This is a genomic window from Halocynthiibacter sp., assembly GCF_049608145.1.
GTDB lineage: Bacteria > Pseudomonadota > Alphaproteobacteria > Rhodobacterales > Rhodobacteraceae > Halocynthiibacter.
On the sequence record NZ_JBMYXF010000023.1, the window covers coordinates 1 to 44,150 of the forward strand.

At 54.1% G+C, this 44,150-nt stretch carries 47 protein-coding genes; 25 read left to right on the plus strand and 22 right to left on the minus strand.

All coding sequences use genetic code 11. The features are described 5' to 3' along the window. Nucleotides 1-183 precede the first annotated feature (183 nt). The 3 genes from ACPGUT_RS08740 to ACPGUT_RS08750 are packed head-to-tail and all read left to right on the plus strand — an operon-like array spanning nt 184 to nt 1,500. Nucleotides 184-648 carry a DUF1348 family protein gene (locus tag ACPGUT_RS08740; protein ID WP_423990437.1) on the plus strand — a complete coding sequence of 155 codons (465 nt, stop codon included), beginning with the start codon at nt 184-186 and terminating at the stop codon, nt 646-648. A 12-nt stretch (nt 649-660) separates the two neighbouring features. Further along, nucleotides 661-1,296, plus strand: a complete 636-nt coding sequence (locus ACPGUT_RS08745; RefSeq protein ID WP_423990439.1) for a pyridoxamine 5'-phosphate oxidase family protein — start codon at nt 661-663, stop codon at nt 1,294-1,296. Between the two features lie 6 nt (nt 1,297-1,302). Beyond that, a complete protein-coding gene (locus ACPGUT_RS08750) occupies nt 1,303-1,500 on the plus strand; it encodes a hypothetical protein (RefSeq protein ID WP_423990441.1) in 198 nt (65 codons plus the stop codon). On the opposite strand, the gene ACPGUT_RS08755 is transcribed toward ACPGUT_RS08750, so the two are convergent. Beyond that, nucleotides 1,479-2,591 carry a THUMP domain-containing class I SAM-dependent RNA methyltransferase gene (locus ACPGUT_RS08755; RefSeq protein WP_423990443.1) on the minus strand — a complete coding sequence of 371 codons (1,113 nt, stop codon included), beginning with the start codon at nt 2,589-2,591 and terminating at the stop codon, nt 1,479-1,481. The two genes, ACPGUT_RS08750 and ACPGUT_RS08755, sit on opposite strands and share 22 nt — an antisense overlap. Before the next feature lie 106 nt (nt 2,592-2,697). Here ACPGUT_RS08755 and ACPGUT_RS08760 point away from each other — a divergent pair, with 106 nt between their 5' ends. Then, nucleotides 2,698-2,850, plus strand: a complete 153-nt coding sequence (locus ACPGUT_RS08760; RefSeq protein ID WP_423990445.1) for a hypothetical protein — start codon at nt 2,698-2,700, stop codon at nt 2,848-2,850. 486 nt (nt 2,851-3,336) lie between these two features. Here the strand turns inward: ACPGUT_RS08760 and ACPGUT_RS08765 are convergent, their stop codons facing one another. From ACPGUT_RS08765 to tldD, 7 genes are all read right to left on the minus strand, one after another. Continuing rightward, the gene (locus ACPGUT_RS08765) at nt 3,337-3,963 is read right to left on the minus strand and encodes a 3-oxoacid CoA-transferase subunit B (RefSeq protein WP_423990447.1); all 627 of its coding nucleotides are present in this window, start codon (nt 3,961-3,963) and stop codon (nt 3,337-3,339) included. A gap of 40 nt (nt 3,964-4,003) precedes the next feature. Further along, on the minus strand, nt 4,004-4,699 hold the full coding sequence (locus tag ACPGUT_RS08770) for a CoA transferase subunit A (protein WP_423990449.1): 696 nt from the start codon (nt 4,697-4,699) through the stop codon (nt 4,004-4,006). Between the two features lie 276 nt (nt 4,700-4,975). Further along, nucleotides 4,976-5,230, minus strand: coding sequence for a hypothetical protein (locus ACPGUT_RS08775; RefSeq protein WP_423990451.1), 255 nt, complete (start codon nt 5,228-5,230; stop codon nt 4,976-4,978). A 12-nt stretch (nt 5,231-5,242) separates the two neighbouring features. Beyond that, nucleotides 5,243-7,918, minus strand: a complete 2,676-nt coding sequence (gene topA, locus ACPGUT_RS08780) for a type I DNA topoisomerase (RefSeq protein ID WP_423990453.1) — start codon at nt 7,916-7,918, stop codon at nt 5,243-5,245. A 128-nt stretch (nt 7,919-8,046) separates the two neighbouring features. Further along, on the minus strand, nt 8,047-9,183 hold the full coding sequence (gene dprA / locus ACPGUT_RS08785; protein WP_423990455.1) for a DNA-processing protein DprA: 1,137 nt from the start codon (nt 9,181-9,183) through the stop codon (nt 8,047-8,049). Between the two features lie 68 nt (nt 9,184-9,251). Beyond that, entirely contained in the window at nt 9,252-9,473 is a 222-nt protein-coding gene (locus ACPGUT_RS08790; RefSeq protein ID WP_423990457.1) for a hypothetical protein, read from the minus strand. A gap of 388 nt (nt 9,474-9,861) precedes the next feature. Continuing rightward, nucleotides 9,862-11,301 carry a metalloprotease TldD gene (gene tldD / locus ACPGUT_RS08795; protein ID WP_423990459.1) on the minus strand — a complete coding sequence of 480 codons (1,440 nt, stop codon included), beginning with the start codon at nt 11,299-11,301 and terminating at the stop codon, nt 9,862-9,864. 245 nt (nt 11,302-11,546) lie between these two features. Here tldD and coxB point away from each other — a divergent pair, with 245 nt between their 5' ends. The 10 genes from coxB to ACPGUT_RS08845 all read left to right on the plus strand — a co-directional run bounded on the left by coxB (nt 11,547) and on the right by ACPGUT_RS08845 (nt 20,667). Beyond that, nucleotides 11,547-12,419, plus strand: coding sequence for a cytochrome c oxidase subunit II (gene coxB, locus ACPGUT_RS08800; RefSeq protein WP_423990461.1), 873 nt, complete (start codon nt 11,547-11,549; stop codon nt 12,417-12,419). Between the two features lie 57 nt (nt 12,420-12,476). Then, nucleotides 12,477-13,424, plus strand: coding sequence for a heme o synthase (gene cyoE, locus ACPGUT_RS08805; protein WP_423990463.1), 948 nt, complete (start codon nt 12,477-12,479; stop codon nt 13,422-13,424). Continuing rightward, a complete protein-coding gene (locus ACPGUT_RS08810) occupies nt 13,424-13,612 on the plus strand; it encodes a hypothetical protein (protein ID WP_423990465.1) in 189 nt (62 codons plus the stop codon). Before cyoE ends, ACPGUT_RS08810 begins: the two co-directional genes overlap by 1 nt. After that, nucleotides 13,609-14,190, plus strand: coding sequence for a cytochrome c oxidase assembly protein (locus ACPGUT_RS08815; protein WP_423990467.1), 582 nt, complete (start codon nt 13,609-13,611; stop codon nt 14,188-14,190). Before ACPGUT_RS08810 ends, ACPGUT_RS08815 begins: the two co-directional genes overlap by 4 nt. A 31-nt stretch (nt 14,191-14,221) precedes the next feature. Next, nucleotides 14,222-15,025, plus strand: a complete 804-nt coding sequence (locus ACPGUT_RS08820) for a cytochrome c oxidase subunit 3 (RefSeq protein WP_423990469.1) — start codon at nt 14,222-14,224, stop codon at nt 15,023-15,025. A 94-nt stretch (nt 15,026-15,119) separates the two neighbouring features. Continuing rightward, nucleotides 15,120-15,794 carry an SURF1 family protein gene (locus tag ACPGUT_RS08825; protein ID WP_423990470.1) on the plus strand — a complete coding sequence of 225 codons (675 nt, stop codon included), beginning with the start codon at nt 15,120-15,122 and terminating at the stop codon, nt 15,792-15,794. 13 nt (nt 15,795-15,807) lie between these two features. Next, nucleotides 15,808-17,199, plus strand: a complete 1,392-nt coding sequence (gene thrC, locus ACPGUT_RS08830) for a threonine synthase (RefSeq protein WP_423990472.1) — start codon at nt 15,808-15,810, stop codon at nt 17,197-17,199. A 15-nt stretch (nt 17,200-17,214) separates the two neighbouring features. After that, the gene (locus tag ACPGUT_RS08835) at nt 17,215-18,504 is read left to right on the plus strand and encodes a M16 family metallopeptidase (RefSeq protein ID WP_423990474.1); all 1,290 of its coding nucleotides are present in this window, start codon (nt 17,215-17,217) and stop codon (nt 18,502-18,504) included. Beyond that, complete coding sequence (locus ACPGUT_RS08840) at nt 18,504-19,088, plus strand: GNAT family N-acetyltransferase (RefSeq protein ID WP_423990476.1); 585 nt, start codon at nt 18,504-18,506, stop codon at nt 19,086-19,088. The genes ACPGUT_RS08835 and ACPGUT_RS08840 overlap by 1 nt, the downstream gene beginning before the upstream one ends. Before the next feature lie 163 nt (nt 19,089-19,251). Next, complete coding sequence (locus ACPGUT_RS08845; protein WP_423990478.1) at nt 19,252-20,667, plus strand: FAD-binding oxidoreductase; 1,416 nt, start codon at nt 19,252-19,254, stop codon at nt 20,665-20,667. Between the two features lie 180 nt (nt 20,668-20,847). Here ACPGUT_RS08845 and ACPGUT_RS08850 read toward each other — a convergent pair whose 3' ends face one another. From ACPGUT_RS08850 to ACPGUT_RS08875, 6 genes are read right to left on the minus strand one after another with little or no spacing between them, the layout of a single operon-like run. Further along, nucleotides 20,848-21,381 carry an adenine phosphoribosyltransferase gene (locus tag ACPGUT_RS08850; protein WP_423990480.1) on the minus strand — a complete coding sequence of 178 codons (534 nt, stop codon included), beginning with the start codon at nt 21,379-21,381 and terminating at the stop codon, nt 20,848-20,850. Further along, complete coding sequence (locus ACPGUT_RS08855; protein ID WP_423990482.1) at nt 21,378-22,409, minus strand: DUF418 domain-containing protein; 1,032 nt, start codon at nt 22,407-22,409, stop codon at nt 21,378-21,380. Before ACPGUT_RS08855 ends, ACPGUT_RS08850 begins: the two co-directional genes overlap by 4 nt. Before the next feature lie 11 nt (nt 22,410-22,420). Then, nucleotides 22,421-22,903: a DUF2269 family protein gene (locus tag ACPGUT_RS08860; protein WP_423990484.1), complete on the minus strand. Its 483-nt coding sequence runs from the start codon at nt 22,901-22,903 to the stop codon at nt 22,421-22,423. After that, complete coding sequence (locus tag ACPGUT_RS08865; protein WP_423990486.1) at nt 22,903-24,171, minus strand: SDR family oxidoreductase; 1,269 nt, start codon at nt 24,169-24,171, stop codon at nt 22,903-22,905. Before ACPGUT_RS08865 ends, ACPGUT_RS08860 begins: the two co-directional genes overlap by 1 nt. Further along, complete coding sequence (locus tag ACPGUT_RS08870) at nt 24,168-25,046, minus strand: S-methyl-5'-thioadenosine phosphorylase (protein ID WP_423990488.1); 879 nt, start codon at nt 25,044-25,046, stop codon at nt 24,168-24,170. The genes ACPGUT_RS08865 and ACPGUT_RS08870 overlap by 4 nt, the downstream gene beginning before the upstream one ends. 35 nt (nt 25,047-25,081) lie before the next feature. Then, entirely contained in the window at nt 25,082-25,687 is a 606-nt protein-coding gene (locus ACPGUT_RS08875; protein WP_423990490.1) for a flavin reductase family protein, read from the minus strand. 97 nt (nt 25,688-25,784) lie between these two features. Here ACPGUT_RS08875 and ACPGUT_RS08880 point away from each other — a divergent pair, with 97 nt between their 5' ends. Beyond that, nucleotides 25,785-26,273: a GNAT family N-acetyltransferase gene (locus ACPGUT_RS08880; protein ID WP_423990491.1), complete on the plus strand. Its 489-nt coding sequence runs from the start codon at nt 25,785-25,787 to the stop codon at nt 26,271-26,273. A 517-nt stretch (nt 26,274-26,790) separates the two neighbouring features. Here ACPGUT_RS08880 and ptsP read toward each other — a convergent pair. Further along, a complete protein-coding gene (gene ptsP / locus ACPGUT_RS08885) occupies nt 26,791-29,031 on the minus strand; it encodes a phosphoenolpyruvate--protein phosphotransferase (protein WP_423990493.1) in 2,241 nt (746 codons plus the stop codon). A gap of 191 nt (nt 29,032-29,222) precedes the next feature. On the opposite strand from ptsP, the gene ACPGUT_RS08890 reads away from it, so the two are divergent. Beyond that, complete coding sequence (locus tag ACPGUT_RS08890) at nt 29,223-29,444, plus strand: hypothetical protein (protein ID WP_423990495.1); 222 nt, start codon at nt 29,223-29,225, stop codon at nt 29,442-29,444. 6 nt (nt 29,445-29,450) lie between these two features. Here the strand turns inward: ACPGUT_RS08890 and ACPGUT_RS08895 are convergent, their stop codons facing one another. From ACPGUT_RS08895 to ACPGUT_RS08905, 3 genes are all read right to left on the minus strand, one after another. Further along, complete coding sequence (locus ACPGUT_RS08895) at nt 29,451-29,774, minus strand: DOPA 4,5-dioxygenase family protein (RefSeq protein WP_423990496.1); 324 nt, start codon at nt 29,772-29,774, stop codon at nt 29,451-29,453. 63 nt (nt 29,775-29,837) lie between these two features. Next, nucleotides 29,838-31,073: an aspartate kinase gene (locus ACPGUT_RS08900; protein ID WP_423990525.1), complete on the minus strand. Its 1,236-nt coding sequence runs from the start codon at nt 31,071-31,073 to the stop codon at nt 29,838-29,840. A 160-nt stretch (nt 31,074-31,233) separates the two neighbouring features. After that, on the minus strand, nt 31,234-31,656 hold the full coding sequence (locus ACPGUT_RS08905; protein ID WP_423990498.1) for a MarR family winged helix-turn-helix transcriptional regulator: 423 nt from the start codon (nt 31,654-31,656) through the stop codon (nt 31,234-31,236). Between the two features lie 89 nt (nt 31,657-31,745). Here ACPGUT_RS08905 and ACPGUT_RS08910 point away from each other — a divergent pair, with 89 nt between their 5' ends. Then, the gene (locus ACPGUT_RS08910) at nt 31,746-32,342 is read left to right on the plus strand and encodes a YceI family protein (protein WP_423990500.1); all 597 of its coding nucleotides are present in this window, start codon (nt 31,746-31,748) and stop codon (nt 32,340-32,342) included. A gap of 43 nt (nt 32,343-32,385) precedes the next feature. Here the strand turns inward: ACPGUT_RS08910 and ACPGUT_RS08915 are convergent, their stop codons facing one another. From ACPGUT_RS08915 to ACPGUT_RS08925, 3 genes are all read right to left on the minus strand, one after another. Next, nucleotides 32,386-33,036, minus strand: coding sequence for an SDR family NAD(P)-dependent oxidoreductase (locus ACPGUT_RS08915; protein ID WP_423990502.1), 651 nt, complete (start codon nt 33,034-33,036; stop codon nt 32,386-32,388). A gap of 26 nt (nt 33,037-33,062) precedes the next feature. Next, nucleotides 33,063-33,554 (minus strand): DUF1178 family protein, encoded by a 492-nt coding sequence (locus ACPGUT_RS08920; protein WP_423990503.1) that lies wholly within the window; start codon nt 33,552-33,554, stop codon nt 33,063-33,065. Between the two features lie 85 nt (nt 33,555-33,639). Continuing rightward, nucleotides 33,640-34,113, minus strand: coding sequence for an NUDIX hydrolase (locus tag ACPGUT_RS08925; protein WP_423990505.1), 474 nt, complete (start codon nt 34,111-34,113; stop codon nt 33,640-33,642). Nucleotides 34,114-34,474: 361 nt separating this feature from the next. Between ACPGUT_RS08925 and nrdR the strand changes: the two genes are divergently transcribed. Together nrdR and ribD are read left to right on the plus strand one after the other, a co-directional pair. Then, on the plus strand, nt 34,475-34,942 hold the full coding sequence (gene nrdR / locus ACPGUT_RS08930) for a transcriptional regulator NrdR (RefSeq protein WP_423990507.1): 468 nt from the start codon (nt 34,475-34,477) through the stop codon (nt 34,940-34,942). Nucleotides 34,943-34,963: 21 nt separating this feature from the next. After that, nucleotides 34,964-36,067, plus strand: a complete 1,104-nt coding sequence (ribD, locus tag ACPGUT_RS08935) for a bifunctional diaminohydroxyphosphoribosylaminopyrimidine deaminase/5-amino-6-(5-phosphoribosylamino)uracil reductase RibD (RefSeq protein ID WP_423990509.1) — start codon at nt 34,964-34,966, stop codon at nt 36,065-36,067. 7 nt (nt 36,068-36,074) lie between these two features. Here the strand turns inward: ribD and ACPGUT_RS08940 are convergent, their stop codons facing one another. Beyond that, on the minus strand, nt 36,075-38,354 hold the full coding sequence (locus tag ACPGUT_RS08940) for an NADP-dependent malic enzyme (RefSeq protein ID WP_423990511.1): 2,280 nt from the start codon (nt 38,352-38,354) through the stop codon (nt 36,075-36,077). Nucleotides 38,355-38,537: 183 nt separating this feature from the next. Here ACPGUT_RS08940 and ACPGUT_RS08945 point away from each other — a divergent pair, with 183 nt between their 5' ends. From ACPGUT_RS08945 to upp, 6 genes are all read left to right on the plus strand, one after another. Beyond that, on the plus strand, nt 38,538-39,629 hold the full coding sequence (locus ACPGUT_RS08945) for a cupin domain-containing protein (protein WP_423990513.1): 1,092 nt from the start codon (nt 38,538-38,540) through the stop codon (nt 39,627-39,629). A 66-nt stretch (nt 39,630-39,695) separates the two neighbouring features. Further along, nucleotides 39,696-40,094, plus strand: coding sequence for a cytidine deaminase (locus tag ACPGUT_RS08950; RefSeq protein ID WP_423990515.1), 399 nt, complete (start codon nt 39,696-39,698; stop codon nt 40,092-40,094). Nucleotides 40,095-40,097: 3 nt separating this feature from the next. Then, nucleotides 40,098-41,390: a thymidine phosphorylase gene (locus ACPGUT_RS08955; protein WP_423990517.1), complete on the plus strand. Its 1,293-nt coding sequence runs from the start codon at nt 40,098-40,100 to the stop codon at nt 41,388-41,390. After that, nucleotides 41,387-42,613, plus strand: coding sequence for a phosphopentomutase (locus ACPGUT_RS08960; RefSeq protein WP_423990519.1), 1,227 nt, complete (start codon nt 41,387-41,389; stop codon nt 42,611-42,613). Before ACPGUT_RS08955 ends, ACPGUT_RS08960 begins: the two co-directional genes overlap by 4 nt. A gap of 6 nt (nt 42,614-42,619) precedes the next feature. Next, nucleotides 42,620-43,597, plus strand: coding sequence for an adenosine deaminase (locus ACPGUT_RS08965; protein WP_423990521.1), 978 nt, complete (start codon nt 42,620-42,622; stop codon nt 43,595-43,597). Nucleotides 43,598-43,611: 14 nt separating this feature from the next. Further along, on the plus strand, nt 43,612-44,150 hold a 539-nt coding region (gene upp, locus ACPGUT_RS08970), incomplete at its 3' end, for a uracil phosphoribosyltransferase (protein ID WP_423990523.1).

Below are 44,150 nucleotides of genomic sequence, written 5' to 3' on the forward strand. Positions count from 1 at the left end.
AGTGCTTTGCGGACGAGTTCATCTTTCTTGCTTGGGCGCATGGGGGCTCCTTTGGTCAGTGGGAAAGTAATGAAGTTCTGAGGCCCTGACAAGAAGCTGGGCAATGGGGATTGACTTTCGTTACTGATCTGTTCATTTATATCGTAACTTTACTGATCGGTTATCTTTTGAAAGGGGTATCCCATGACACGACCACCACTCCCGCCCTTCACGCGTGAAACTGCTATTGAAAAGGTGCGTTTGGCCGAAGACGGTTGGAACTCCCGTGATGCGGGTAAGGTCACACAGGCCTATTCAGATGATTCCCGCTGGCGAAACCGGAACGTCTTTGTGCAGGGCCATGCCGAGATTGAAGACCTGCTGTCCGGTAAGTGGGAGAAAGAACTGGAATATCGCCTGATCAAGGAACTTTGGGCCCATGACACCAACCGAATTGCAGTGCGTTATGCGTATGAATGGCATGACGCTGACGGTCAGTGGTGGCGGTCTTATGGCAATGAAAACTGGGAGTTTGACCCGGATGGCCGGATGCGTGAGCGTCACGCCAGCCTGAATGACCTAAAGATTACACCAGCGGAACGTCTGTTTCACTGGCCGCTGGGCCGTCGCCCGGATGATCACCCATCCCTATCCGAACTTGGTTTATAAGGAATAAATTCAATGGCATACCCTTATGGAGACATCCTATTCACTGAAACAGTGAAACAATTCCAGACTGTAGCGGGATCCCGTGAAGGGTATGCAAACATGGTGCGCAATCCTGACCGCAGCCAAGGTGGTAGGGATATTGGCCCGGATGAAAAGGCTTTTATTGAAGCCCGAGACGGGTTCTACCAGGCGTCGATTTCATCATCCGGTTGGCCATATGTGCAGTTTCGCGGTGGGCCACGGGGATTTGCTCAGGTGACAGGGCCCAGGACCATTGCCTGGGCTGATCTGCGCGGCAACCGTCAGTATATCTCGGCTGGAAACATCACAGAAGAAGACCGTGTTGCGCTGTTCATGATGGATTATCCGAACAAGGCGCGTCTGAAAATTCTGGGTCATGCAAAAATCATTGCACCTGCAGATATGCCCGAACTTCTGGAACGCCTGATGCTGCCCGATATCCGTGGTCACGCTGAACGGATCGTTGAAATTACGGTTGAGGCCTTTGATTGGAATTGCCCGGCCCATATTCCCCAGCGCTTTACAGTTGAGGAACTACAACCTCATCTGGGCCCGTTGCAGGATCACATTGCGCGGCTGGAAGCCGAAAATGCCCGTCTAAAGGCAGGCCTGTCTGATCAAGGTTAAAGTAAGATGAGACGTTTCGTTAAGGCGTATCTGAACTGGCGGGCGCTGCTGATTGTCCTGCTTTGGGCCGCTGTGCCGGTTCTTGCGGCACAGGTATTGCTGGCGGATAATCTACCTGCAGGGCGGCCTGGGTTAGAACGGTGCGGTTGCACAATGTGGATGGCAACACCCGGGCTGGAGTTTCAGGGAAGCTTGCCGGTCTGAAACAGCTTTACTGTCAACCCGCCATTGGGGATGGGTTTGCCTTCTGAGGTGAATTTCAGGCCTGTGGCCCGTGCAAGGCCTGTGTCAGAGGTGACAATGCCCACCCGCCAGCCAGAAAATCGTTCCAACAGGGTTTTACCAAGCGCGCCATACAGGCCAAACAGCAGTTTTTTATTGCCGATACGGGTTCCATATGGCGGGTTTACAATGACGATTCCAGGCGTGCAGTCCGGGCGTTGTAGATCACTGACCGCACACATTTCAAACCGGGTGCAATCCGCAAGCCCCGCGCGGTCTGCATTCTTTTGCGACATCTGCACGGCGCCTTGATCTCGGTCGGACCCGAAGAAGCGGGCGTCAGGCAAAACCGGGCTGTTCTCTTTCAGGTGTTCAAACGCGCCCCGATCAAAAGTCATCAGTTTTTCAAAAGCAAAGCTGCGCGTACGTCCTGGCAACAGACCTGCCGCGATCTCAGCTGCTTCCAGAATGAAAGTGCCGGAGCCACACATAGGATCAAGCACAGCCTGACTGCCGTCATACCCCATATCCCGTAGAAAACCAGCGGCCAGGGTTTCGCGCATGGGGGCTTTGTTGACTGCAACTTTGTGACCCCGTTTGTGTAGACTTTCGCCAGTGGTATCGACGCTGAAAACGCAGTTATTGTCGTCGATACGCAGCTTTAGGCAGATTTCGGCTTCGGCTGAAATACTTGCTCCAAGGCTTTCTTTGATCGCGGTTTCCACGCGTTGCTTGGCGGCGCCTGCGTGATAAATTTTTGATTTCTTGTTTGTTGTAACTTCAACGCGAATAGGGTGATCCGCGCGCAGAGCATCGCCCCAGGGGAATTTTCGCGCGCGTTTGTCCAGTTGTGCCAGATGAAAAGCACGGAATTCGCCAATTCGGGCCAGCACGCGGGTGGCGGTGCGCAGGGTTAGATTTGCGCGCCAGACATCCTGCCAATCGCCCATAATACTGACCCCGCCTGGGGTGATTTTGGCGCCCTCAAACCCAGCGGCCTGTGTTTCAGCCAGTAAAGCAGGTTCAAGCCCTGGGGCGATGGCGAGGAATATTTCAAAAGAAGTCTGGGTCATCTGCGTTGCATAGCCTGGGATGTTGAAAAGGGCGAGGTTAAACTGTGGTGCACTCATCTGGAAATCAGATGCTAACGAAGGGCTATCTCTTGACCGCATCAATTATATGAAGAATTTCATCGGAAAACCGGAAAACCGGAAAACCGGAAAACCGGAAAACCGGAAAACCGGAAAACCGGAAAACCGGAAAACCGGAAAACCGGAAAACCGGAAAACCGGAAAACCGGAAAACCGGAAAGCAGATGGGTATTGTGTCTGAGATTTTCAGGATACAGGTCAGGCGAAAGTGGGTGTGGATGTGGGAGAGAGAGACCCACCTTCGCCTTAGCCTGAAACAGTCGCGGGCACGTCCGGACAGGCGAGGAATGCCCTGTCAGACAGGGCGGGCCTTCTGGCCTAGGCGATGTAACGAATTGAAGGTATCCGGCGTATGACAGAAATCCGGCACGAAAAGAGTCACAGGATCTGAAATAGCAACTGGGAAACAACCGTTCACTTGTTACATCACTTTGCAGATGTTGCAGTCAGAAGTTGATTTGCAATTCGGACAGCATTCATCGGCAATTTGAGAATATATAAAAAACAACAATAAATCCACTAAAATACCGTCGCAAAATGCCACTTCATTTCAACCTGTTGGAGACTTCGGTTGGGTCTAAATGTGGGGAACACCAACCGATAAGGTGCTGGTCCGAAAATGGGCGCGCAGTTTCCCGCGTCGCCCATTCTGATTGCCTAGCTACTTTTAGTTAACGATGGTGGCCTCGGTGGCCGCACGAATTTCGTCGTCAGTAACGCCATCGGCCAGTTCAACAAGCTCCAGCCCGCCTTCAACCACATTGAACACCCCAAGGTTGGTGATGATCATGTCAACAACAGCCTTGCCGGTCAGTGGCAGCGTGCATTCTTTCAGAAGTTTGCTTTCGCCTTTTTTGTTGGTCTGGTCCATGACCACCACAACACGGCCAACACCTGCGACCAGATCCATCGCGCCGCCCATGCCTTTAACCAGCTTGCCTGGAATCATCCAGTTCGCCAGATCGCCGTTTTCAGCAACTTCCATCGCGCCCAGGATCGCCATGGCAATCTTACCACCACGGATCATCGCAAAGCTTTGCTCTGAGCCAAAGTAAGATGTCCGGTCAAGTTCCGTGATGGTCTGCTTGCCTGCGTTGATCAAATCCGCGTCGATCCCATCTTCGGTCGGGAAGGGGCCCATGCCCAGCATACCATTCTCAGACTGAAGCGTCACGTCAACGCCTTCAGGGATATAGTTTGATACAAGCGTCGGGATGCCGATGCCCAGGTTCACATACCACCCGTCCTGCAATTCCTTTGCGGCGCGCGCCGCCATTTGATTACGATCCCACATGTTCTGTCTCTTTCTGTAAATCTTCAGGTGCCTGACGGCATTAAGCGGCGGATACGGTACGCTGTTCGATGCGCTTCTCGTGGTCGCCTTTGATGACGCGGTGCACGTAAATGCCAGGCGTGTGGATCAGATCAGGATCAAGGGAACCGGTTGGAACGATCTCTTCGACTTCTGCGATACAGATCTTTCCGCAGGTCGCAGCGGCGGGGTTAAAGTTCCGTGCCGTTTTGCGGTAAATTAGATTTCCTTGCTCGTCCGCTTTCCAGGCTTTCACGATCGCCAGATCCGCAACAATGCCACGTTCCAGAATGTAGGTTTCGCCGTCGAAATCTTTGTGTTCTTTGCCATCGGCAATGACTGTGCCAACACCGGTTTTGGTGTAAAAGCCCGGGATGCCGGCGCCGCCTGCACGCATGCGTTCTGCCAACGTACCCTGGGGATTGAATTCCAGTTCAAGTTCACCGGACAGATACTGACGCATAAATTCAGCGTTCTCGCCAACGTAAGAAGAAATCATCTTCTTGACCTGTTTGGTTTGCAACAAGATACCGATGCCAAAGTCATCCACACCAGCATTGTTTGACGCGAAGGTCAGGTCTTTCACGCCGTCTTCTTTAATCGCCTGCAGCAGCAATTCTGGAATGCCACACAGGCCAAATCCGCCAGACGCAATGAACATGCCGTCGGTCAGAACGCCCTCAAGGGCTTCTGTCGCGGAACCATAGATTTTTTTCATGAGTGTCTCCCAACGCATGAGGCCAGACGTGCCGGACCTCAATGAATATCTGGCCGCATTTCTGGACCGAGAAAGAAGGGAAGTCAATTGTTTGCTGCGCTGCAGCAAGGTCTTCGCGCACAATTATTTTACAGGCGGAGGTCAGGATTTAGATTTATTGCTTAGCGGCGAGGCGCGCAGCACGACGCCGATCACCAGACCGGGGTACCAATGCCATGTTTTCGGTCATCAAGCCTACAACTGCTGAGGCAACTGAACTGAACTTGATATGCTCCATCAATGCGGCGGATTGCGGTACTTGTAAGGTCTGGGGATCTCTTCTGCAAAGTCGGGCACTAAGTAGAAAGTGGCGATAAACCCTGCAAGCGTAAGTGAAAAACCAGCGATGATGGTCAAAAATGGGCGGGATTTGAACATTGTCCCAATTGTGAAAACGATCCCAATAATTAACCCAATGATCAGGCCAGAAATGCGTTTTCCTCTAAATGAAAATACCCTGCGCCAACCTGCACAGGGTATTTGTTCAGTCACATTTAAAGCGTCTTATTCAAGAACATCATCGTTCTTTGAAGGGGTTGCTTTCGCGGCCTTCTTTGCCGGGGCCTTTTTTGCTGTGGTTTTTTTAGCAGCAGTCTTTTTGGCAGGCGTTTTTTTAGCCGCAGGCTTTTTGGCTGCAGCTTTTTTCTTCGGAGCAGCTTTCTTGCGTGTACCCTTTTTTGCGGCTTTTTCTTCGATCAACACCATGGCTTCTTCGATCGTCAGGTGCTCGGGATTGGTTTCCTTTGGAAGTGTCGCATTCACCTTCTCCCATTTCACGTAGGGGCCGTATTTGCCTTCCATGATCTGAACCGGGCCGCCGTCATCCGGGTGCTCACCCAGTTCCCGCAGGATTTTCGCGGCAGCGCCACGCCCGCCACGGGATGCAACCTTTTCAGCCAGCAACTGAACAGCGCGGTTCATGCCAACGGTAAAGACCTCATCCAGACTTTCCAGATTGGCATTTGTGCCACCCCGATTTGATGTGGTGTCAGCATGTTTTAGATACGGGCCATAACGACCAATATTTGACCAGACATTCACGCCATCTTCCGGGTGTGTGCCGATGAAACGTGGCAAAGACAAAAGCTTAACACCGGTTTCCAAGTCGATGTCTTCCGGAGGCCATTCCTTGGGGATAGACTGACGGTTTGGTTTTTTATTCTCTTCCGTCACTTCACCACGCTGGGCATAGGGGCCGAAGCGGCCTTTATGTACCCAGATGTTGTCACCTTCATCCTGGCCCAAAAGTTTGCCTTCTGGTGGGATCGCACTTTCGCTTTCCATACCGGGGGGGCCAAAAGGACGGGTATAGCGGCATTCCGGATAGTTGGAACAGCCAATGAATGCACCACCAGAGCGGGCGGTACGCATAGACAAACGCCCGACTCCGCAGTTCTTACAGGCGCGCGGATCAGATCCATCTTCAGTTGGTGGGAACAGGTGTGGTTCCAGAACTTCGTTGATTTTTTCAAGAACTTCAGTGATGCGAAGTTCGGTAGTTTCCCCGATTGCAGCAGAAAAATCACGCCAGAAACGTCCCAAAACTTCCTTGTAATCCGCGTTACCCGCGGACACTTCGTCAAGTTCATTTTCAAGGTTGGCAGTGAATTCATAACCGACGTATTTGCGGAAATAATTGCTGAGAAACACAGTCACAAGGCGACCCTTGTCTTCAGGGTATAGGCGATTTTTATCCTTGCGGACGTATTCGCGATCCTGAATCGTTGTGACAACCGATGCATATGTCGATGGGCGGCCAATGCCCAGTTCTTCCATGCGTTTTACAAGGGTCGCCTCTGTATAACGGGGGGGCGGCTGTGTGAAATGCTGGTCCGGCGTGACAGATGCTTTTTTGGCAGGTTCACCAGCGGCAATCTGTGGCAGGCGTTTGTCGTCTTCATCAACGACATCATCACGGCCTTCTTCATAGACCTTCATAAAGCCATCAAACAACATCACCTGACCAGAGGCGCGCAGTTCAATTTGTGCATCGCCACTGCCAATGGTCACAGTCGTGCGTTCAAGACGCGCCGCTTCCATCTGGCTGGCCAATGTGCGTTTCCAAATCAGATCATACAGTTTGCGCTGATCTGGGTCGGCAATTTTGAGGTCTTCAGTTGCCTTGCTCAGATCAGTCGGACGAATACATTCGTGCGCTTCTTGCGCGTTTTTGGCCTTATTTTTATAAACACGCGGGGATCCGGGCACATAGTCTTTGCCGTAACGTGCGCCAATTGTGTCGCGCGCAGCAGTGATAGCTTCGGGGGCCATATCAATGCCGTCGGTCCGCATATAGGTGATCAGGCCGGCTTCATACAGGCGTTGCGCGACTGACATGGTCTGACGTGCGCCAAAATTAAACTTTCGGCTGGCTTCCTGTTGCAGGGTCGACGTCATGAAGGGTGCAGAAGGGTTCCGGCTGGCGGGTTTGGCTTCGACATTGGCAATCGACAGATCACGCGAATTGATCGCATGTACGGCCAATTCCGCTGCTTCTTTGGTCGCAATGTCAAATTTATCCAGCTTCTTGCCGCCAAGAACCGTTAGTTTGGCTTCATATGTCTGTCCGCGCGGGGTTTCGATCATGGCTTTGATCGACCAGTACTCGCGGTTATCAAAGCTTTCGATTTCCATTTCGCGTTCAACGATGAGACGCAGGCAGACAGATTGCACACGACCCGCGGAACGCGCGCCCGGCAGTTTGCGCCACAGAACCGGTGACAGGTTAAAGCCCACCAGGTAATCCAATGCGCGGCGCGCAAGGTAGGCTTCGACCAGTTCCATGTCCACGTCACGCGGGTTTGCCATGGCTTCGGTCACAGCGGATTTTGTGATCGCGTTAAAGACAACCCGTTTAACCGGGGTGGTCTTTTTAATTGATTTGCGTTTGGTCAGGGCTTCCTGCAGGTGCCATGAAATTGCTTCTCCCTCGCGATCGGGGTCGGTCGCGAGGATCAGGTCATTGTCTTCGGCAAGAGCATCGGCAATGGCTTTGACATGCTTTTTGCTGTCGCTTGCGATTTCCCATTTCATGTCAAATTCATGTTCGGGATCAACGGATCCGTCTTTTGGTGGCAGGTCACGGACGTGGCCATAGGATGCCAGAACCACGTAATCATCACCAAGGTATTTATTGATTGTCTTGGCTTTGGCCGGGGACTCGACAACGACAACGGGCATGAAATTCCTTTCGACTCAACGCATGTATATAGCGGCGCAAGATGTGGGCGGGACCACGGGAAAGTCAATGGGGCAAAGTGAAAAGGCATTCGCGGTTGTGATTTTGGCCGATTTGCGCCACGGGGCAATCATCGCAAAAGTCGTAAGATACCGCCGGATTTTCGTTCCAGCTGACCATCCAGTTCCAATCGCGTTAATAGCAAATCCAGATCTGGCAGGGTAACATTTAACTCATCCATCAGGTCACTTTCATGTTGTGGTGCACTGCTCATGCGGTCCAGAATTTCGCGATGCAATGCTGTGATGTCGGCGGGTGGCTTTCTCGGGGGGCGTGACCTAGGCTGCGGTTGGGTTTCTTTTGTGGGGGTGGCTGAGGTGCTTGTGATTGGGGGCAGGGCCAGCAATACATCATCGGCGCCCCGGATCAGTGTGGCCCCGTCCCGGATCAACGCATTGCATCCTCCGGCGCGTGTATCAATCGGGTGACCGGGTACGGCCATCACTTCGCGACCCTGATCAAGGGCGTTCTTCGCAGTGATCATGGATCCGGATTTTAAAGCGGCTTCAATAACAACAACACCCTGCGACAGGCCTGAAATGATGCGGTTGCGCATGGGGAAATGTCGCGCGGTGGGGTGTGTGCCTGGCGGGTGTTCCGAGATCAGCAGGCCTGTTGCGGAAATGGCAGATTGCAGATCTTTATTGTCAGGCGGATAGATCACATCAACGCCCCCGGCGACGACAGCAATTGTACCATGACTTAACGCCCCTTCATGGGCGGCGGCATCCGTGCCACGTGCCAGACCAGAAATCACAACCATCCCTTCACCGCCTAGATCCGCACCAAGCCGCTTTGCCATGCGTAACCCAATGGATGACGCATTTCGTGCTCCGACAAGGGCAACCCCCGGGCGTTGTAAAAGGTCGGTTTTTCCTTTCATCCAAAGTGCAACAGGCGGGTCGGGAATATCTTTTAACGCCGGCGGATAGGTCGGATCCCCCCAAAGGATAAGCTCGGCCTTGCACTGTTTCCCGGCTTTCAGTTCTTTGTGAATGCGTTCGCTTGGGCAGGGCGTAAACCCCGGTCGATCATCAGGCAAACGTGCCAGAATATCCCGCGCGGATCCATATTCAGCCAACAATCGGTGAAATCCAGTCATCCCTATTCCGTGTGAACGGATCAATTGCAACCGCGCAAATCGTTCTTTGGGGGACGGGGCCTCGGCTTGGAGTGTGGAAAATAAATTTGCCTGTGCCTTACTCACGTTTTCGTTCTCCGCATGTCACCGTCGGATTTTATGGCACAGGAATGGTTAACGAATTCTGAACGTCGTCAGGCAAAGGTGTCCACGACTTCTGTTTCCGGTTCAAACAACGCGCGATGGAACAGGCGCAGACATAGCCAAGTGATGATATAGCCAGACAAAATGGGCCATAGACCGATTAGAAAAAGGGATGGCTTACTGATCGACATCTGATCTTCATAGAAGGCGTCGATGGTGGGTATTATGCTTAGGGACACAAAATACCCACCAATGGCAAGCAAAAGTGACAACAGGCAAAATATGATTATGCCGCCCAATCCCCGACGAAGCAGGAAATAAAAAAGGGGGATACATAGGGGCAGAGTCAGCAGATATACTGCAAGGGATCCACCCAAAAAAGTGCCGATCATATAAATGTTGCCGTCAATGGCGAGGTCGTATGGGCTGTTTCGAAATGTGTAGGCATACAGAAAAAGCAGGGTCAACAAAATAGAAACCGAACCGACAATCCCACATGTGAAGCTTAACAAAAGACGCCAGAGTAATGTCTTCTTTGCTGCGTTTGCGTTGATATGAAATAACCAATGGGAATGGGGCATGTGAAACGTCCGGATTTGAAAATAGCTTTGCGGTCTCAAAGGGCGGGCAAGCCCCGAATCAACGGTGCTTGCCGCGTTGTTACGTGGCAGCGCCACCAACGGTTAGACCCGAGATCAGCAGACTTGGCTGGCCAACCCCGACGGGGACCCACTGACCTTGTTTGCCGCAATTGCCCATGCCCGGATCCATTTCCATATCATTGCCAATCGCGCGGATTTGTTTCAGGGCGGTGGCGCCGTCCCCAATCAATGTCGCGCCTTTCACGGGTGCGCCGACTTTGCCGCCCTCAACCCGGTAAGCCTCGGTGCAGGAAAACACGAATTTCCCGTTGGTAATGTCCACCTGACCACCGCCAAACCCAACCGCGTAAATCCCGTCTTTCAGACCAGACAGAACCTCTTCGCGTGTCGCATCACCACCCAGCATATAAGTGTTGGTCATGCGTGGCATGGGGGCGTGGGCATAGCTTTGACGGCGACCGTTCCCTGTGGGTTCTACGCCCATTAGGCGTGCGTTCTGACGATCCTGCATATAGCCGGTCAAAATCCCGTCTTCGATCAGAATGTTTTTCCCGCCAGGGGTGCCTTCGTCATCAATGGTAACGGAACCACGACGATCCGGGATCGTGCCGTCATCCAAAACAGTTACGCCTTTTGCTGCGATCCGTTCCCCCATAAGCCCGGCAAAGGCTGAAGACCCTTTCCGGTTAAAGTCACCTTCCAGCCCGTGACCGATGGCTTCATGCAGTAGAATGCCGGGCCAACCTGGGCCAAGCACCACATCCATCACACCCGCAGGGGCTGGAACAGCTTCGAGATTTACGCAGGCAACGCGCAGGGCTTCGCGCGCGACAGCCTGCCAATGATCACGATGCATAAGGCCGGTGATGCCAGCACGTCCGCCGCCGCCGGACCCGCCACTTTCGCGACGTCCGTCTTCTTCGACAATAACAGAGATATTCAATCGTGCCATGGGGCGCACATCGGTCAGGCGACTCCCTTCGGGGCGCAAAATTTCAACTTCCTGAACAGACGCAGCCAGTGTGGCAGAAACCTGCACCACCCGTTTATCAAGGCTGCGCAGGAAATCATCAATTTCGCGCAAAACGTCCAGTTTTACAGCAAAAGGTGCCTCTGAAATTGGGTCAAGCGGCTGATACAGTTGTGTATTGGTTCTGCGTGGGGCGTCTGCGATCACGCCGCCGCCAGACCCGACTGCAAGACGTGCAGTCTCTGCGGCCCGTTTCATGGCACTTTCGGTCATTTCGGTGGAGTGCGCATAACCGGTGGTTTCACCGCTGACTGCGCGCAAGCCAAAGCCTTCGCCTGCATCAAAACTCGCGGTCTTCAAGCGGCCGTCATCAAATACTAGGGCTTCTGACCGAGAGCGTTCCATAAACAGTTCGCCGTCATCCGCGCCTTCAAGTGTGCTGCGCAGCAAATTCAGGGCACGTGTTTCGTCGAAATTGTCATCAAATGGGCGAAATCGATCTACGTCAGATATTTGTGGAGTGCTCATGGGTGCTTCTCTGCCTTTGCGTCTGCGTGTTTTCTGACCGGATTGGCCAATTGGCCGCAGGGTTTTCGTGATAAAATCACATTTGTGGCCAGAAAGCGCACATGAATTACTTGTTCCATGCGTCTTAATATGGTTTCAAGCAGGCCAGACACAATTGGATTCCGTCGGTTTTCGCCAAAAGCGGCAGAATTTATCGTTCGTAACGCAAAAACGGACGACCGGGGAAAAGTGAACAGGACGAACATATGCAACTTAAAAGCACAGTTTCAGGCTTCTTGGCAGCAGCAGGCGGCGTCATCGCTGCAGGAACCGCATTCGCACAGGAATCAAGCGACGGAATCACCGGCCTTGAAATTATCGGTGCTCCAACACCTGGCGGCGTGAATTTTCAGCCAGCGGTAACAGGCGTTGCACAAAACACATTTGCCTTGGACAACATGGTTCTGTGGATCATCTCGATCATCGTTCTGTTTGTTGTTGGCCTGCTTGGCTATGTGATCCTGCGTTTCAACCAACGTGCGAATAAAACACCGGCAACATTCACGCACCATTCAACACTTGAAGTTGCCTGGACAATCCTGCCCATTGTTATTCTCGTCTTTATCGGCGCGTTCTCTCTGCCGGTTCTGTTTAACCAGCAAGAGATCCCTGAAGGCGACATTCACATCAAAGCGACCGGCAACCAATGGTACTGGTCCTATGAATACATCGGTACAGATATTGCGTTTGACAGCTTTATGCTGGGCCGCAATGCGCTTGAAGAAAACGGCTACAGCCAGGATGAATATTTGCTGGCGACTGACACCGCAATCGTTCTGCCATCAGGCAAAGACATTGTTGTTCGTGTGACGGCCTCTGACGTGATCCACTCTTGGGCAATCCCGGCCTTTGGTGTGAAACAGGATGGTGTTCCTGGTCGTACGGCTGAACTGTGGTTCAACGTTGATCCGGGCAAAGAAGGCATCTACTTTGGCCAGTGTTCTGAACTTTGCGGTAAAGACCACGCCTATATGCCGATCACTGTTAAGATCGTGACTCAGGAAGAGTATGAAGCATGGCTTGGTCGTCAGGCGTCTCTGGACGCTGAGACTTCCATCCAAGTTGCTTCTTCTAACTGATCCTGAAGCCCGGGGCCGCGGCTTCTTGCTGGTGGCCCCAAGCAACACGGAACTGACATGAGCGATATGAGTGCAGATAATTCCTTCACATCCGGCTTCGAACAAGAAGCCGGTTTCGGTGACTATTATGCCCTGTTGAAACCACGGGTGATGTCGCTTGTTGTCTTCACAGCCTTTGTTGGTCTGATGGTGGCACCTGTGCCGGTGCATCCTTTCCTGGCGTTTGTGTCCATCTTATTTATCGCATTGGGTGGCGGGGCCTCTGGCGCGCTGAACATGTGGTATGACCACGACATTGATGCCAAAATGAAGCGCACCATGAAGCGCCCGATCCCGGCTGGCAAAGTGACCAAGGAAGAAGCCTTTGGTCTGGGCTGTGCCCTGTCTGGTTTTTCCTGCATTATGCTGGCCCTGACCGCAAATATCTTTGCAGGTCTGTTTCTGGCCTTTACGATTTTCTTTTATGTGGTGATCTACACCATGTGGTTGAAACGCCTAACGCCGCAGAACATCGTGATCGGTGGTGCGGCGGGTGCTTTTCCTCCGATGATCGGCTGGGCCGTGGCAACCGGTGGTGTGTCCATCGAAAGCGTGCTGATGTTCATGATCACCTTCATGTGGACGCCGCCACATTTCTGGTCATTGGCGCTGTTCACGAAGACAGATTATGCCGATGCCGACGTGCCAATGCTGACTGTGACCCATGGTCGGGTGGCCACGCGCAAACACATTCTGGCCTATACAATCCCGCTGGCGATTGTGACGCTTGGGATTGCTGCGACGTCCATTGGCGGCTGGGCCTATCTGATCACATCTGTTGTGCTGAACGCTTTGTTCATTCGCGGCGCAGTGCAAATTCTGAAACGTGACGATGCTGCGGCCGAAGCGGACGACTATAAAGCCGAACGCAGTTATTTTAAACTGTCACTGCTTTATCTGTTCCTGCATTTCTCGGCATTGCTGCTGGAAGCAGGTCTGAAATCTTTCGGATGGGGAGGTTTCTGATGGATCTCAAAGTTGAACATGAAATTCACAAGCGCCGCTTCAGCCGTAACGCAGGCCTCGGCCTTGTTTTAGCGGCGTTCGTGGCCCTTGTATTTGGCATCACCGTTGTAAAGGTGAATGTCATTGGCAATGTGCCTGAGGCTTATAACGCATCGCAGGGCTTGTCCAACGAAACGGTGTCTGAATGAGCGCGCCCCAGCAAAACCACGCGGGCACCGCATTTAAGCTGGTTGGCGTTGTGGCCCTGATGGGGTCTCTGGCCTGGGCATCTGTACCGTTCTACGACTGGTTCTGCCGGGTCACTGGATTTGGCGGTACAACACAAGTGGCGGCTGATGGATCGGGAACGATACTGAATGAAACGATCATTGTTCGCTTTGATGCTTCTTTGGATCGGGATATGCCCTGGGAATTCCGCCCGGCGCAGGATGACGTCACAATCCGCATCGGTGAAACCGGCCTGATCTATTACGAGGCCTATAACCCAACTGATCGCCCTGTGGCCGGCACCGCCAGCTACAACGTCGCGCCTTATTCAACGGGTGCGTATTTTACCAAGATTGACTGCTTCTGCTTTACCGAGCAGGTGCTGCAACCCGGTGAACGGGTGATGATGCCGGTGACATTCTATGTCGACCCGGAAATTGTGAACGATCGCGAAGCAAAGTTTGCACAACACATCACACTGTCCTACACCTTTTATGAAACCGACCTGCCGGAAGATGTGGCGCAACTTGCGTCCGATGCTCCGGTGGTACAGAACTGAATAAGAAAAGCCTCCAGCAGAGGGAACGCACATGGCACACGAAAAAAATCACGATTATCACATTCTGGCCCCAAGCTGGCTGCCGCTGATGGCTGCTGTTGCAGGCTTTGTTATGCTTTACGGCGCGGTCATGTGGATGGCTAAGGATTCCCCTTGGATGTTCTTTGCTGGCTTGGCTGGTACACTGTATGTGATGTTCGCTTGGTGGTCTGAAATGGTCACCGAAGGTCAAAACGGTGTGGATCACACGCCTGTTGTTCGCATCGGTCTGCGTCTGGGCTTTATCCTGTTTGTGATGTCCGAAGTCATGTTCTTTGTTGCTTGGTTCTGGGCATTCTTCAAAAACGCCATGTACCCAATGGGCCCAGACAGCCCCGCAATTGACGGTGTTTGGCCGCCGGTTGGCATTGAAACATTTGATCCGTTCCATCTGCCACTGATCAACACGCTGATTCTGCTGTGTTCCGGCGCGGCTTGTACCTGGGCGCACCACGCTTTGGCCCACGAAAACAACCGCAAAGACATGATCAATGGTCTGCTGATCGCTGTTCTGCTGGGCCTCGTGTTCACCTTCTTCCAAGGTTATGAATACAGCCACGCGACCTTTGGTCTGGGCGGCAGCGTCTATGGCGGCGTCTTCTATATGGCGACGGGTTTCCACGGCTTCCACGTGATCGTAGGCACCATCTTCCTGTTCGTTTGCATGATGCGCGCACGGGTTGGCCACTTCACCCAGGAACAGCACGTCGGTTTTGAAGCGGCTGCATGGTACTGGCACTTTGTGGATGTTGTATGGCTCTTCTTGTTTGCGGCTGTTTACATCTGGGGCGCGTAAGCTTGCACCTTCTGCAAATAACGGTTTTAAAGCGCGGGTGGGAACACCTGCGCTTTTTCTTTAGCGTGCAGTGGATGGGCAAGCGAGACACAAGATGAACGGCAAACTGATCCTGACACTGGTTTTTGGCATAACAGGCTTGATCATTCTGGTGTGGCTGGGGTCTTGGCAGGTCTCGCGTCTGGCGTGGAAAACAGATGCGCTTGCTGAAATCGATGCGCGCATTCAGGCCACCGCTGTGGCATTGCCCGAACAACCAGATCCAATAAAGGACCGCTACCTTCCCGTGACGGTAACAGGCCTTGCCAGTCCTGGCGTGCAGGTTTTTGCAACGGCGAAGAACCAGGGCGCTGGGTATCGGATGATTTCGATCTTCGACGTGCAGGGGCGCAAGATCCTGTTGGATCGCGGGTTCCGTCGTCAGGACACGGTGGATGATCTGGATACAGCTGTCGAACTAACCGTGACAGGCAACCTTCTTTGGCCGGATGAAGTCGATGGTTTTACCCCAGCCCCGGATGGCACCACCTGGTATGCCCGCGACATTCCCGCCATTGCTATGTCGTTGGATGTCGATCCCATCCTGATTGTCGCGCGTAACGTGACACCCAATACGTTCATCGCCCGCCCTATGCCGGTAACATCTGATGGCATCCCTAATGATCATTTAGGTTACGCAATCACATGGTTTTCCCTGGCATTTATATGGTTGGTGATGACAGCCGCTGTTGTCTGGCGTATCAGACAACAAACACCGAAGCTTCAGTGAGCAAAGCAGAGCGATGAAATATATCTCGACCCGTGGCCAAGCGCCGGAACTATCCTTTGAAGACGCAATGCTGACCGGGCTTGCCCGTGATGGCGGCCTTTATGTGCCCGAAACCGTGCCAACCCTGACAAAAGCTGAAATCGAAGACATGGCGGGCAAGTCTTACGAAGAAATCGCTTACCGGGTGATGCGTCCCTTTGTTGGGGACAGTTTTGGGGATGATGAATTCCGTACCCTGATCAACAACGCCTATGCGGGGTTTGCACATGATGCACGCGCGCCGTTGAAACAGCTTGCCCCGAACCATTTCTTGTTGGAATTGTTCCACGGCCCGACGCTGGCCTTCAAAGATTTCGCTATGCAGCTGATTGGGCAAATGTTTCAGGCGGCACTGACCAAACGTGGCGAACGTGTTGTGATCGTTGGTGCCACGTCTGGCGATACGGGGTCTGCAGCGATTGAGGCTTTCAAAGGCCTCGACAATGTTGATGTCTTCATCATGTTCCCCGAAGGCCGCGTGTCTGAGGTTCAGCGCCGTCAGATGACCACGCCTTCTGAAAGCAACGTGCATGCGCTTGCGGTCAAAGGTGATTTCGACGACTGCCAAGCCCGTCTGAAAGACATGTTCAACGACCATGATTTCCGCGATGAAGTTGGTCTTGCAGGTGTGAATTCCATCAACTGGGGCCGGGTGCTGGCGCAGGTTGTTTATTATTTCTCCTCCGCTGTGTCCCTTGGCGCGCCGCATCGTGAAGTGTCTTTCACCGTGCCAACCGGTAACTTCGGTGACATCTTTGCAGGCTATATCGCAAAGAAAATGGGTCTGCCGATCAAAGACCTTGTGATTGCCACAAATCAGAATGATATTTTGCACCGCACTATGGAAACCGGCGCGTATACAAAAGAGGGTGTAAGCCCTTCCATCAGCCCCTCTATGGATATTCAGGTCAGTTCCAACTTTGAACGTGCCCTGTTTGACGCCTATGAACGTGATGGCGATGCGATCCGATCTGTGATGAATGACCTGTCAGACAGCGGCAGTTTCACCATCAGCCAAGGCGCAATGGAAGCCCTGCGCGAACAGTTTAAATCTGGTCGTGTTTCCGAAGAAGAGACCAGCGCAACCATCAAAGACATGTTGCCACGTTCCGGCGAAGTTCTGTGCCCGCATTCTGCGATTGGCGTACGCATTGGTGATCAGCACCTGTCAGAGGTGCCAATGATCACTTTGGCCACCGCCCATCCTGCGAAGTTCCCGGCAGCTGTGAAAGACGCCTGTGGCGTTGATGTGGGTCTCCCCGCACATATGGCCGATCTGTTTGATCGCAGCGAACGCGTCACCCCTGTGGCCAATGACCTTGATGCGCTGACAAGCCTGATCCGTGCCCGTCTGAAGTCGTCTTAAGAAGTGAGTAGCAATTTGAACCAGTCCGCGTCTCAGGCCAGCAGCCTGCAAACCCATACGCTCTCCAACGGCTTTCGCATTGTGACAGAATCCATGCCCGGCCTTGAAAGCACGACCCTTGGGATCTGGGTGAATGCCGGTGGCCGCAATGAAACAGAGGCGCAGAATGGTATTGCCCATTTCCTTGAACATATGGCGTTTAAGGGGACGGCGACCCGTTCCGCACTTGATATTGCGGAACAGATCGAAGATGTAGGAGGCTATCTAAACGCCTATACTTCGCGTGAAATGACGGCGTATTATGCCCGCGTCTTGGGGGCCGATGTGCCGCTTGCGCTGGATGTGATTGCGGATATTCTGCTGAACCCGACATTTGATCAAGATGAGATCGAAACAGAACGCGGCGTGATCCTGCAGGAAATCGGTCAGGCACTGGATACACCTGATGATGTGATTTTCGACTGGCTGCAGGAAAAAGCCTATCCCAACCAACCTCTGGGTCGTACGATCCTTGGCCCCGCTGCAAAGGTCTCCTCCTTCCAGAAGGCTGATCTTGAAAGCTTCATCGGCGCGCATTACGGCCCGGGCAATATGATCCTTGCCGCTGCAGGGGCCGTGGACCACGATGAACTTGTAAAGCAGGCCGAAGCCTTGTTTGGCAATCACCCTGCACGCCCGACACCTGCGGTGCTTGGTGGCACCTATCACGGCGGCGAAGTTCGGGTTGAGAAAGACCTTGAGCAGGCACATTTTGCCCTGGCTTTTGAAGGCCCGGCTTACACAGATGACGCCATCTGGGCGGCTCAGTTGTATTCGGGCGTTTTGGGCGGGGGCATGTCTTCGCGCCTGTTCCAGGAACTGCGTGAAAAACGTGGCCTTTGCTATACGATCTACGCCCAGGCCGGTGCCTTTGCCGACAGTGGTATGACCACGATATATGCGGGGACAAGCGGTGATCAGGTCAGAGAACTGGCGCTGGTAACCATTGATGAAATGAAACGTGCCGCTGATACCATCACGCAGGCTGAACTGGATCGCGCGCGTGCGCAGATGAAAGCGGGCATGCTAATGGGGCTGGAAAGCCCCTCGAACCGCACGGAACGCTTGGCCCGGATGACCGCAATCTGGGGCCGTGTGCCCCCGGTGTCGGAAGTGGTTGAAAAGATCGACAGTGTTGATCTCGCGGCACTGCGTAAATTTGGGGCAGATATGGCTGGAACAGCATCTGCGACGCTTGCGCAATACGGTCCGGTGGCGGGCGCTGCAGATCTGGCGGCCCTGAATGAACGTCGCAAGGTGGGCTGATGCTCGGGCGCAAGCGTAATGTCAGACTGGAAACAGAGCGCCTTTATCTGCGCCCACCCCAGCATGGTGATTTCCGAGAATGGGCGGCGCTGCGTCGCAACAGTCAGGCGTTTCTGACACCTTGGGAACCTGTTTGGTCGAAAGATCACCTGTCCCGCAAGGGGTTTACCAACCGGGTCTATTGGGCACGCCGGTCCATTGCGCAGGGTACGGCGGTGCCTCTCTTTGTTTTTCGCCGGGCAGATAATTACCTGATTGGTGCGATCACACTGGATACCATCCGTCGCGGCCCGGCACAGGCTGCGACGCTGGGCTATTGGATCGGGCATGGATTTGCACGTCAAGGTTATATGCTAGAGGCGCTTCTGGCGATGGAACATTACGCCTTCCGCGATCTGGATCTGTCCCGTCTTGAGGCCGCTTGCTTGCCTGAAAATAAACCAAGCCGGGGCCTGCTGGAACGATCCGGTTTCAAATACGAAGGTGTCGCACAAAGTTACCTGCAGATTAATGGTCGTTGGCGCACGCATGTATTATATGCCAATTTGCGTGGGGATCGCCGGGGGAAATCAGACGCGGGTTAAGTATTTTTTACTTACTACGACCTGAAGAAGGCGCATTTTCACCGGAAAACCGGAAAACCGGAAAACCGGAAAACCGGAAAACCGGAAAACCGGAAAACCGGACAGGGCGCTTCTTGCTTGAAACTCAGGCCTGCCCATGATCACTTCAAAACCGGAGGCCCACATGTTGAACCCTGCGAATCCGGAATTCATTTCTCATCTGACCAACCGCTTCGGCACGGATCTTTTGCGTCCCGATACTGGGCTGTACCTTGAAGAACCCCGTAAACGCATTATGGGTCACGCTGGCGCTATCATCGCCCCGAGAAATACGCGTGAAGTCTCCGAGATCCTAAAATTTTGCAACGAACGTCAGGTTGGGGTGATCCCTTTTGGAGGCGGCACCGGGCTTGTTGGGGGCCAGATTATGTCTGCCGATCAGGGGCCTTTACCTTTGATCCTGTCGATGGAACGCATGAACCAGTTGCGCAATATTTTCCCTTCAGAAAATGTACTGATCGCAGAAGCTGGCATGACCTTATCCGCCGTTCAGGATGCCGCGGAACAGGCCGATCGTCTTTTCCCTCTGTCCCTTGCCTCCGAAGGCACCTGTCAGATTGGCGGCAATCTGGCCACAAATGCGGGCGGGGTAAATGTGCTGCGCTATGGCAATACCCGTGATCTGTGCCTTGGGGTCGAGGCAGTGCTGGCGGATGGTACGATATTGAACAATCTATCGCGCCTTAGTAAGGACAACACCGGGTATGATTTAAAAAACCTGTTGATCGGGGCGGAAGGCACGCTGGGCATAATCACGGCTGCCAGTCTGCGTTTGTCCCCCCGTCCTGCCCGGGTTGGAACGGCGATCCTTGTCGTGCGTGATCCGACTGCGGCGCTTGAATTGCTCGGGCGCGCACGCGATATTTCGGGGGGCGGCGTATCGGCCTTTGAGCTGATATCTGGTACTGGGATGGGGTTTGTGCGGGATACTCTGCCCGACATTCATCAACCCTTTTCTGACCTTCCAGACTGGTCGGTTCTTGTGGAATTGGGCCTGCCCCAGGCGCTAAACCCCGAAACATTGTTGGAAGAACTTTTTGTAGCGGGGGCCGAGGCAGGATTGGTGTCTGATGGTGTCATCGCCCAATCCCTTGGGCAACGTGCGCAATTGTGGTCTTTGCGAGAACATATCCCAGCGGCCAACAAAAAAGTCGGTGCGATTGTCAGTCATGACATTTCGCTGCCCTTGTCATCTCTGGCTGATTTCATCCCGCAGGGTATGGCGAAAATTGCAGAAATTGCGCCTGTGAGGGTGAACTGCTTTGGTCACCTTGGCGATGGCAATCTGCACTACAATGTTTTCCCTCCGGCTGGGGAACCCTGTGATAGCTGGGCACATATGAAAGAAAAAATTGAACGCCTTGTGCATGATTTGGTGCATGAATACGGCGGATCTTTCAGCGCCGAACATGGGGTTGGGCGTATGAAGGCGGGCGAATTAAACCGCTATGCCGATCCGGCGAAACGCCTGATGATGCAACAGATCAAACTGGCGTTGGATCCACGGGGGATCATGAACCCCGGGGCCGTTCTGGCATGAATCGGAAAATATAGGTGCAAAAAAACAACCGCCCTGCGCAGGGCAGGGCGGTCGGTACTTTTACGTGTGTTTTGCAAGCAGCGTCCGTGGGTAACGGACAAGTTCAGTCTTAGAGCCTAAGTGTTACCGAAAGGTTTACAGAAACCATGAAAATTAGAACGTCAGCAAAAAAAACTTACCTTACACCCCGTCAAATTCGCAAAGACTGTATACATCCATTCCAAGTGCTTCCAGCTTCTTACGTCCGCCCAGTTCCGGTAGATCGATGACAAAGGCACATCCAATGATGTCCGCACCAAGGCGTTCCAGCAGTTTAATCCCGGCTTCTGCAGTGCCACCTGTCGCCAGAAGGTCATCCACAACCAGCACACGTTCACCGGGCTTTAGGGCGTCATCGTGAATTTCAACAATCGCTTCGCCATATTCCAGTTTGTAATCTTGGCTGATTGTTGTGCCGGGCAGCTTGCCCTTTTTACGTACAGGCACAAAACCTACGGACAGCTGATGTGCGATCGCACCGCCCAGGATAAAGCCGCGCGCTTCGAGCCCGACGACCTTATCAATGGGTTGTCCGGCATAGGGGTGCAGCAGTTGATCAATCGCCATACGAAACCCACGCGGGTCCGAAAACAATGTGGTTACATCGCGAAACATGATGCCCTCATGGGGGAAATCCACAATCGTGCGAATGTAATCTTTGACGTCTTTTTTCATCTCACTTTGCCTTCTGTGGTGAGCCGCATCAGACCCTCAAGCGGGCCGCGTTTGAACTTACAGAACCAGAGGCGTGCAAACAATGCGGCAATCGCGCAAAATGCGAGAGACGTCATGAAAACTGCGCCCGTGGACAGGCTACCATCCAGTTTGCCGAACCCTTCAAGTGTTCCCATACCCAGATAGATATGCGCCATGTATAATGTCAGGCTCATCTTGCCAGGGGCGGCCAGAAAGTTGCCTAGGCGCAGGTGATCTAGGGCAGGGGTGATCAACAGAATTAAACCCAATGTTGCAAGTGCCGTGCCAGACCCGGCCAGAATGTAAAATGGCGTTGGCGGGATGGGATGAATGGAAACGATGTCGGTAAATTCCGTATCCAAGCGTATCAGTCCAGCGCTGAATGCCCAGGTTGCAACTGTCGTGACCGTCCCCCAGATGAGAAGGCGAAGCTGTATCCGTGGCGTCGCCAGATCCAATCGCCCCACCCACATGCCAATTAACAGAAATGCGGCCCATGGAAAAACCGGATGCCAGCCATTGTACAATGAATTGCGCAGAAATCCGGGGATGGTCCAGAAATCTGCGTATTTTAACGTCTCGAAATCCCAGCCATGTTCATAGTCAAAGACAAACAATGCAATATAGCCGATCAGCATAATCGCGCCTGCACCGATCAGCAATCCCCGGTTTGATATCCGGGTGAACAGCATTCCAATTAGGAAATACAATGCATAGAAATGCAGTATATCTGCATCAAAAATAACCATATCCATCATGCCAATGATGAACAGAAACACTGCCCGGCGCAAAGACAAGTGCCATGGTTGTCGTCCGCTTGCATGCCCCAAGGTGAAGCCAATACCGGCAAGAACAACAAACAACGCGGCCGCCCGCCCTTCAAGACTGTTGGTCAAAAGACTGGGCAGATCCGCACCGGCATCCACATGTGCAGCGATGCGAAAATTCACCAGAACCATGCCGGTAAAGGCCATGAACCGTGCAATATCAATCCCTGTCAGGCGCATATGTGATTTCCCTAATAAATAACCGGCTTTGTGATCATCAACCAGAATATCCCTGTCAACCCAATGAAGGCAGGCCAGCCGAGGGCGAACCATATACGATATAAACGGAAGGCCTCATCTGGCAAAGGGTCGGAGGTTGTCAGCGCGTCCTTGGCCAAGTCACGGATGCGGATTTGCAGGTGAACCACCGGGAGCCAACAGATCAGCGCAATTCCATACAGAACATAGGTTGCGATCAACCAGCTTTCGGTCAGGGGCCAGCCCTGAAGCCATATCAGCCAAAGACCAGTTGCTGGCTGAATGATCCCTGCCGGGGTTGTGAAAACCCAATCTGCGATAACAACGCCCGAGGCCACTGAATGTACGGTTTCAACCCGGCCCTTTCGGGCCAAATGCATGGCCCAGACCATCTGAAATGCGGTACCGATGCCCGTGCCGAATAAAACGGTGGAACACAGAATATGCGCCCATTTCACAATGAAAAACCAATCCATCAGCGTTCTTCCTCTAGGATCAGAAAAATCACCAACAATAGCAGGATTGGCAGGTTCTTCAAAAGCCCCCCGACAGGCAATACCCATAGCGCAGGGGCAAGCAAACTTAGCCCGATGGTATAGCCGCCAACCAGTGATATCTGCACAATTCCCATCAGTTTCAGCCGCCAGCCACGCAATAGCGCCCAGGCAATCCCGAGATCCGCGATCCCGCCAAGGCGTGCGGTTGTGATCAAAGCCCAATCCGGGAAAAATGTGCCGTCCAGCATGGGTAGGAACGTTTCGGGTGGCAGAAACAATCCAATCAGCCCTGACAGGACCCACATGAAAATCAAAGCAATGCGCAGCAATGGGCGTAACAGATACAGGCGGGCCTGCCACAGATCCTGGGTTCCCGCAGGCCGCGCGTTTACGAAATCTGTAAATCCACGCGGCTTGTTATCCAGCTGCGTAGCCAAGGTGACATTGTCAGCCAATACACCGGTTTCAAGCTGTGACAGGGCGGTGCTGGAAATTGGTCCCAAACGCATAAAGTCCCCGATCTTTCCAACCAACGCAGCAAGTCTTGCAGGCAGAGTAAAGTTGCGACAGGGGGCTAGGCCCAACCACCCGCGATAGCCCGAAATCATCTGCGCTTGGGTTACGGTTTCGGGCCCGCCAATGTCATGCGGGCCTGTCGCAAAATCAGATGGGTCTTCCATGATTTCCCGCACCACATGTGCAAGGTCGGCTGCATGCACCGGGTTCATCACCTGGTTACCACCGCCAGGCAAAGGTGTCAGGGGCAGGCTGGCCAGCGCACGTAACAAAGATGATCCGCCATAAGACGTGTCCCCCAGCACAAGGCCCGGGCGCAGGCAGATCGCGTTATGCGTTCGGGCAAGGATCTCTCCCTGGCGTCGCCAGCGTGCAAATCCGGTGTCCGGTGTATCGATTCCAACCGCAGAGATTAACAGTTTTCGTGCATCTGGCATGGCGCGGTACACAGCTTCGGGTGCTTTGATATGCACTGCTTCAAACACCGCCTCTGTTGCATTCAACAAACCCGCAGCATTGATCACTGCGCCACATATATGTTCGCCCCAAAAGGATGGATCGTGTGTTTCAGCCCTGGACAAATCCGCCTGAAGGGTCTCAAACCCCATATGTTTTAGGGCTCTGATCCGTCGCGCGCAGGCCAAAACCTGCCAGCCGGCGGCGCGAAATTCAAAGGCGATGTGACGGCCGATAAAGCCGTCAGCACCTAGGATCAGAACCCGTTTTCTCACCCGATTACACGGCCAGCAACGGCATCCAGTTTTGCCATCAGTGCCGGATCGCGTTTGTCAGGTGCCGTCAAAATTGCGAATTCAAGCGCGCGGTCACACCCATGTTCACAAGGCGCGCGATCTGACCCCAAAAGATCGGGCAAGCGCGCAATCATGTCTCGCCCCTTATTCGCATTCCCCATGAGTGTCTTAATGATTTCAGTGACATCCACTTCGCCGTGTTCGGGGTGCCAGCTGTCATAATCGGTGATCATCGCAACAGAAGCGTAACAAAGTTCGGCCTCGCGGGCCAGTTTTGCTTCGGGCATATTGGTCATACCGATCACATCACAACCCCAGCTTTCGCGATACATTTTGCTTTCCGCGAGGGTGGAAAATTGCGGACCTTCCATCGCCAGATAGGTGCCACCGTTGTGCATGGTGATGCCTGCGGCCTGGCCTGTTTCATAACAGGCGGCGCTGAGACGTGGACAGGTCGGGTGGGCGACAGACACATGGGCAACACAGCCCGTGCCGAAAAATGATTTTTCCCGGGCAAACGTGCGATCGATGAACTGGTCCACCACCACAAAATCGCCTGGCGCCATTTCTTCGCGGAAGGAACCACAGGCCGATACTGAAATCACATCGGTGACGCCCAGGCGTTTCAATGCGTCAATATTGGCGCGATACGGCACTGAGGAAGGTGAATGTACATGACCACGCCCGTGGCGTGGCAGAAAGGCCATCTTTACACCATTCAGCGTACCCGTCAGGATTTCATCTGATGGTGTGCCCCAGGGGCTGTCCACCGCCTGCCAAGTGGCATTTTCAAGACCATCAATTTCATAGAGACCAGAGCCCCCGATCACGCCAATCATGGTTTCTGTGTTCATCGGGGGCTCCTGCAATTTGTTATCTTTGTCGGGATTTAATCATCGGGACGCGCAAGGGTAAAGACCTCATCGATCTTTGCGTAATCACGATATCCCATCCGGGCCAAAGGCTGATATTTTGTCGCGTCGAACATGCCATCAACCATGCAGTCATCACGCATATGCACGCCAATAACTTCGCCGAAAACCACGGTGTTGGCTTGGCCGGGCAATTGCATCATTTTCGTCAATCGGCATTCAAGCGCGGCCGGGGCATTGGCCACCCGGGGGCAATTGATGTCATTGCATTCGGCTTTGATCAGGCCTGCGTGCAGAAATTCGTCGTCTCCGGCGGGCAGGGCAGCTGAACTTGCGTTCATCGCATCGCGCATTTCAAACCCGACCACATTCACGCAGAACACCCCGGTTTCCTGAATGAGACTGGCGCTGTCTTTCATGCCATCGCGGTCCTCTTTGGCTGACGTCGTGGCGAACATCACCTGGGGCGGTTCATAAGCAACTCCGTTGAAAAAGGAATAGGGCGCAAGATTATCACGCCCCTGCACGTCCCGGGTTGAGATCCAGCCAATGGGGCGGGGGGTGATCAGGGCGTTAAACGGGTTATGGGGCAGGCCGTGACCATCTGCGGGGCGATAAAACATCTGCTTTCCTTCGCGGGATTTGCGGTTTACTCAGAGTTAGTTGCGCATGGGGAAAAGATCCAGATGCGTGGGGTGGAAAACTGTGTGAGGGGCGCAGATGATCGAGCTGCGGCAGGAAACGACGGAAGACTGGTGGGAAGTCGAAGCCCTCTATGATCTTTGTTTTGCACCGGGGCGCGAAGCCCTGTCCTCCTATCGTCTGCGCGATAATATTCCCCCTGTTGCTCAGCTTTCTATCATTGCACGCGACGAAGAAAACATTCTGGCGGGCGCTATCCGGTACTGGCCTGTGGATGTGTCCGGGCACCAGGTTTTACTGCTTGGTCCTGTTGCCGTGCATCCGACCCATCAAGGCGAAGGGTTGGGCGGATCTTTGATGCGCCACAGCCTTGAAGTTGCCCGGGAAATCGGCTGGGAACGGGTCATGCTTGTGGGGGATGAACCATATTATCGCCGTTTTGGATTCACCCGTTTGCGGGATGTCATTATGCCGCCGCCAACCAACCCCGAACGCGTGCTTGGTCTGGAACTTACCTTGGAAAGCTGGCGTGGGGTTTCGGGGAATGTGTCTAAGGCGGACGTTTAATCTCAGTGTCTTTTACCTGCGATGGGCGAGGACAGCAGAACCGAAATATCGCGAGTAAAAGCAGAGACAGACTTCCGGAGGCGATGTAAATTAGTACATAGAACCCCGTGCCGATCCCAAAACAAAACCCAATAGCACCTGCGATCAGTCCAATAACTGCTGAGGACAAAAGCGGATGCATTGTTTCTCCGGATTGGGCCGTCGGGGATCGATTTCTGGATCAGATTACGTCATGGATGCCTTAGAGATGGGGCGCCATATCGCTGCATAGATCCCGCATCTATATACCGTGCCATCCCCAGAACAAGCAGCACAAGGCATCCTCCAGCGCAATACCCAATTGCAGATAGCCACAGTGGATTTCCGCCCTTCAACAGGCAAAATGCAGCACAAACCGCCACAACAATACTAAGACCTAAATCAAAAATATGCATCTGTTCCTCCGCCGTGAACATATGTCGAAAGCATAGTCCGGTAAGCGTAAAGATTGTCTGAATGTTCTTGATATGTTTCCAAGTCAGTTTTTGCGTAGATATTCCATTACTGCCGGCCTGACAGACTGCACTGCGTCATTGCGTGCTTCGTCAATCACGGCGCGTAGCTCCGTCAGGTTTGTGCGTCGCAAACGGTGTTTGACCGGGCCAATGGAAGCCGGGCGCATGGACAGGGCCCGCAGTCCCATCGCAGCAAAACATAAGGCTTCTACCGGGCGGCCCGCATCTTCCCCACAAAACGACAAAGGCGTGTTGCCAACCCGGCAGCGTTCCACAATGGTTTCCAGAAAGTTAAGGAAACTCACGCTTAATGTGTCATAACGCTTGCGCACCCGTTCATTTTCACGGTCAGCCGCGAAAAAGAACTGTTTCAAGTCATTGCCACCGATGGAGATAAAATCAGTCATTTCAAAGAACTGATCTGGTGCAAACGCGAGAGACGGGGTCTCTAGCATCGTGCCGATTTCCAGGTTGCCGGGCAAAGCATGGCCCAGAACACGTTCACGTTCCACTTCGCGCAGGATCAGATCACGGGCCTGCTTGAACTCTTCAAACTGGGCCACCATCGGGAACATCACCGACAGATCGCGGCCATTCGCAGCACGCAAAAGGGCCTGAATTTGCATACGCATGACGCCGGGTTTATCAAGGCCAACCCGGATTGCGCGCCAGCCAAGTGCAGGGTTTGGTTCATCCAGCGGATTCATATAGGGCAGAACTTTATCTGACCCGATATCAAGCGTACGGAAAATCACAGGTTTATCGCCTGCCGCATCCAGAACCCGGGTATAGGTCGCGGCAAGTTCCGCACGTTTGGGCATTTTGTTACGGATCAGAAATTGCAGTTCCGTGCGAAACAGGCCAACACCTTCGGCACCGGATGTGGGCAGACTGGGCAGATCGGCCATCAGACCTGCGTTCATGGTTAGCTTCACGACTTCACCCGACAGGGTTTCAGCAGGTTTTTCGCGAATAGATGTGTAGCGTTCCTGGGCCTCGGCCTGCATCAAGATTTTATCGCGAAAGGCCGTCACTACACTGTCATCTGGACGCAGATGCACCGTGCCATGCTCCCCATCCACAAGGATCTGATCGCCGTTCAGGGCTTCATTGGTGATGCGCTTTGTATGGATAACCAGCGGGATCGCCAGGGCGCGTGCAACAATCGTTGCATGAGATCCGACAGAGCCTTCCTCAAGCACAATCCCTTTCAGCCCACGCCCGTAATCCAGCAGTTCTGCAGGGCCGATATTGCGTGCAATCAGAATGGGGTTTTCGGGCATTTCTGCGCCGGTGTTTGTGCCCTGGCCGGTCAGAATTCGCAAAAGCCGGTTCGACAGATCGTCAAGGTCATGCAGGCGGTCACGCAGATAGGCATCCGCGGCCTGCGACATGCGGGCGCGCGCGGTGGATTGTTCTTTTTCAACCGCGGCCTCTGCAGACAGGCCCCGTTTGATGTCTTCTGACATCCGACGCATCCAGCCCTTAGAATTCGCAAACATGCGATAGGCTTCCAGAACCTGAACCTGATCTTTGTCACCACCAATGGCGTTGTCCAGCATCTCGTCCACAGAAACGCGCAGTTGTTCTACGGCTTCTTCCAGACGGGCCTGTTCGGCTTCGGGGTCATCTGCGATCGGGTTGGTGACAACGACGCGGGCCTCATGCAGCCAGACATTGCCTTCCGCAACACCCTCCTGCGCCACAGATCCACGCAACATCACGGCTTGGCTGTGCAGGGGGGACAGGGCCGCCCCTTCACCAACAAAAGCGCCCAGTTCAGTCATTTCCGCCAGAACCATCGCGACGACTTCCAGCGCATAGACTTCATCATCCGTATACACGCGGGCGTCTTTGGATTGTACTACCAGTACGCCCAGACGTTCGCCAAGCCGTTGCAAAGGCACACCCAAGAAGGAAGAAAAAACTTCTTCCCCGGTTTCAGGCATAAAGCGAAAGCCTTTTTCCGATGGGGCATCGGGGGTGTTTACCACGCGTGAATACTTCGCCACGCGCCCAACCAGACCTTCACCGATTTTCATGCGTGTCTGATGGACTGCATCGGCGTTCAAACCAAAGGTCGCGCAAAGTTCAAGCGTATCATCATCACGGAACAGATAGATGGAACATACATCGGCTTCCATAGAATCCGCGACAAGCCCGGTGATCTGATCCAGACGTGCCTGGCCAGCGCTGTCCTCAGCCATAATTTCGCGCAACCGCCCAAGAAGCTTGCGGCTTTCACTTTCCGTGCTGTGTGCCATGATCTGTCCTGTCCGCCCTTTTGCCGGAGTTTACGCAAAAAACAAAAGAGGAACCAGTGAAATGCGTCCAGTCGGTGAAATGTGGTAAAAATTTAGCCGATCATCTGTGCAAATTCGGACCAAAGGAGAGGTCCTTGCCTGATATCAATTGCGGCTTATAGTTGGGGCGGGGGGATGAAAGGATGTATAAAATGCGAAAAACTGGATTGATGTTGGTCGGATGCGGGTTGATTTTTGCCCTGACAGCATGTGAACGCACGCCGGAACGGGATCGCGCGATCAATGAATTCCTCTGGGGCAAAGGCTATGACCAAAGCTGTAGCGATATGTATAACCAGACGATCCGCGAAGGCGCCTCTGAAGCGCGGGCGCAGCAGGCCTATGAAGGGTGTCGGGCAAGCGGCCGCAGCTGAGTGATCTTACTGGAAGATCGACAGGTTCAGACCCAGCCCCGTGCCCAACCAAATTCCACGGTCGCGGTGATCTTCCAGATGTTGCCCCGTTTCCGGATGGGCAAACACAATCAAACCTTGGCGGTTTAGGGCCAGCCAAGGCAGAAGCTGTGCAAATTGTTCAGGCGTTGTGCCCAGCTGGCAGGATGGCATCGGGTGGGGGCCAACAGGGCGATCATGCATCCGGCCCATGGTTACACCAAAGGTTTGGGCGGCGGATTTGCAGATCTGTTCAGCCAGATCTTTTGTATCCGCGTCAAAATAAACATGGGCATGAAAGCCAGTGATCATCATCCTATCCCCCAAAAGAAAACCGGCCCGCAAATGCGAGCCGGTTTATAGCGTTATAACAGATCAGGATTTTTCCAGTCCAAAGCTGTCATGCAGCGCCTGAACGGCCAGTTCCATATATTTGCGATCCACCAGAACTGAGATCTTGATCTCAGATGTGGTGATCACTTTGATGTTAATGCCTTCGTTCTGCAGGGCTGCAAACATTTGCGCCGCAACACCGGCGTGGGACCGCATGCCAATGCCCACGATGGAAATTTTGGCAACATCAGTGTCAGCCACCAAGTCATGGTAGTTGATCTCACCGGTTTCTTTAGAAGCCAGCATCGCAGCTTCGGCACGGGCCACCTGATCGGTCGGGCAGGAGAATGTCATATCTGTGCGACCATCTTCAGAAATGTTCTGTACGATCATGTCGACGTTCACGCCAGCTTCAGACAGCGGGCCAAAGATCGCGGCCGCAATGCCAGGGCGGTCAGCGACAGACACCAAGGTGACTTTTGCTTCATCGCGGGAATAGGCCACACCGGCCACTACATTAGATTCCATGATATCCTCCTCGGCGCAGACAAGCGTACCGAAATTTTCGTCATTGTCTTCAAAACTGGACAGCACCCGCAGACGCACACCAAAACGCATCGCCAGTTCAACAGAACGGGTTTGCAGAACTTTCGCACCAAGGGATGCCAGTTCCAGCATTTCCTCAAACGCGATTTTATCAAGCTTGCGGGCCTTGTCAGAAATGCGTGGATCGGTGGTGTAAACCCCGTCAACGTCTGTGTAGATATCACAACGTTCCGCTTCAAACGCCGCAGCAAAGGCCACAGCCGTTGTATCAGATCCACCGCGCCCAAGGGTGGTGATCCGGCCTTCGGGTGAAATGCCCTGAAAGCCCGCAACAACTGCAACCCGCATGCCTTCGCCAAATTTGGCGTTCATATTGTCGGTTGGGATTTCCTCGATCCGGGCATTGGCATGGGCAGACGTGGTTTTCAGTGGCACCTGCCAGCCCTGCCAGCTGCGTGCGGGAATATCCATTTCCTGCAGCGTCAGCGCCATCAGGCCTGCGGTGACATTTTCACCAGAGCTGACCACAGCGTCATATTCGCGCGCATCATACAGCGGCGAGGTTTCATTCACCCAGCCCACAAGTTCATTGGTTTTGCCCGACATCGCCGAGACAATCACAATGACATCGTAGCCTTTGGCGACTTCCACGCCAATCCGTTTGGCCGCACGTTTAATGCGATCAAGCGAACCAACCGAGGTGCCCCCGAATTTCATCACCAGAACCGGCATGGTTTTTCCTTCACCCTGTGCCTTTAAATCCAGGATTTCATAGGGGTTTGTGACAGTGGCCGCAAGAGCCCTGCCCATCACATGACGTGTTTGCCTTAAAATTGGGCATTACCGGGGTTTTTCCGGTTTTCGGATCGCGTCCTCGAACGAAAACGCGGCGTTAGGGTCGGCTGAGATAAAGTAGCGCTTTCAGATCATTGCCTTGTTCGGCGACATGTTCCATCTCTGCTGCAATGGCCTGTTGATATACAGGCCACATTTTGGCGCGCAGTTTCTTACCCGTATCGGTGATTTTTAGAACCAGGCCACGTCCATCTGCGCTGTCTTTGCTTCGTTCAATCAGCCCGTCTTTCTCCAATCTTGTCGTCAGCCGGGAAAAGCTGGATTGTTCAAACAACATTGCATCCTGCATCTGATAGGGGCGCAATCCATCCGGGGCGCATTCCAAGGCCCAGAGCACATCATACCAATCCAGCCGGGGCAGATTGGCTTCTTGCAATGCCTGTTCAATATTACGGTGCGCCCGGACATGCAGCTTGTTCAGTGCAATCCATGCCGTTTCAAGGGATTTAAATTCAGTCATCTCACGGTCTTGTTATCAAGCCTGGCTGGTTTCGGGAACCCTGATCTGCAATATAGATGCAAATGCATCTATATATAGAGGATATCCTGATGAAGAACCTAATGACCACGGCAGCGGCCCTGATTTTTGCAGCATCTGGCGTATTGGCAGACACCTATGAGATTGATCCGACACACACTGAAGTGCGGTTCTACTGGGACCACGCTGGTCTGACCGAGCAGCACGGAGAATGGCTAAACATTTCTGGTAGTATTGATTTTGACGCAGAAGATGTTGCGGCTACTCAGGTGAATATCACTATCGATCCGGCCAGCATTCACACCGGTGTTGTGGCCCTGGATGACGAATTGAAAGGCGAAGCGTTCTTTAATGCAGAAGCCTACCCTGAAATCCGTTTTGTATCATCGTCCGCCGTGCAGACCGGTGCCGAGACCCTGCGCCTGACCGGTGAGCTGACTGTAAAAGACAATACACACCCTGCGGTTCTGGATGTGAACATGAAATTCATGGGCACCCATCCATTGGGCGGTTACTTTGACTATTATCAGGGAGAGTGGATCGGTGTCGAAGCCACTTCATCGCTGTTGCGCAGTGACTATGGCGTCGGCCAATATGCCCCCCTGACCAGCGACATCGTGCGACTTGAAATCTCTGCAGAAATGCGCGCAGGCGGCTGGCCTGAGTAAGCTTAACGATCAGGGCAGGTGTCTGACATCTGCCCCGAGTTTCTTACAAAGAGTGCGGCGATCCATCAAAGGCCAGAAACTCTCCGCTGCGTTCCATGTTTAACGCATCGAAATGACGGATCAGCTGGCTGGCTGATGCTTCGGGTGTCACGTGACCAGCATCTCCCCCCATATCGGTTTGAACCCATCCCGGATGATAGACGCCGACAGCAATGCCTTCATCACGCAGATCATGGGCCAGGTTGAAGGCAAGATTGATCACCGCAGCCTTAGAGGCGCGGTAGATATAGCTGCCGCCCTGGGCCTTGTCGCGGGTGCCCATCTGCGAACCAATAATTGCAATTCTTGCGTTTCTGGTGCGTCGCAGGGCGGGCAGGCTGGCTTCGATGGTTTTGTAAACGCCGGTCACATTGGCCGCAAAAACCTGCGCCCACATATCCGCGGGCAGATCGTCCCCAATATAACGTCCCTTATCCGGGTAGACACCGGCATTGCAAATCAGCAGATCAAGTGCCCGGGGTTCAAGAGACCGTTCCAGTTCGCGGGCAGAGGCTTCTGAAGTTACGTCGAAACTTAGAAGATCGGGCGTGCTGTCACCCCGCGTTGTTCCGATCACCGTTTTGTCACTGGCCTGATACTGGCGCATCATTTCCGCGCCAATGCCCCGGTTGGCACCTGTGATCAGAATAGTCATTATATCTCTCCCGCTTTTGCGGCAGGTTAGTTGGTTTTGCGCGTGGGGGTAAAGGGCAAAGGCAGAACTGGCACGCCGTCTTCGATCAGGGACTTGGCTTCTTCCGGTTTGGCTTCGCCCCAGATCGGGCGCGCATCAATATCACCGTCATGCATGGCCCGGGCTTCGTCTGCAAAGCTCATGCCGACATATTCTGAATTCGTCTCGACTTCAGATTTCATGCGCGCAATCGCCGCCTCTGTTTCGCTTTGAGGCGTAGACAAAGGCGTTGCGGTTTTTACCGGGGCCGGGGCAGGGGGCTGCGTTGCTGTTGGTGTTGGCGCAGGTTCTGCCGGGGCAGTTGCCTTTTTACGCGCAGTTGTCACGCGCGGTGCCATCAGAGATTTTGCAACCTTTACACTTCCGCAATCCGGGCAGGCATTCATCCCTGCGCCCTGAAGTTTGTCAAAGGCGTCAGCTGATTGAAACCAGCTGTCAAAGCTGTGATCATTTTCACATTTCAGCGTATAGCGGATCATGCATCCATCCTGTTCCTAAGCATTAAATAGGATCCCGCGCCGTTAAACACAATGCTGCACTGACAATCAGTGGCGCAAATCCCGTTTATGTCAGGGTCTTTGGATCAAAATTTCGGATGATTTGTGCCAGTTCCGGTTCATCCACAAGGGTTGCGGCTTTCTTCGGGGAAAACCACTGACGCTTGCGTTCGTCTGCTTCTGGGTAATCCTTTAGGATCTGCTTTACCTTCATTGGAAAGATCGCAACGATACAGGGGATCAGCGCATCAGAACTGCCGGATGCTTCGCGCATGGTGGAATAAAGCCCCAGCACGGTTTCATAGATTTTGCCTTTAACACCAGCTTCTTCAAAGGCTTCGGTCGCGGATGCTTCGGCGGGGGTCTTTTCATCCATGGGCCAACCTTTGGGGATCACCCAGCGTCCGACACCACGTGAAGAGATCAGCAAAACCTGCACGCGCCCCTGATGAAGCCGGTAACAAAGCGCACCAAATTGCGTCCGTACAGAACGTTTGCCGCCATCCGCCAGCTTAATTGGTTGTTGCTTCGTCGGTATCATCGTTACCTGGTCTTGCCTGCTCGCAACTCAGTATTGTGACAATTCGTTTCAATTGCCTTACTTTATTACGTCTTTCCTGTTCGCATTGCCCGCTAAGGGCAAATCTCCGCATAAAGCGCCGTACAAAAATATACAACCACAATATATTGTGATGACATATATGTTAAGGGCCCTGCTTATTGGAGAATAATCATCTGCAACAGGGTTTTACAGGGAGGATTTATGCGATTTTTCCCCATTTTCATGAAAACTCTGGCTTGATCCCTGCCCAGGTGATGGTGTGGTGAAATCAGGGCTACCCAAAACCCAGGGGGCTGCCTATAGTGAATTTATTCTTGGGGACAATGGCAAGGGGAAAGCAATGCGCTGCCCATTTTGTGGAAATGTAGATACGCAGGTCAAAGATTCACGCCCTGCTGAAGACCATGTCGCGATCCGGCGGCGGCGGTTCTGCCCGTCCTGTGGCGGGCGCTTTACCACCTATGAACGCGTGCAATTGCGTGATCTTGTGGTCATTAAAAGCAACGGAAAGCGTGAAGATTTTGACCGCGACAAGCTGGAACGCTCTATCCGGATTTCTATGCAGAAACGCCCAATTGAACCAGAACGCATCGATCAGATGATTTCTGGCATCGTGCGCCGTCTGGAAAGCATGGGGGATACAGATATCGCATCACGTCAGATTGGTGAGATCACGATGGAGGCCCTGGCCCGTATCGACACCGTCGCTTATGTGCGTTTCGCCAGTGTTTACAAGAATTTCCAGGCTGCCGACGATTTCGATAAATTCGTCAGTGAACTGCGTCCACCGGAAACCGGTGACGACTGATTTCTTCAGAAAGGGCAGCTGATGTCATCTGATGATCTGCGCCATATGACCCATGCGTTGGGCCTTGCCCGGCGTGGGCTTGGTCGCGTCTGGCCGAACCCATCTGTGGGCTGTGTGATCGTAAAGGATGGCCTTGTTGTCGGACGCGGTCGTACCGCCCCAGGTGGCCGCCCCCATGGTGAACCACAGGCGCTGGCCATGGCAGGTGAAGCCGCGCGGGGCGCAACAGTTTACGTCACGCTTGAACCCTGCGCCCATACCGGAAAAACCCCCCCCTGTGCGCAGGCCTTGATTGATGCGGGTGTTGCCCGTGTGGTGTCTGCGCTGGCGGATGATGATCCACGCGTTGCAGGCGGCGGTCATCAGATGTTGCGGGACGCGGGGGTTTCTGTTGAAACCGGCTTATGCGCGCGCGCGGCCCGAACCATCAACGAAGGTTTTTTTCACCGCGTAAACTTGGGGCGTCCCATGCTGACGTTGAAGCTGGCCTCAAGCTTTGATGGACGTATCGCGACCGCCAGCGGTGAAAGCCAATGGATCACAGGCCCGGCCGCACGCCGCAATGTGCATATGGAACGTGCCTGTCATGACGGTGTTCTTGTTGGGGCCGGGACCGCGCGCGCCGATGATCCGTCGCTGAACGTACGTGGCCTTGGCATAAAACATCAGCCCGTGCGCATCATTGCCACGCGCATGCTTGATATTCCTCTGACAGGCAAGCTGGCGCAGACTGCGCGGGACATTCCGGTTTGGCTGATCCATGGGCCATCTGCATTGCCAGAACGTCGTGCCGCCTGGGAAGGATGTGGCGCGAAACTGATCGAAGTTCCCGAAGAAAACGGCACAGTTTCCCCAGCCGCGATGTTGCAGGCGCTGGGGGCTGAAGGCATGACACGTATCTATTGCGAAGGGGGGGGCAGTCTGGCTGCGGCCCTATTGCGCGCTGATCTTGCCGATCATATTTCTGGCTATACGGCGGGTGTGATGCTGGGGGCCGAAGGGCTGGCATCCCTTGCGCCAATGGGGCTTGAAACCCTTGCCGAGGCCCCGCGTTTCACCCTGAAAGATATACGTCGTCTGGGGCCGGATGTGCTGCACCGTTGGCAGCGCAGCACATCAGAGTAATCCTGGTTTAGCCGTAATGTGACACAGGCGTGCCCGCGATGGCGGACATGTTCAGAAGGCCCCGTGCGGTGATGGACGGCGTCACAATATGCGCGCGGTTGCCCATACCCATCAGGATCGGTCCGACCTCCAGACCATTGCCTTTCATCTTGAGGATGTTGCGCACACCAGATGCCGCGTCAGTGTTTGCAAATACCAACACATTCGCCGCCCCTTTCAGGCGGGAACAGGGCAGGCTGCGGGCGCGTAGTTCTTCATCCAGAGCTGCATCAATATGCATCTCGCCTTCATAGATGAAATCACGTGGTTCACTGTCGAGGATCTCCATCGCGGCGCGGGTGCGCCGGCCCGTGTCACAGTTCAGATTGCCAAACTGTGAATAGGAACACAGAGCAATCTGCGGTGTCACACCAAAGCGCGCCACATGACGTGCGGCAGAAATTGCGGTTTCCGCAATCTGTTCGGGCGTGGGTTCCGGGTGCACATGGGTGTCAGCAATAAACAAGGGCCCGTCTTCCAGGATCATCAGGCTAAGCGCGCCGACTGGCTGCAATTCCTGCGTGCCCAGAATTTGGGTGACGTAGTTCATATGCCACTGGAACTGACCGAAGGTGCCGCAGATCAGGCTGTCTGCCTCTTCGCGCTGCACCATGATCGCGCCAATTGCAGTGGTGTTCGTGCGCATGATCGCTTTTGCCAGATCCGGGGTCACGCCCTGGCGCGACATCAGGCCGTGATAGGTGTTCCAGTAATCGCGATAACGCGGATCATTTTCCGGGTTCACCAGATCAAAATCATGCCCAGGTCGGATCGACAGGCCCGCACGATCAAGGCGGCGTTCAATCACATCCGGACGCCCGATCAATATGGGTTTATCGGTGGTTTCTTCCAGCATCGCGTTGGCCGCGCGCAGCACCCGTTCATCTTCGCCCTCTGAAAATACGATCCGACGTTCTGCGGTCGAAGCCGCCGCAAACACCGGCCGCATGATCATTGCGGATTTGAAGACGGATGCATCCAGATTGTCTTTGTATTTTTCAAGGCTTTCTACAGGCCGTTTCGCAACACCGGTTTCCATCGCTGCGCGGGCAACTGCGGTGGCCACGACCCCCATCAGACGCGGATCAAAGGGTTTCGGGATCAGGTAATCTGCCCCAAACGTCAGCTGTTCCCCTTTGTAAGCGGCGGCGGCTTCTGCCGATGTTGTGGCACGGGCAAGTTCCGCGATGCCTTCGACACAGGCCACTTTCATGGCCTCATTGATTTCACTTGCCCCGACATCCAATGCACCGCGAAAGATGAAAGGGAAACATAGTACATTGTTGACCTGATTGGGAAAATCAGAACGGCCTGTGGCAATAATTGCATCCGGCGCGACGGAACGCACCTCATCGGGCATGATCTCAGGTGTTGGGTTGGCCAATGCAAAAACGATGGGTTTCGCCGCCATTTTCGCAACATGTTCGGGCTTCAGCACGCCAGGACCAGACAGGCCCAGGAATAAATCAGCCCCGCCAATCACATCATCCAGATTTGCCGAAGATGTCCCCTGGGCAAAGGCCGCCTTTTGTGGGGTCATTTCGCTTTCGCGGCCCTCATAGACCAGCCCGTCAATATCACAAAGCCAGACGTTTTCACGCTTCACGCCAAGCGAAAGCAACATATTCAGACAGGCAATACCTGCGGCCCCACCACCTGTGGATACAACTTTGATTTCGCTGAATTTCTTGCCAACCACATGCAGTGCGTTATAGGCGGCGGCACCGACAACAATTGCGGTGCCGTGCTGATCATCATGGAACACGGGGATGTTCATGCGCTGCCTGCAAAGTTCTTCTACAATAAAGCAATCTGGGGCTTTGATATCTTCCAGATTGATCGCGCCAAACGTTGGTTCCAGTGCACAGACAATATCCGCAACGCGTTCCGGATCGGCTTCGTCCAGTTCAATGTCAAAACAATCGATATTGGCGAATTTCTTAAACAGAACCGCCTTGCCTTCCATCACTGGTTTTGATGCAAGGCCACCAATATTGCCCAACCCGAGAACCGCGGTGCCATTTGACACCACTGCCACCAGGTTTCCGCGCGCTGTATAGCGTTCCGCCGTGGATGGATCCGCCTTAATTTCAAGGCAGGCCTCTGCCACGCCAGGGGAATAGGCGCGGGCAAGGTCGCGACCGTTTGCCATGGGTTTGGTTGCGCGAATTTCCAGTTTACCAGGGCGTGGAAACTCATGATAATCCAGCGCGCGCTGGCGCCGTTTCTTGTCCTGACCGTCTGCCATCTGTCTGTCTCCCTGGGGTGGTGGTGTAGTATCGTTTAACGCTAAACCAATTTATTTTGTCGCATATTGCATGCCTGACGTCGGTAATTCAACTGTCTTGCATTATCAATTTGAATCCCCCATGGTCCCGTTAATGCTTTAAGTTTGAAATAATGAGGGCCGCACAGTGCGGATGAATGAACAATGAGCGATCAGGACATACGCGCAGAAATTCGTATTCCAACGGAGAACCTGCCAAAAGACATTCCGTTTTTCACCAAGACCCTGAAAATGCGCATGGATATGATTTATCCGGCAGATAATCCGCAGATCGCTGTGTTTTCAGGCCATGGTATTCGCTTGCGTGTTGAAAAAGGCGCGGCAGAAGCCCCTGCAACCCTGCGTATTCTGACCGACAATCCCGATGGTTTTGCCGACGGGGCCCGTGTTCTGACGGCGCCCAATGGCACAAAGGTTGAAATAGACGCGTTAAACCCACCGGTTGTGACGCCTGAAACCGAACATGCCTTTGTTGTGCGCCGCTTAAAAGATCAGGCCCCTTGGGTGATTGGCCGTGCGGGCATGCATTACCGCGATCTGATCCCGACCCGTCTGGGTGGGTCCATCATTGCCAGCCATATTCGTATTCCCGATGGTGGCCCTGTGCCGGACATGGTGCATTATCATAAGGTCGGTTTTCAGCTGATCTTCTGTCTCGCGGGTTGGGTGGATGTTGTCTATGAAGACCAGGGCGATAAAATCCGTCTGCATGCCGGCGATTGCTTTATTCAGCCGCCGGAAATCCGTCACCGCGTGCTGTATGCCAGCGAAGCGATTGAAGTGCTGGAAATTGGTGTGCCCGCTGAACATGTCACCGAAATTGATCACGATATGGAACTGCCGACCCCGCATTTCCGCCCGGATCGCGAATGGCAGGGACAGCGTTTTGTGCATAATGTTGGCAAAGACAGCCCCTTCAAACCCTTCCGCATTCCCGGTTTTGATGCCCGCGATACGACGATTTGCGAAAACACCAAAGAGGTCGCAGGCGTGCAGGTGATCCGTCCGGCAAGCGGCGATGCCCCGTGGACAAAACACAATGCTGACATCCATTTCACCTTTGTGAAAACGGGATCCATGGTGTTGGAAGGCGAAGGAAAAGATCCATATACGCTTGAGGCCGGCGATGCCTTTGTCATCCCGCCAGGCATGGATACGCGGTATGCCCAGGCCTCTGATGATCTGGAACTGATCGAGGTCTCTCTGCCCGGGGCCTTCACCACCGAAACCCGCTAAGGCACTTGCATCTGCGGGGCGCGGGTATAGTCTGGGGCATCTGATTTTCTTCAAAGGATGTCCCGGATGTCGTCTGATCTTCTGACCGCTGCTAAAACCGCTCGTGAAAATGCCCATGCGCCCTATTCCAAGTTTCTAGTGGGGGCCGCGTTGCGTACGCCAGATGGTCAGGTCTTTCAGGGCTGTAATGTTGAAAACGTCGCCTACCCCGAAGGCACCTGCGCCGAAGCAGGGGCGATTGCCGCCATGTGTGTAGCGGGGGCGCGTAAAATTTCTGAAATCACTGTGGTTGCCGACAGCCCGGCACCGGTGCCCCCCTGCGGCGGCTGCCGTCAGAAGATCGCAGAATTTGCAGGCGATGATGTGGTTGTAACCATGGCGACCATGGCGGGGAAAACCCTTCAGATGACCGTAGCAGATCTTTTGCCGGGGCGCTTTAGTGAAGATCATATGGAGAATACATAACCCATGGATGCCCGCAGCATTATCCTGCGCCTGCGCGAAAAAGAAACGCTCAGCGCTGATGAAATCCGCTGGTTTGCCAAAGGCCTTGCCGATGGTACGGTCACGGATGCCCAAGCGGGTGCATTTGCCATGGCCACCTGCCTGAACGGTCTGGGCGATGCGGGCCGTGTGGCTCTGACACAGGCGATGCGTGACAGCGGTGATGTGATGACATGGGATCTGCCCGGGCCTGTGGTCGACAAACATTCCACCGGCGGCGTCGGAGATTGCGTATCTCTGATCCTGGCCCCCGCCCTTGCGGCCTGCGGGGCCTATGTGCCGATGATTTCCGGGCGTGGGCTTGGCCATACAGGCGGCACACTTGATAAACTCGAAGCGATCCCGGGTGTGAACACCGAAGTCTCCGAAGCAAAATTTCGCCAAATGGTTGGCGCGCTGGGATGTGCTATTGTGTCGGCCACCGGCGATATGGCCCCGGCAGACAAGCGGCTTTATGCGATACGTGATGTGACCTCGACGGTGGAAAGCATTGATTTGATCACCGCATCCATCCTGTCGAAAAAACTGGCGGCGGGGCTGGAAACCCTGGTGTTGGATGTGAAATGCGGATCAGGTGCGTTTATGGGCAGCACGGATGAGGCGAAAGCCCTGGCGCAGGCGCTTGTGTCTACGGCAAATGGTGCCGACTGTGCGACGCTTGCCCTGGTCACGGATATGAATTCCCCTCTTGCACCAGCGGCGGGAAATGCGCTGGAAGTGCGCGAATGCCTGCGGGTGCTGGAAGGGCGCCGTCAGGGCGTGCTTTTGCAACTGACAGCCGCGCTTGGCGGGGCCTTGTTGCGGGAGGCGGGGCTGGCCACGGATGAAGCCAAAGGTCGCAGCATGATCCGCGCAGCCATCGCATCGGGCCAAGCCCGAGAAATCTTTGCGCAGATGATCAAAGCCCTGGGCGGCCCAGATGACGTAACCGAGGCCTGCCTGCCCGAAGCCCCTGTTGTACTGGAGGTCTGTGCATCGAATGCCGGTGTTATCACGCGAATGGATGCGCGCGCTCTGGGCGAAGCGGTGGTGCATCTTGGGGGCGGGCGTCTTTATGGTGGGCAGAAGCTGGATATGGCCGTGGGTCTGTCGGATCTTGGACGTGTCGGGGATGCCGTTGAAAAAGACGCCCCACTTGCCATGGTGCATGCGGCGGATGAAACGGCAGCGGCCACGGCGGCCAAAGTAGTTCGTGGCGCGATTTCTATTGGCGAAGCAGCGGATGCCACTCCTCTGATTTTGGAGACAATCGAATGACCCGGAAACGCGCGTTCTTGATTGTAATGGATTCTGTCGGTTGTGGTGGCGCAGCTGATGCAGGTCAGTTTTTCAATGGTGATCTACCGGATACAGGTGCCAATACGCTTGCCCATATTGCGCAGGCTTGCATGAATGGTCATGCGGAAGATGGGCGCAGCGGGCCTTTGAATATGCCCAATCTCGCGGCATCCGGCATCGGGGCTGCGGTGCGCCTCGCTTCAGGGGCGGATGCCCCTGCGCTCGGCGCACCCTCTGGCACGCCAGAGGCGCTCTGGGGGGCGGCCAGTGAGCTGTCGCAAGGCAAGGATACGCCTTCAGGGCATTGGGAAATCGCTGGGGTGCCCGTGCCTTGGGATTGGCATTACTTCCCGGATCAGGATGTCAGTTTCGGCGAAGACCTGATGGCCGAGGTTGCGCGTCTTTGCGGGGCAGAGGGGACGCTGTGTAACCGGCACGGATCCGGCACTGCGGTGATTGATCAATTTGCAGCGGAACATATCAAAACCGGCTGGCCCATCTGTTACACCTCTGCTGATAGCGTCTTTCAGATCGCGGCGCATGAGGCGCATTTCGGTCTTGAACGCCTGCAGAAACTTTGTGCGGACATCGCGCCAACCCTGCATAAAATGAAAGTTGGCCGTGTCATCGCACGCCCTTTCACCGGGGATGCAGAAAACGGATACAGCCGCACAACAAATCGCCATGATTACGCCATTGCCCCACCGTCCGACACATTGTGCGATGTGGCGCAAAAGGCTGGGCGACATGTTTATGCCATTGGTAAAATTGGTGATATTTTCTCGATGCGCGGGATTGATGAGAACAGAAAAGGCACAGACCGTACCCTGATGGGGCATCTTCTGGATGTGATGGGCGAGGCAGTCGAGGGCAGCTTTACTTTTGCCAATTTCGTTGAGTTTGACAGTCTGTTTGGTCATCGTCGCGATGTGTCTGGCTATGCGAATGCCTTGGAATGGTTTGACAGCTGTCTGCCCGATATCAAAGCCCTTATGCGGGAAGGCGACCTTGTGATATTCACCGCAGATCACGGCAATGATCCCACCTGGAGCGGCACAGATCACACCCGCGAACGTGTGCCGGTGATTGCCCTGGGCAAGGGCGCCGGCGAAATTGGCCTTGTGGGGTTCAGCGATATTGCGGCCTCTGTCGCCGATCATCTGCAATTGCCGGCGTTTGGACCGGGTACAAGTTTTTTGTGAGGACCTATGGAATTTCAAGACACAGCAAAAATTGAACTTCACCTGCATCTGGAAGGCGCAATGCCGCCGGAATTTGCCCGCCGTCTGGCGGATGAGAAAAACATCAGTCTGGATGGTGTTTTCGATGAAAACGGTGGCTATGCCTATCGCGATTTCTGGCACTTTCTTGAAGTGTACGAAGCCGCAACCCAGGTGCTGACGGGCCCGGAAGAATTTGCGCGCCTAACAAAGGCCGTGTTGGAACAATCGGCGGAACATGGTGTGATCTACACGGAAGCGTTCATCAGCCCGGATTTTTGCGGGGGTGGTGATCTGGCCGCCTGGAAAGAATATCTCGCAGCTATGCAGCAGGCCGCTGCCGAGGCCGAACGCGATCACGGCATCAAAATGCGTGGCATTGTCACCCCGATCCGTCATTTTGGCCCTGAAAAGGCCAAGGCGGCTGCGATTTGTGCGGCGGAAACCGCTGGCGACTTTATCACCGGGCTTGGCATTGGTGGCGATGAAAAGGCTGGTAAATTGGCTGATTTCGCATGGAGCTTTGAATGCGCCCGCGAAGCAGGTTTGCAACTGACAGCCCACGCCGGGGAATGGGGTGGGCCGGACAGTCTGCGCGATGCACTGACCCTGAATGTCGAACGTATTGGTCACGGTGTGCGGGCCATTGAAGACGCGGAACTGGTGAAAGAGCTTGTAGCGCGGCAGGTAACACTGGAAGTTTGCCCTGGCTCAAACGTCTTTCTTGGCGTTTACCCAAGACTACAGGACCATCCGATTGCGCGTTTGATGGATGCGGGGGTGAATTGCACTGTGTCCACGGATGATCCGCCTTTTTTCCACACCACCATGACGAAAGAATATCAGGATCTCGCCCGGGTTTTCCGCTTTGACGAAGAGGTGTTTTCTGCATTAAACAGGGCGGCAGCACAGGCGGCATTCTGTGATGAAGACACGCGCGCCGCCCTTTTGAAACAGTTTACCTGATCCGGGAGCCCCCCATGAGCGAGCATCTGACAATCGTTGACCACCCCCTGGTGCAACACAAGCTGACCCTGATGCGTCAGGAAAACACTGCAACTGCGGGCTTTCGTCAGCTTCTGCGTGAGATTTCCCAGCTTCTGGCTTATGAAGTCACCCGTGAACTGGAGATGACAACAAAGACCATCAGAACCCCGATGCAGGAAATGGACGCCCCGGTTTTGGCTGGTAAAAAGCTGGCACTGATTTCCATTCTGCGTGCGGGCAATGGCCTGTTGGATGGTGTTCTGGAATTGATCCCATCTGCACGTGTTGGTTTTGTGGGTCTTTACCGCGACGAAGAAACTCTGCAGCCGGTGGAATATTACTTCAAAGTGCCCGAAGCCATGGAGGACCGTCTGGTCATCGCCGTTGATCCGATGCTGGCCACCGGGAACTCTTCCGTGGCGGCGATTGATATGCTGAAAAAATCCGGTGCGAAGAACATCCGCTTCCTCTGCCTTCTCGCCTCACCCGAAGGGGTCGCGCGCATGAAAGAAGCCCACCCAGATGTGCCGAT

What these genes read in the sequence shown, in the direction of transcription:
- ACPGUT_RS08740 (WP_423990437.1), top strand. Translation starts at nt 184, where the DNA reads ATGACACGACCACCACTCCCGCCCTTCACGCGTGAAACTGCTATTGAA.
- ACPGUT_RS08745 (WP_423990439.1), top strand. Translation starts at nt 661, where the DNA reads ATGGCATACCCTTATGGAGACATCCTATTCACTGAAACAGTGAAACAA.
- ACPGUT_RS08750 (WP_423990441.1), top strand. Translation starts at nt 1,303, where the DNA reads ATGAGACGTTTCGTTAAGGCGTATCTGAACTGGCGGGCGCTGCTGATT.
- ACPGUT_RS08755 (WP_423990443.1), bottom strand. Translation starts at nt 2,591, where the DNA reads ATGACCCAGACTTCTTTTGAAATATTCCTCGCCATCGCCCCAGGGCTT.
- ACPGUT_RS08760 (WP_423990445.1), top strand. Translation starts at nt 2,698, where the DNA reads ATGAAGAATTTCATCGGAAAACCGGAAAACCGGAAAACCGGAAAACCG.
- ACPGUT_RS08765 (WP_423990447.1), bottom strand. Translation starts at nt 3,963, where the DNA reads ATGTGGGATCGTAATCAAATGGCGGCGCGCGCCGCAAAGGAATTGCAG.
- ACPGUT_RS08770 (WP_423990449.1), bottom strand. Translation starts at nt 4,699, where the DNA reads ATGAAAAAAATCTATGGTTCCGCGACAGAAGCCCTTGAGGGCGTTCTG.
- topA (WP_423990453.1), bottom strand. Translation starts at nt 7,918, where the DNA reads ATGCCCGTTGTCGTTGTCGAGTCCCCGGCCAAAGCCAAGACAATCAAT.
- tldD (WP_423990459.1), bottom strand. Translation starts at nt 11,301, where the DNA reads ATGAGCACTCCACAAATATCTGACGTAGATCGATTTCGCCCATTTGAT.
- coxB (WP_423990461.1), top strand. Translation starts at nt 11,547, where the DNA reads ATGCAACTTAAAAGCACAGTTTCAGGCTTCTTGGCAGCAGCAGGCGGC.
- cyoE (WP_423990463.1), top strand. Translation starts at nt 12,477, where the DNA reads ATGAGCGATATGAGTGCAGATAATTCCTTCACATCCGGCTTCGAACAA.
- ACPGUT_RS08810 (WP_423990465.1), top strand. Translation starts at nt 13,424, where the DNA reads ATGGATCTCAAAGTTGAACATGAAATTCACAAGCGCCGCTTCAGCCGT.
- ACPGUT_RS08815 (WP_423990467.1), top strand. Translation starts at nt 13,609, where the DNA reads ATGAGCGCGCCCCAGCAAAACCACGCGGGCACCGCATTTAAGCTGGTT.
- ACPGUT_RS08820 (WP_423990469.1), top strand. Translation starts at nt 14,222, where the DNA reads ATGGCACACGAAAAAAATCACGATTATCACATTCTGGCCCCAAGCTGG.
- ACPGUT_RS08825 (WP_423990470.1), top strand. Translation starts at nt 15,120, where the DNA reads ATGAACGGCAAACTGATCCTGACACTGGTTTTTGGCATAACAGGCTTG.
- thrC (WP_423990472.1), top strand. Translation starts at nt 15,808, where the DNA reads ATGAAATATATCTCGACCCGTGGCCAAGCGCCGGAACTATCCTTTGAA.
- ACPGUT_RS08840 (WP_423990476.1), top strand. Translation starts at nt 18,504, where the DNA reads ATGCTCGGGCGCAAGCGTAATGTCAGACTGGAAACAGAGCGCCTTTAT.
- ACPGUT_RS08845 (WP_423990478.1), top strand. Translation starts at nt 19,252, where the DNA reads ATGTTGAACCCTGCGAATCCGGAATTCATTTCTCATCTGACCAACCGC.
- ACPGUT_RS08850 (WP_423990480.1), bottom strand. Translation starts at nt 21,381, where the DNA reads ATGAAAAAAGACGTCAAAGATTACATTCGCACGATTGTGGATTTCCCC.
- ACPGUT_RS08855 (WP_423990482.1), bottom strand. Translation starts at nt 22,409, where the DNA reads ATGCGCCTGACAGGGATTGATATTGCACGGTTCATGGCCTTTACCGGC.
- ACPGUT_RS08860 (WP_423990484.1), bottom strand. Translation starts at nt 22,903, where the DNA reads ATGGATTGGTTTTTCATTGTGAAATGGGCGCATATTCTGTGTTCCACC.
- ACPGUT_RS08870 (WP_423990488.1), bottom strand. Translation starts at nt 25,046, where the DNA reads ATGAACACAGAAACCATGATTGGCGTGATCGGGGGCTCTGGTCTCTAT.
- ACPGUT_RS08875 (WP_423990490.1), bottom strand. Translation starts at nt 25,687, where the DNA reads ATGTTTTATCGCCCCGCAGATGGTCACGGCCTGCCCCATAACCCGTTT.
- ACPGUT_RS08880 (WP_423990491.1), top strand. Translation starts at nt 25,785, where the DNA reads ATGATCGAGCTGCGGCAGGAAACGACGGAAGACTGGTGGGAAGTCGAA.
- ptsP (WP_423990493.1), bottom strand. Translation starts at nt 29,031, where the DNA reads ATGGCACACAGCACGGAAAGTGAAAGCCGCAAGCTTCTTGGGCGGTTG.
- ACPGUT_RS08890 (WP_423990495.1), top strand. Translation starts at nt 29,223, where the DNA reads ATGCGAAAAACTGGATTGATGTTGGTCGGATGCGGGTTGATTTTTGCC.
- ACPGUT_RS08895 (WP_423990496.1), bottom strand. Translation starts at nt 29,774, where the DNA reads ATGATCACTGGCTTTCATGCCCATGTTTATTTTGACGCGGATACAAAA.
- ACPGUT_RS08900 (WP_423990525.1), bottom strand. Translation starts at nt 31,073, where the DNA reads ATGCCGGTTCTGGTGATGAAATTCGGGGGCACCTCGGTTGGTTCGCTT.
- ACPGUT_RS08905 (WP_423990498.1), bottom strand. Translation starts at nt 31,656, where the DNA reads ATGACTGAATTTAAATCCCTTGAAACGGCATGGATTGCACTGAACAAG.
- ACPGUT_RS08910 (WP_423990500.1), top strand. Translation starts at nt 31,746, where the DNA reads ATGAAGAACCTAATGACCACGGCAGCGGCCCTGATTTTTGCAGCATCT.
- ACPGUT_RS08915 (WP_423990502.1), bottom strand. Translation starts at nt 33,036, where the DNA reads ATGACTATTCTGATCACAGGTGCCAACCGGGGCATTGGCGCGGAAATG.
- ACPGUT_RS08920 (WP_423990503.1), bottom strand. Translation starts at nt 33,554, where the DNA reads ATGATCCGCTATACGCTGAAATGTGAAAATGATCACAGCTTTGACAGC.
- ACPGUT_RS08925 (WP_423990505.1), bottom strand. Translation starts at nt 34,113, where the DNA reads ATGATACCGACGAAGCAACAACCAATTAAGCTGGCGGATGGCGGCAAA.
- nrdR (WP_423990507.1), top strand. Translation starts at nt 34,475, where the DNA reads ATGCGCTGCCCATTTTGTGGAAATGTAGATACGCAGGTCAAAGATTCA.
- ribD (WP_423990509.1), top strand. Translation starts at nt 34,964, where the DNA reads ATGTCATCTGATGATCTGCGCCATATGACCCATGCGTTGGGCCTTGCC.
- ACPGUT_RS08940 (WP_423990511.1), bottom strand. Translation starts at nt 38,354, where the DNA reads ATGGCAGACGGTCAGGACAAGAAACGGCGCCAGCGCGCGCTGGATTAT.
- ACPGUT_RS08945 (WP_423990513.1), top strand. Translation starts at nt 38,538, where the DNA reads ATGAGCGATCAGGACATACGCGCAGAAATTCGTATTCCAACGGAGAAC.
- ACPGUT_RS08950 (WP_423990515.1), top strand. Translation starts at nt 39,696, where the DNA reads ATGTCGTCTGATCTTCTGACCGCTGCTAAAACCGCTCGTGAAAATGCC.
- ACPGUT_RS08955 (WP_423990517.1), top strand. Translation starts at nt 40,098, where the DNA reads ATGGATGCCCGCAGCATTATCCTGCGCCTGCGCGAAAAAGAAACGCTC.
- ACPGUT_RS08960 (WP_423990519.1), top strand. Translation starts at nt 41,387, where the DNA reads ATGACCCGGAAACGCGCGTTCTTGATTGTAATGGATTCTGTCGGTTGT.
- ACPGUT_RS08965 (WP_423990521.1), top strand. Translation starts at nt 42,620, where the DNA reads ATGGAATTTCAAGACACAGCAAAAATTGAACTTCACCTGCATCTGGAA.